The sequence below is a fragment of the Shouchella tritolerans genome (assembly GCF_025770735.1).
In the GTDB taxonomy this organism is placed as follows: domain Bacteria; phylum Bacillota; class Bacilli; order Bacillales; family Bacillaceae_D; genus Shouchella; species Shouchella tritolerans.
On the sequence record NZ_JAODPB010000002.1, the window covers coordinates 173015 to 230685 of the forward strand.

Sequence of the window (57671 nt, forward strand, 5' to 3'; positions counted from 1 at the left end):
TTTTATGGGAGGGACTCTTTTGAATATTGCGGAGAAAGTGGAACGCTGGAACCAATTTGCACAATTAGAACCAGATGTGCGTCAACAATTGGACGCCATTTTGGATAATGATAAGGCGCTTGAAGATTGTTTTTACCGGGAACTTGCCTTTGGAACAGGAGGCATGCGTGGGGAAATCGGGCCAGGACCAAACCGGATGAATACATATACTGTTCGAAAAGCAGCCGAAGGATTGGCCCGCTTTATTGAAAAACGAGGCGAGACAGCGAAAAGCAAAGGAGTGGCGATCGCTTTTGATTCCCGCCATAAGTCAGCAAAGTTTGCTCATGAAGCAGCAATCACGTTAGGCGCTCATGGCATTAAAGCATACGTTTTTGAAAGTTTGCGGCCGACGCCAGAATTGTCATTTGCCGTCCGTTATCTCGGAGCTGAAGCAGGTATTGTGATTACTGCTTCACATAACCCGCCTGAGTATAATGGCTTTAAAGTATACGGCGCAGATGGCTGCCAATTCCCGCCTGCCCCTGCAGAAGAGCTTGTCGCTTGTGTGCAATCAATCGAAGACGAATTGGCTATTGAAGTTGGCGATGAAGAAGAATTGAAAGCAGCACAGTTATACGAGCTCATTTCTACTGAAATGGACGATGCTTATAACGAACAATTGAAGACGATTTTGCTCCAGCCTGAAATGGACAAGAATGATGGCGATGAGTTGGCTATTGTGTTTACACCGCTCCATGGCACAGCGAATGTTGCGGTCAGACGTGCCCTAAAGGAGAGCGGGTTTACAAACGTTACAGTGGTCGCTGAACAAGAGCAACCTGATCCTGATTTTTCAACTGTTTCTTCACCAAACCCAGAGGAACATGCAGCCTTTACATTGGCGATCGATTATGGGGAGCGCCAAGGGGCAGACCTTTTGCTTGCTACAGACCCGGATGCAGACCGTGTAGGGCTTGCGGTGAAAGATGACGAGGGGAACTACATTGTCTTGACTGGAAACCAAACTGGCGCGCTCTTGCTTGACTATCTTCTCGAAACACGCCAGCAAAAGGGGACGCTTCCGAAAAATGGCGTAGTCCTCAAGACGATTGTCACGTCTGAACTAGGCCGAGTAATTGCTGACGCTTACGGGCTGACAACCATCGATACGTTAACAGGCTTCAAGTTTATCGGCGAAAAGATGGGCGAATATGAACGTTCCGGTGAACATACATTTTTGTTCGGCTATGAAGAAAGCTATGGCTATTTAATAGGAGATTTCGTCCGCGATAAAGACGCTATTCAAGCTTGCCTGTTTGCCGCTGAGTTGGCACTCCATTATAAGCGTAAAGGCATGACGGTTTATGAAGCATTGCAGCAAGTCTATCGCAAGTACGGCTATTACCGTGAAGGGTTGCAATCCTTAACGTTAAAAGGAAAAGAAGGGGCAGAAAAAATTGCTTCTATTCTTGCCTCTCTCCGTCAAGAAGCGCCTACACATATGGCTAGTAGGCTCATTACAACAGTCGAAGATTTTGAATCGAGACAAGCGCTTGCCACTGCAACAGGAGAACGGACAGCGATTGAGTTGCCAGCATCCAATGTGCTGAAGTACACACTTGAGGACGGCTCGTGGTTCTGTGTGCGTCCTTCGGGAACAGAACCTAAAGTGAAGTTTTATTTTGGTGTTGTCGGCTCAAGCAATGAAGAGAGTGAACAAAAACTGAATCAGTTGCAACAAGCGGTCATGTCTTATATGGAAGCTTTTATTTCTTAACATTTCCCTTGTGCGTACAGGCTTGCTGTGCGCCAAGGGCTTTTTCTTGTTCATGTAACTCTACTGCTGTTCATAGAATAGGAAGACAACGAAGGAGGGAGTGCGTTGTCTGACAATTGGAAAGAACTGCAATATGCGATTGAAGAGATTACTGAAATTGCTAAAGGGTTTGGCCTTGATTTTTATGAAATGCGCTATGAAATTTGCCCAGCGGATATCATTTACACATTCGGGGCTTATGGGATGCCAACACGGTATAACCATTGGTCGTTTGGCAAGCAATACCACAAAATGAAGCTCCAGTATGATTTAGGGTTAAGCAAAATTTATGAGCTCGTTATTAATTCCGATCCATGCTATGCCTTTTTATTAGACAGCAATAGTTTGATCCAAAACAAGCTTATTGTCGCCCATGTGTTGGCCCATTGTGACTTTTTCAAAAACAACATTCGCTTTTCAAATACACGGCGCGATATGGTGGAGAGCATGAGCGCTACGGCTGAACGGGTTGCCCACTATGAACATATTCATGGCAAAGAGCAAGTCGAAAATTTTCTTGATGCCGTTTTGGCGATTCAAGAACATATTGACCCTGGGCTTGTCAAGCCAGTAGAGAGCAGCGACTTGACATTTGAAAAGCCGCGGACTTCTGAATATGAGGATTTGTGGAATTTAGAAGAGCAGCCTAAAAAGGAAACATCTCCAAAAAAGAAACGTTTTCCTGAAAGTCCTGAAAAAGACGTGCTTCGTTTTATCGAACACCATAGCAGGGAATTGGAACCTTGGCAGCGTGATATTTTGACAATGATGCGGGAAGAAATGCTATATTTCTGGCCGCAATTGGAAACGAAAATCATGAATGAAGGCTGGGCCTCTTTTTGGCATGCACGGATTATTAGAGAAATGGACTTAACGAGCGAAGAGGCAGTTGAATTTGCGAAGTTGAACGCTGCTGTTGTCCAACCATCGAAAACATCCATTAATCCTTATTACTTAGGATTGAAAATTTTTGAGGATATTGAACAACGCTACAACGAGCCAACAGAGGAAATGCAGCGCAAACAAGGGATTAAGCCAGGAAGCGGGCGTGAGAAAATCTTTGAAGTCCGTGAAATTGAATCGGATACGTCGTTTATCCGCAACTATTTAACAAAAGAGCTCGTCCACCGGGAAGACATGTACTTATTCCAAAAACAAGGTTCGGACTATAAGATTGTCGACAAAGCTTGGGAAGGTGTACGTGACCACATTACTCAATCGCGGGTCAATGGCGGCTTTCCGTACCTAGTGGTGACGGATGGCGATTACTTAAAAAATGGTGAACTTTATATTACACATCGTTTTGAAGGGATTGAACTTGATGTTGGCCATTTGGAGAGAGTCCTTCCTTATCTTTATCAACTATGGGGCCGCACGGTTCATTTGGAAACAGAAATTAATGAAAAGCAGATTGTTTTTATTTACGACGGTGGCAAAATGCACCGCAAGTATTTATAGGGGCAGCAGACAGCCCTTTTTTTGTGCAACGTAAGCGAATGTCTTTAAGTTACATAGACAAACAAAAAAATTTCAAAATGATCGATATATTAATTGACGGTCGTTTCGTTTCAGAGTAAGATAGATTTTACGACTCTACGGTATTTCGTAATTCTAAGCATTGAATTTAAGAGGTGGTGTAACGGTGGAGACTTTTAGGCGTCTGGCAACGTTTTATCTTCCAGATAAAAGGTTTTTCGTGTTTTCTTTGATCGCATTGTTTTTTGTGACAGCGATCACGGTTGTTTACCCGGTCGTTTTGCAAATCGCCATTGATGTCGGGATTAGCGGCGGAGAATACGGCATTATCCCTTACTTGGCGATCGGTTTAATTTTAATCATGGCAGTAAAAGGAATCGCCACGTATATCAACCAATATTTTGGTGATTTGTTTGGCGTACGGGCTGTTTACCGCCTGCGGAAAGCGCTTTATAAAAAACTGCAATTTCTTCCATTTACTTATTACGATAATGCTAAAACCGGCGATTTGATGTCAAGGCTAACAGCGGACGTGGAAGCATTCCGCTTTTTTCTTTCGTTTGGTTGCGCTCAGCTTGTCAACTTTGTCCTGCTTGTCGGCTTTTCGCTGATCGTTATGTTTTACTATTCAGTCCCTTTGACAATTGTGACAATGGTGACGTTGCCGTTTTTAAGTGTGGTTGTTTACAAGTTTGATAAACGGGTACATCCGGGATTTCGTCATGTCCGTAAATCACTTGCTTCGCTCAACACAAAAGTGCAAGAAAATGTAAGCGGCATGCACACTGTTAAAGCGCTTGCCCAGGAAGATACAGAAAAAAGCCGTTTCCATAAACAAAATGACGATTACCGTGCAAAAAACGTAGAAGTCGCTAATGTATGGGGAACGTATTTTCCGTTAATGGAATTCATCGGCAACACGTCTGCTGTGCTGCTTCTTGGTTTTGGCGGATATTTAGCGGTACAAGGCCAATTGACGGCTGGCGAATTAACGGCTTTCTTCAGCCTTGTATGGTTTATTATTGGCCCGATTATGAACCTTGGATTTATTATCAATACGTTTTCACAGTCAAAAGCGTCAGGAGAACGTTTGCTTGAAATATTGGATGAAGAGGAACGGAAAAACGGAGTAGAGCAAACAAGCTCGTATGCAAAGCTTGATGGCGATGTGGTTTTTAAAAACGTCGAGCTACGCTATAACAACAAAGCCAAAAATGCGCTCACGAACATTTCTTTCCATGCACCTAAAGGGTCGACAATTGGGCTTGTCGGCGCAACAGGCTCAGGAAAATCAAGCATTATCCAGCTTATCATGCGCTTTTATGAAAAAACAGCGGGGGACATTCTCATTGACGGCAAGCCTGTAGAAGAATATGACGTAAAAGAACTGAGGAGCAATATCGGCCTCGTGCTTCAACAAACGTTTTTGTTCTCTTCTTCTATCCGTGACAACCTTGCCTATGGAAACCCTGATGTTCCGATGGAAGAGATTGTAGCGGCGGCTAAGCGTGCAGATGCACATGACTTTATCAGCTCGCTTCCAGACGGATACGATACAATTCTCGGCGAACGGGGCCTCGGTCTTTCCGGCGGGCAAAAACAGCGGATTGCCATTGCCAGGGCGATGATCTTAAACCCAAGCATTCTTATCCTAGACGATGCGACAAGCGCTGTTGATATGCAAACAGAAATGAAAATCCAGCAAGCGCTAAAAGAAATAATGGAAGGGCGGACAACGTTTGTCATTGCCCATCGGATATCATCGGTAAAGCATTGTGACAAGATTCTCGTTCTTGATGATGGGAACATTGTTCAAGACGGAGATCACGAAAGCCTTCTGCAAGAAGAAGGGCTATATAGGCGGATTTACGATATCCAAAACCAGGATCAACAATATGTGCTGCAACAAGCGTAAGGATGTGACCAGGCATGGAACAGGCAAGAAGGAAAGCTCGTTTTCACTATTCAACTGAGGAAATTATTGAAAAACCCTTTAACTGGAAACAAATGACGCGTCTGTTTTCGTTTTTGGCGCCTTACGCAAAAAGCCTGTTGCCAAAAACAATTTTTGTTATGCTGCTGGCGACGGCAGTGCGGTTAATTGTTCCAATATTTATCGGCGTATTCGCTGTCGACCGGCTGGAAAAAGGGTTAGCGACCACGGCTGATATGGTGCTTTATGCAGGGATTGTTTTAGGCTTGTATCTATTCGCCTATGTGGCCAATCTTTTCCGTATCCGCTGGACGAATCAGCTTGGCCAGCATGTTATTTTTGACATTCGCAAAAAGCTGTTTGACCATATCCAGCATTTGTCCCATCGATTTTATGACCAGCGTTCGGCTGGATCGATTCTTGTAAGAGTAATCAATGATGTCAATTCACTCCAAGATTTGTTTACAAACGGCGTTATTAATTTGTTGATGGATGCGGTCATGCTCATTGGGATTGTCGTCATTTTATTCTCGCTCAGTCCAGAACTTGCGCTTGTCATTCTCATCGTTTTGCCGATTATGTTTTTTATTTCTACAAAACTGCGTCGGCAAATTCGCCGCGCCTGGCAAACTGTGCGCTTGCGCCAATCTAGGCTGAATTCCCATTTAAATGAGAGCATTCAAGGAATTCGTGTTACACAAGCCTATGCACAAGAACATGAAAACATGGATTTCTTTGACGAAGTGAACAGCCAAAACTATGAGAGCTGGCGCCAGGCTACACGCATGAACGCATTGTTCCGGCCGTTTGTTGAAATGGCAAGTGCCCTTGGCGGAGCGATATTAATTTGGTATGGCGCGTTTTTAATCCAAAGCGATGCCAGTACGTTAGAATTAGGTGTGTTTGTATCGTTTGCTTTTTACATTGGCATGTTTTGGGAGCCGATTTCCCGTTTAGGGCAAGTGTACAACCAGCTTCTTGTCGGCATGGCTTCGAGTGAGCGGATTTTTGAATTTCTCGATGAAAAGCCAAATGTGGAAGATAAGCCTGATGCGGAGCCGCTTACGGACATAAAAGGAGAAATTGTCTTTAAAGATGTCGAGTTTTCTTACGACGGCAAACGCCGGGCATTAAACGGCATTGATCTCACATTTCATGCAGGCACGACAGTCGCTCTTGTCGGCCATACCGGTTCAGGCAAGTCAACAATTGTTAACTTGATGAGTCGTTTTTATGATCCGACTTCCGGGGAAATCCATTTGGATGGCGTTGATTTAAAAGATATTCGCCTTGCTGACTTGCGCAAACACGTTAGCTATGTCCTCCAAGACACGTTTATTTTCGCAGGCACAATCATGGAAAACATTCGCTTTGGCAATCCTTCGGCAACAGACGAAGAAATCATGGCGGCAGCAAAAGCAATTGGAGCACATTCCTTTATCGAAAAGTTGGAAAAAGGCTACCAAACCGAGGTCGAAGAACAAGGGAATGTGCTATCTGTAGGAGAAAGGCAACTTCTTTCCTTTGCTAGGGCGTTAATTGCCGATCCGCGTATTTTAATTTTGGATGAAGCTACCGCCAGTATTGATACAGAAACCGAAGTGAAAATCCAAAACGGGCTTAAAACACTGTTGGCGGGAAGAACGGCGATTATGATTGCCCATCGCCTCTCGACCATTCGTGACGCCGACAACATCATTGTCCTTGAACATGGCAATGTGATTGAACAAGGTACCCATGACCAGCTGATGGAAAAGAAAGGGACCTATTTTGGCCTCGTCAAGTCGCAATATGCGGCAATCAAGGATTAAAAAAAAGCTTTCCTCCGGCAAAGGAGGAAGCTTTTTTCAACGAATAAATTGATTGACTTTTTCGTCAAAGGAGGAGTAGAATAGAAGTCATTCAATTAATCAGATTTTTTTGTGAGTGGACAAAAAAAGAGAAAAAGACTAAGAGATTTCGGGGTGTTAGAGATGAAATATGCATTTGCAAAAAGGGTCCGCCATTTGAAGTCATCGGCTGTACGGGACATATTAAAAGTGGTAAACCGAGGGGACGTCATTTCCTTTGCAGGAGGCTTGCCAGATGATGGTTTATTTCCGCGAAAGGCGATTGAAGAAGCGTTTAGCCGCGTGTTTGCAAGTGGAAATAAGGCATTGCAATACGGAGAAACAGAAGGTTATCTGCCTCTGCGTGAAGTGATTCTCGAACGGATGGAGAAAAAAGGCATAACAGGCTTAACAGCTGATGAAATGTTATTGACGACTGGTTCGCAGCAGGCAATCGATTTATTTTCCCGCGTGATGATCGGGCCAGGGGACGTCATTTTTACGGAAGAGCCAACTTATTTAGCTGCATTGCAAGTTTTCCAGTCGTATGAAGCAACAGTCATTCCTGTTAAATGCGACGCAGACGGAATGATGATCGACGATTTAGTTCGAAAAATAAAAGAATATAAGCCTAAAGTCATTTATGTGGTTCCAACATTTTCAAACCCGACAGGCCGTGTTTGGACGCTTGAGCGGCGCAAAGAATTAGTGGGCCTAGCGCGTAAGCACCATGTCCTTATTTTTGAAGACGATCCATACGGCGACATCCAATTTACTCCAGGGGGCTATACGCCAATTGCGGCTCTTGATGATGGCTCTCATGTGCTGTATACGAGCACATTTTCCAAAACGGCCGTTCCTGCTTTGCGGACGGGTTGGATCACGGGCCCATACCAAATTATTCGCATGATGGCACAAGCAAAACAAGCCAATGACTTGCATTCCAACTCGATTGGGCATCAGGCACTTTACCATCTATGTCGCAACTTCGATCTTGACGGCCATATCGACAACATCCGTGAGTTGTATGGACACCGCAAGAATGTCATGGTTGATTGTTTGCAAGAGGCGAAAGAGCGCGGTTCCATCCAGTTTATCGAACCAGAAGGTGGCATGTTCCTATGGGTGGAGGCAGAACCACACATTCATACAGAAGCTTTGCTGCCACGCGCTGTAGAAAAGGGAATGGCCTATGTACCAGGAAGGCCTTTTTATGCAGGATCACCGCAATTAAATACACTGCGCCTTAACTTCACTCATGCCACTGATGCCGAAATTGAAAAAGGTATGAGCGTTATGCTCGGCATTTTTGAAGAAGCGAAAGAGCAGTCATTGCTATTGAACTAATCGCTTAGCAAAAGAAAGGCAGCCTCGTCTTGGACGAGGCTGTCTTTCTTTTGGCAAACGCTCGCATCCTTTGTTGTTCATCTCAGCTGACAAGCGTTTTCTATCCGTCTAAATAATTTTTTACATATTCCGCAACCGTTTTATCCGTTCTTCTGGGGGCGGATGGGTTGAAAATAACGAAGCGGCTTTCTTTTTTAATGGGTCAGCAAAGTATAGCGATGCGGTTGAAGAGGATGCTTCTTCCACAGGGGTGCGCGTATTCGTAATATTTTCTAGTGCGCTTGCCAATGCTACAGGGTTGCGGGTCAACTCTACGGCGCTTGCATCAGCCAAATATTCGCGGTTGCGGGAAATGGCAAGCTGCATCATCGTCGCCACAAGCGGCGAAAGCAAGACGAGGAAAATGGCAATGATGAGAATAAGCGGGTGCTTGTTGTCTTTATTGCGTCCTCCAGAAAACACGAAAAAACGCATACCGAGGTCGCTCAAAATTGCGATAGCTGATACGAGAGCGACAGCAATGGTTGATAAGCGAATATCATAATTGCGAATATGGGCCACTTCATGAGCAAGCACGCCTTCAATTTCTTCGCGGGAGAGGCGCTCCATCAATCCGGAAGTGACGGCTACAGCGCCTGATTTTGGCGAAATCCCTGTTGCAAAGGCGTTCGGGCTTTTGTCTTGAATAATAAAAATCCGCGGCATCGGGATCCGCGCTGCAATTGCTAATCCCTCGACGGTATGCCACAAAAACGGCTGTTCCGTTGATGAAGTGATCTCACGGGCATGGTTCATGCGCATGACAATATTCGTGCTCGTGGAAATCATAAAAATTGTATAGCCTCCGGCGATGACAGCGGCAAAAATGGCGCCGCTCACATAATCGCCGGCACGCACGTACGTAATTGCTGCGCCGATCAAGAGAACAAAAGCAATAAAGAGGGCGACTAAAAAAACCGTCTTTCGTTTATTGCGGGCAATTTGGATATGAAACAATGGCTCCCCTCCTTAAAATTGCACTTTTACCGGTTCTTTTTCTTCATCAGGAATGTCAAGGAGTTCCATGCGCATAAAAGAATGAATATTAGCGATTAGATTGGATGGAAACGACTCCAGCTTTGTATTATAGCGCATCACGGTTGAATTATAAGCTTGACGGGCATAAGCAATTTTATTTTCTGTTCCAGCAAGCTCTTCCTGTAGCTGCAAAAAGTTTTTGTTCGCTTTTAAATCGGGGTATGATTCCCCGAGGGCAAACAGTTGCCGAAGCATGCCGTTTAGCTCAGCATTTTGCTCGACACGTTCGTGGCGGCTCGCATTCGGCTGGGTAATAGCGTTTCGTTTTTCAATGACGCCAGTCAACGTTTCCTGTTCATGTTTGGCGTAGCCTTTTACGGTTTCAACGAGATTGGGAATTAAATCATAGCGTCTCTTTAACTGCACATCAATTTGTGCCCACGATTCCTCGGCCCAATTACGGTGCTTGACGAGAGAGTTGTAGCTAGCAATCCAAGCAAGCGCAATAACAGCAATAATGACGATGATAAGAATGATCATCTCTATGTACCACCTTTCTTTTTATACCATTTACGAACAGCAAAAATCGAAGTTTCGTTTTTCCATAAAAAAAGTCTAGCATGGATGGCGCGAAAAGAACAGCATAGCCACTGGATGGGGCAAATAGGATAAACAGAAAGGATTTGACTTACGAAAAAGAGTACGATACGATTTTGGTAACGCTTTCATTTCCGAGGTTGGCTTTTTCCTGAACGGTCGCTCAGATTATGAAAAGAAGGAGAGCATGCCATGACAGTCAGACTGACAAAAGACCAAGAAATGATTAAAGACATGGTAAGGCAATTTGCACGCAAGGAAATTGCCCCACTAGCGCAAGAGCTAGATCGAGATTCGCGTTTTCCAGAGGCGATTTTTAAAAAGATGGGGCAGCTTGGATTGCTCGGTTTGCCATTCCCCGAAAAATACGGTGGGTCAGGAGGAGATACGGTCTCTTATGCACTAGCTGTTGAAGAAATCGGCTACGCATGCGGCGGTACAGGCTTAAGTTATGCCGCGGCCGTATCCCTTGGTGCAAGCCCGATTTTCTACTACGGCACAGAAGAGCAAAAGCAAACGTATTTAGTCCCACTTGCTAAAGGCGAGTCCCTTGGTGCATTCGGGCTAACAGAACCAAATGCTGGTTCTGACGCCGGAGGGACGCAAACGAAAGCTGTTTTTGAAAATGGCGAATATATTCTCAATGGCGAGAAATGTTGGATTACGAATGCCATGTACGCGCAAACCGTTATCATTACTGCCGTTACCGGAACACAATCAAACGGCAAAAAACAGATTTCTGCGTTTATTGTATCAACAAATACGCCTGGTTTTACGATTACGGCTCCCTACGACAAAATGGGTGTCCGCGCTTCAAACACATGTGAACTTGTTCTTGAAGATGTCCGTGTCCCTGAAAGCAATTTGCTCGGCGATCCTGGAAAAGGCTTCAGCCAGTTCCTTTATACGCTGGATGGTGGGCGAATTTCGATTGCCGCCCTTGCAGTCGGCATTGCCCAAGCTGCCTTTGACCGGGCGTTAGCCTATGCGAAGGAAAGAAAACAATTTTCGAAGCCGATCGGCTCATTCCAAGCGATTCAATTTAAGCTAGCTGATATGGCGATGGAAATTGAACTTGCTCGTAATATGGTTCACAAAGCAGCCGCTTTAAAGGACGCAGGAGCACCGTTTGGCAAAGAAGCTGCCTATGCCAAACTGTTTGCTTCTGAAATGGCAACACGTACATGCAATCAGGCCTTGCAAATTCATGGCGGCTATGGGTATATGCGCGAATATGAAGTCGAACGGATGCTCCGTGATGCCAAACTGTTGGAAATCGGCGAAGGCACTTCGGAAATCCAACGCCTTGTCATTGCTAGGCATTTAGGGTTAACTTCTTTACAGCAAAAGGAGGCGAAACAGTGATCAACACAGTATTAATTGCCAACCGTGGCGAAATTGCCTCACGAATTATCCGTACATGCAAACAGCTTGGGGTAAAGACAATCGCTGTTTATTCAGAAGCTGATTGTGGTGCAGAACACGTCGCGCTTGCTGACGAGGCCTACTGCATCGGCGGTTCACGTGTCCAGGAGAGCTATTTAAACCAAGAACAGATTTTGGCCGTTGCCAAACAAGCAAAAGCTGATGCCATCCATCCCGGTTACGGACTGTTGTCAGAGCAGGCTTCATTTGCGACCGCCTGTAAAGACAATGGGCTAACATTTATCGGCCCATCAGCGACAGCAATTGCGCTGATGGGCGATAAATTGCAAGCTAGAAAGACGATGGAAGCAGCGGGCATTCCTGTTATTCCAGGAAGTGGCGCCCTTGCCTCAGCAGCCGAAGCAAAGACGAAAGCAAGGGAAATTGGCTTTCCGGTTATGGTCAAAGCTGCTTCAGGTGGCGGCGGCATTGGCATTGATGTGTGCCGGAATGAAGAGGAAATCGAAGCGGCATTTGCCCGAAACGAAAAGAAAGCACGTATGTTTTTTGGCGACAGCTCCCTTTATTTGGAGAAGTTGCTTGAGCGGCCACGCCACATTGAAATTCAAGTGCTTGCTGACAGCAATGGCCATATCCTCGCATTTGGGGAACGGGAATGTTCGATTCAAAGGAGGCACCAAAAAGTCGTAGAAGAAGCGCCGTCTCCTTTTTTAGACCAAACGACTCGCGAGGCGATGGAAGAAATGGCGAAAAAAGCAGCGGCCGCCATTGGTTATGAAAATGCTGGCACAATTGAATGTTTGCTAGACAGCGACGGAAATTATTACTTTTTGGAAATGAATACACGGCTGCAAGTCGAACATCCAGTGACAGAGGAAGTCTTTGGCATTGATCTTGTGGAATGGCAATTGCGGATAGCAAATGGCGATGTGCTGCCGTGGCAGCAGCATGAGCTAAGAGGCAGCGGCCATGCGATCGAAGTCCGCATTTACGCAGAAGACCCAATACGCTTTTTCCCTTCACCTGGGACGATAAAGGACATCTCTCTCCCGAAACAACCTTTTATCCGCCATGAATGTCCGGTAAAAGCAGGAAGCGTGATTACGCCGTTTTATGACCCGATGATCGCTAAGCTCATTGTCAAAGGGGGCACGCGCGCTGAAGCGATTACTCGACTAAAGGGGGCGCTTAATGAATATGAAATAACGGGGGTAAAAACCAATCTGCCTCTTTTGCGGGCAATATGCGACCATCAAGCTTTTAATGAAGGCAACACGCCAACATCCTTTTTAAACGATTACAAAGAAGAACTTTTCATAAAGGAGAGAGAAGCATGAACCACATTACAGCGACAATGGCAGGGAACGTTTGGAAAGTTACAGTAAAAGAAGGAGACGAAGTAAAGGCTGGGGATGAAGTCGCCATTTTAGAATCAATGAAAATGGAAATTCCAATTGAGGCAGAGCGTTCAGGGAAAGTAAAGGCGATCGTAAAGCCAGAAGGGGAGTTTGTCAATGAAGGGGACGTTTTGATTGAGCTCGAGTAAAACGCTTGTGCAGACAGCAGCTGACGATGGAATTGCCCGTATTACATTAAACCGTCCACAAGCAGCCAATGCGCTCTCGCTTGCGCTTTTAGATGAACTTGAAGCGGCTTGCGACTGGGTTGAACAAGAGAGCAGCATCCGTGTTGTTATTTTATCCGGCGCAGGCGAAAAAGCGTTTTGTGCCGGTGCTGACTTAAAAGAACGGGCAAACATGACAGAAAGCGAGGCCATCTATGCGGTCAAGCGGATTGGCGAAGTCATTGCCCGTGTTGAAAAGCTTCCACAGCCTGTCATTGCCGAAGTTGGAGGCAGTGCCTTTGGCGGCGGGTTAGAACTGTGCCTTGCTTGCGATGTCCGCATTTTTGCCGAAGACCGTTTTTATGGTTTGACGGAAACAAAATTGGCAATTATTCCAGGAGCTGGAGGGACGCAACGGCTGCCTCGTTTAATTGGCCCAGGAAAGGCAAAGGAACTGATTTTCACGGCAAGGCGTTTAACTGGAACAGAAGCCTGTAATTACGGTTTGTGCGAATGGGCACTGCCTCGAGAAAAAACATCCGCAGCCGCTTCACAGTTGGCGATCGAGATGGCGGGCAACGGCCCGATTGCGCTGCGAGCAGCAAAAAAAGCAATCAACGAAGGGGCAGCCCTTCCTCTTGAAGCCGCTTTGGCTGTGGAACGCGAAGCATATTTGCAGACATTGCAAACCGAGGATCGTTTAGAAGGGCTTGCTTCATTCAAAGAAAAGCGCCCTCCCGTTTACAAAGGAAAATAGGAGTTGAGAGCGAGATGACATTTGAGCAAACCAAATTGGCGAAGGAAACGGAAATTTTTAAAGGCGGCCACACGAAATACCATCAGCAAAATGCGAAGAAAGGCAAACTGTTTGCCAGGGAGCGTTTGCAGTTGTTGCTTGATGACGGCTTGACTACTGAAGATGGCTTGTTTGCTAACTGTGAAGCGGACAGTCTGCCAGCAGACGGTGTCATTTGTGGAATGGGTACGATAGACGGCAAGCCTGTTTGTGTGATGGCGAATGATTCGACTGTTAAGGCTGGTTCTTGGGGAGCGCGAACGGTTGAAAAAATCATCCGTATTCAAGAAACGGCAGAAAAATTGTCCGTGCCGTTGTTGTATTTGGTTGACTCGGCTGGGGCAAGAATTACTGACCAAGTTGAGATGTTTCCAGGGCGGAGAGGGGCAGGCCGTATTTTTAGCAATCAAGTAAAGCTGTCAGGAAGAATTCCACAAATTTGTATTCTTTTCGGTCCTTCAGCGGCGGGCGGCGCGTACATTCCTGCATTTTGCGATGTTGTCATTATGGTGGACGGAAATGCTTCCATGTATTTAGGTTCGCCGCGGATGGCACAGATGGTTATTGGCGAGGATGTCACACTTGAAGAAATGGGCGGCGCCAGCATGCATTGCAGTGTGTCAGGCTGCGGCGATATTCTAGCCAAAAACGAGGAAGACGCAATTTCCCAAGCGCGTGCTTATTTAAGTTATTTGCCGCCAAGCTATAAAGAGAAGCCACCTAGTATAGAGGCACGCCCGCCAAAAGATGTGCCAAAAACGATCGAGGACTTGATTCCGCAAAATCAAAATGCACCTTTTAACATGTATGATTTGCTCGAGCGCCTCGTTGACAACGACAGTTTTTTTGAAATCAAGCGAAACTTCGCTCCTGAACTGATCACCGGTTTTGCACGGTTAAACGGACAGGCAATCGGCATAGTCGCCAATCAACCAAAAGCAAAAGGTGGAGTATTGTTTCCTGACTCAGCCGACAAAGCCGCTCGCTTTATTACACTTTGTGATGCTTTTCATCTGCCGCTTTTGTTTTTAGCGGATATTCCAGGCTTTATGATCGGTACCAAAGTCGAGCGTGCTGGCATTATCCGCCATGGCGCAAAAATGATTGCCGCTATGGCTGAAGCGACAGTACCGAAAATTTCCGTCATCATTCGAAAAGCATACGGGGCCGGACTGTATGCAATGGCCGGGCCTGCGTTTGATCCAGACTGTTGCCTCGCCCTTCCGCAAGCACAAATTGCGGTGATGGGGCCAGAAGCTGCGGTCAACGCCGTATATGCAAACAAAATGGCTGAACTCGGGGAACAGGAGCGAAAAGCGTTTATAGAGGAAAAACGTGAAGCATATAAACGGGATATCGATGTTTATCGCCTTGCTTCAGAGCTAGTCATCGACGGGATTGTCAACGGCAATGACTTACGACAAGAATTGGTGCAGCGCTTTGCTTTTTATGAAAGCAAGCGGATGGTATTTAGCGAACGAAAGCATCCCGTTTATCCTGTTTAAGGCGTAACGCTTGAAAATATAATGACAAATCCCTTTTGCCCGATAAGGCCAGTAACGGTCTTATGGGCCTTTTTCGTCAGGATAGATGATCATCAAACAATCACCCAACTTGATTTTCTTCTCGTATACGGCTAGGAATATTTTGAGGACAGGCACGGTAACAACAGTAGACCTAATGTTGTCTCGTTTTACGATGTTCAATTAAAGATGGTGCCAATAACGCGTTTTGATCGCTTCTATTTGCTTTTCGATTTTTTCGTCATGGATAAACGCTTCCAGTTCAGCTTGTGAACATTCTAAGTGCTTGCGCTTTTTAATGGTAATCGTGAAAAAAAGGAATGAAAATGTCATTGTTTTTGCTGCCTCCTTTCTATTAACGGTATGCTTTTCGTCGTTGCCAGCTATTTTCACTTGGTTTTTCCAGGCTTGCTTTTCATGACGAATCTCAGGACAAATGGCTCCCACTTGCTGTGCACGTGTATGAAACGACCCCCTGCTTCTTTTTAATAAAGAGTGCAGGGGAGGGACTGGGCCTGTTGATTAAAAGCCCATCGATTTTACTCCGTTTTAAAGGGTGAGCTCTCCAATGTTGTCCATTCCGCTTCTGGTACTTTGATTGGATTGGTCGATCATGATTCCTTTAGGCGTGCGTAGTTTGCTTTGCAGCAATGCTTTTTGGGCTGCATCAGCCGTATAGATGGTGCCAAATAAATCAAGTGTGCCAATTTTTTCGTTTAGAACATTCTCGGCTATCTTCTCTGTAATGGTTAATGTGTCGTCGACAATGATGGTCGTATTTGCTTCCAACCGCTCAACGTCTTCTAGGCTCCAGTCTTCTTTTTCGATAAAACGGCATGCAGTAGGGTATGAAAGAACGTCTGTTTCAAATCGGTCCAAGCGTTCGTACACTAAGTCTTCAAGTTCCTCATGGCAGACGATGTAGGAAGTTGAGTGAATAGCAGCAAAAGCGGCTTTCAGTTGTTCTCTAGAAACGCCCTTTTGTAACAGCAACGGCTGTGTCGTGTATAGCGAGGTGCCATTAAACCGCTTGATTGAATGTTCATTTAAGCGTAATGTCCCCTTCGTTGCTTGAAAGCCAGAAGGAACGACCGCCACTTTGCCAACAACAGAAGCCTTCTCGTAAAAAGCCTGCTCTTGTGTGATGTAAAGAAGCACTTTTCCGTTAATAGTGAGACGTGCAATTCTTTCTGAAAACAAGGTCATATCAAGGTCTGGCATCAATTCGATCTTGCCAGTGACGATGATATGTTGGCTAGGTGGGAGGGCCTCTAAATAGCTGTTTGTCAGTTGAACGATGCCCGTTTCAATTCGGGGCAAGTGGTCTGTGTACGTTTCAACTGAACCAGAGACGGTTTTTAAAAGAAGGTTGACTGCCCCTTTAAGAGCGGGAGGAGCATAGACGCTACCGTTGACAACGATTTGGCAGGCTGCCTGTTTGAGCTGCTCGATCGTCACATCCTTTGCGACTATAACCAGGCCGTTCACTAGAAAGGTACATGGTTCTAGCATCGCCTCCAAAAAGGCAGAATCAATGAGCAAACGACCGTTAACGATCCGTGCTTGATGACTCGTTTCCAATGTCTGGCCGATGTTGTTGATATTTAATTTTGAAAGGAGAGGCGCTGTCTCTTTTGCATAGAGTACAAGTCCGACATTTTCGATCTTTTCAATATCGCGGATGCTCTCTTCGGTGGCGTTCACCATGTTTAACAATCCGACATTTCCAATCGTCATTCCCATTTATTCATCCTCCTCTAATTGTTTGCGCAGCGTCTTGATTGCTTGCGCCAAATGATAGCGTACGGTTGATGCCGTTAACGCTGTTTGTTCGCTAATTTCATTGCTGGAAAGCCCAATCCAATAGCGTTTGAAAACAATATCACTTTGAATAGGGGAGAGGGAGCGAAGCAAGTCCGCTGTTTCGATCGCTGTTAGGCCAGCAAATTGAAAGGCTGGTTCGTTTGCTTCTTCCCACTCCGTTTCTCGTTGGAGCTTGCGCCGCTGGTCGATCAGCTCGTTTTTCATTACTCGATAAAACCATGCCTTTTGTTTATGGCGAGGCCACTGTTCAAGTTCGCTGTGTACCAATGCTTTCTCAAACGCGTCTTGAAGCAAGTCATTGGCTTCGTGTTCATGGCGGGCAATCGAATAAGCGAAGCGCCGTAAATCTCCATGTAAATCTTCAAACATTGCCAACATGTCACTCACCTATTCTGCATCTGTCCTCCGTTCATTGTACATTCAATTAAGATTCATTTTTCTCCTCTTGTTAAGAGAACGTTTCAACGAACGAAACTGTTGGTCATTTGTTGAAAAAATGTTTTAAACAATAGGAAGGGCTTCAAGAAAAGAGGATTTTAGTGGAAGGGAGGAAGTCATTATGTAGAAGAAAGCAGCCTTACCCTGTTACGTACAGAGATAAGGCCGCTTTAGGGGCTTTTCATCATATCCGGTTTTAGAAGTGAGAACGTTTTTTAGCGAATGCGTTGTTCATTTTCTGGATTAAAGAAGTGTGCTTTATTCATATTAAAAGCAAGTTCAATCGTATCGCCGCTTTGGGCCGTTGTCCGTGAATCAACACGAGCGACGAATTCTTGGCCGTCAATCGATGAGTAAAGCACCATTTCAGCACCAGTCAATTCCGCTACATCGATCAATGCATTGATTTTCGTGTCTGGCGATGAAGAAATGAATACGGGCTCATCATGAATGTCCTCAGGGCGTATGCCGAGAATCAGTTCTTTATCTTGAAAGCCTTGTTCCCGTAAGATAGACATTTTTCCTTCTGGGACGCGTATGCGCTGTTCTTTGACAACGAAATCATTTCCATCTAAATGGCCTGAAATAAAGTTCATAGATGGAGAGCCGATAAAGCCACCGACGAAAATATTTTCCGGATTGTCGTACACATCTTTCGGTGTGCCGATTTGTTGGATAAAGCCATCTTTCATGATGACAATCCTTGTCGCCATCGTCATTGCTTCTGTTTGGTCATGGGTTACATAAATCGTCGTCGTTTGTAAGCGCTTATGCAATTTTGTAATCTCGGCACGCATTTGCACACGAAGCTTCGCATCCAAGTTGGATAGCGGTTCGTCCATCAAAAACACTTGCGGATCACGGACGATCGCCCGTCCAAGAGCAACACGTTGACGTTGTCCGCCGGACATTGCTTTCGGTTTCCGGTCAAGCATTTCCTCAAGTCCAAGGATTTTCGCCGCATTATGTACGCGGGTTTTAATTTCTTCTTTTTTAAATTTGCGCAGTTTAAGCCCGAATGCCATATTATCGTATACGTTCATATGTGGATACAACGCGTAGTTTTGGAAAACCATTGCGATGTCCCGGTCTTTTGGAGCGACATCATTCATTCGTTTATCACCAATGATAAGGTCGCCTTGGGAAATCTCTTCAAGGCCAGCGATCATCCGCAATGTAGTGGACTTGCCACAGCCTGATGGGCCGACGAAAACAATAAACTCCTTGTCTTCAATGTCCAAGTTGAAGTCTGTAACAGCCGTAACATCCCCATCATATACTTTATACACGTTTTTTAATTGAATCGAAGCCATTTGTCGTTTCCCCTCCTTAGTTATTGTTTGTATTGTAACCCCTTACATAAAGGTGACGCTATGGAAAATGTGCACAAAAAATAACGGTCAACCTGTGCAGCATGCCGCGGGTTATGGAAGCAGCAAAGCGACAAAGGCAGCGTTTGGAAAAGTGCGTATATCAATTCCAGTGACGGCAACAAACTTGTCGATTCTGTATTGTAAGCTATTGCGGTGCAAATGGAGTGTTTTAGCCGCTTTTGTGCTATTCATATTTTCGAGCAAGTACACGCGTACAGTCCTTACCAACTCTTTGTCGTCAACAATTTCCTGAGGAAGAAAATGGGCGCGCAGCTTTTTGAGCTCAAGCGAAGGGGTTTGCTTTAGTAAGTAAGCTAAACCAGCTTCCGCCGCTTGCAATACGTGGCGCTTCTTTTTTGTTTGATCGTCTTTCCAGCAAGCAAACAACTCGCTTTCAAATCGCCATGCCGCCTTTGCTTTTTGCGCTTCCACTGGTGTACCCACCATGAACGAGATCCCGATGTAAAAGTCTGTTTCAATCAATTCGACAACTGCATCTAAATCAACATCCTCTGCGGCCGAAGGAAACAACAACATACCGGACATGCTGTTTTGCCATACGAAACAAGTATATAGAGGAAATGTATTAAGGACCGCTTCACGAAAAGCGGCAAAGTCTTCAAGAGGCTTTTCCAATTGAAAATGAACAGCACAAATCGTTTCTTCTGTCGGCGGCTGTTGCCCGTCGCCGAACAAATAAGCATGCCATGCATGTTCTACTTTTGTTTGTGGAGCAGGAGGAGGCAGAGGTTCACTTAAAAGCAAAGACAACAAAAGCTGCTCTCTGTCTGTTAGCTTTTGGCGGTTAAAAGAAACAGTATCACGATTTTCTGATTGCAGCGCCCAACGATCCGACAGGTTGTCCCCAGGTTTCCATAACGCATGGGCAAATTGTGTTTTTAGTTCAGTGATCATCGTTCACTTACCTTTCCAGGTCTTTTTAGGCTAGTATAACAAAAAAGAAGCCTCTCAGGGCTTCTTTCAGACTGTAGAAAAACGCTCGCATACTTCATCGTTTGTCTCGCTCTACCGTTTGCGTTTGTCGGACTACGAAAAGCTATGACCGCTTGCTTTGTTTTTCTTGGGGAATGTCTTCTTCAATCCGTCCGCCTGAGCGGGGGTTAACGGTTCCTCCATGTAAACCTTCATTCACATATCGGTCGACGTCCAGTTCAAATTTTGCCCGCGCTTCAGAGTCCCGTTTTTCTTTGTTTGGCATGATCATCCCTCCTGGTATTAGCATGCACCAAAAGAGTCAAAATGATTAAATATGCTGTTCTGCTTCATACACATGGTAAAGCATTAAATCATGGATTGATTTTTCTAATTGCAATTGTTTATTTATGTCATGAGGGGCGTTTTGCCACAAAATCGAGCCGTCATGATGGTACGTGCCAGCGACAAAGCGCCCTTCAAAATAGCAAGAAAAACTCCATTTTTGTTTACGGCCGTGGACAGAAAGAGGCTTGTATTGGAAATGGACAAGCACAGAAAACACCTCCATTTTTATGTAAGGGCTTACATAGAGTGTACCATAGGTGGCATTTCATGATCAAAAAAAATCAGCTATAATAGAACAATGGATTTAGGTCCGCATTCCTGGAAAAAGGAGGAAGCCTGCTGGCATTAGAAAGCAGGCATATGACAGTGCACTGGATATGGTTAGTACTTTTACTCGCCGTCGTCGGCGCTATTGTGGGTGCGGCGACCAACGCCCTTGCAATCCGCATGTTATTCCGTCCCCATCGGGCATACTCAATCGGCAAATGGCAACTCCCCTTTACACCTGGCTTACTGCCTCGTCGGCAAAAGGAGCTTGCCGTCCAGCTTGGCAATATTGTCGCCAATCATTTGCTTACCGCTGAGGGTCTCGGCAAAAAATTTGGCAGTACCGCTTTTGCGGCTGAACTAACCAATTGGCTTAAAAAACAGCTTACGAGCTGGCTTAGGAGCGAACGAACCGTTGAGTCGATTGTAAAACCGCTGTTTCAAGCAGATATTGGCCGTGAACAGCTTGTCGTCCACTCCAAATCATGGCTGAAGGATCGCCTCAAACGTTATTTACAAAAAAACAAAGAAGTGCCTATTAAAAGCGTCGTCCCACAAGAATTGCAGGATCGTTTGACGGACTGGCTGCCAGAGGCGTCCGCCTTGTTGTTAAAACGGGCAACCGCTTATATTGACAGTGAAGAAGGCGAGCAGCGGATTGGTGCAATGGTGAGACAGTTCTTGTCGACAAAAGGAAAAGTCGGCAGCATGGTATCCATGTTTTTTTCTGCTGATAAGTTGACGGAATATGTATTGCCTGAAATTAAAAAATTCCTTCATGATGAACAGACAAAGGAAACGGTACAAAGCCTGCTTCAAAGTGAGTGGCACCGTATGCTCAACCGACCGCTTGCTTCTTTTCAGGCAGAGAACTATGTCGATCAGTTTGTCGATAAAGCTGCAGAAGAGCTTGAAGGCAAGATACCTGTTCTAAATTGGTATAACGCGCCTTTGCGTACATGGACAACTCCTTATACAGAACCGCTTGTTGAACGGGGGGTCCCTGTTATTGTCGGCATGGTGACGGCTTACATGGAACAACATATTGCCGATATCCTTAGTAAGCTCCGTCTGGAGGAAGTGATTGAAGCGCAAGTAGCCTCCTTCTCAATGGCGCATTTAGAAAAATTAATTATGAACATTACGAGACGGGAATTGCACATGATTACCCTTCTCGGCGGCTTGATTGGCGGAATCGTTGGTCTCGTTCAAGCCGTTATCGTACATTTTTTCTATTAATTGGCCCATATGGCGTGATTTACGTCCGACTTCGTGTTATAGTCGGTGAGACTAGCCTATAGGAGTGATAATGAATGAGCAATGCGTATGATAAAGCGCACGAGCTAAAAGAAGCGTTAGCAGAAACGCAAGAATTTAAGTCGCTTTACGACTTGCATCGGCAAATCGATGCGGACGACATCGCTAAAAAAATGCTTGAGAATTTCCGGAAGCTTCAGCTCGATTTGCAGCAAAAACAAATGCAAGGTGTGCAAATTAGCGAAGAAGAAGCGCAACAAGCACAGCAGCAATTTGAACTTGTTTCCCAGCATGAATTGATTTCAAAATTGATGGATGCGGAACAACGTTTAAGTGTGATTATTACAGACTTGAACAAAATCATTACCGAGCCACTTGAGCGTATTTATGGCGAACCGCCACAAGAGCAATAAGTCTTTTACGATCTGTCTAACAAGGCAGGTCGTTTTTTTATGGGGGGCTGCAAGCGGCAAACAGCCAGTTCTACTTTTTTCCTCGTCATCATAATACTAGTACAGAATGAGGCAAGTTCACAGTACATCAAGAGAATTGAAGGGGGAATGGATGTGAAGGCCTACAAACTGCTGGCGGTCAATATTGATGGAGCCATTTTTGGCAAAGATTCAAAGATTAGCAGGAGGACGAAAGAGGCGATCAATTATTTAAAGTATAAAGGGATCACAGTTGTCCTGACGACATCACAGCCTTTTTCGCGGGCACAAAAAGCAGCGAAAGCATTAAAGCTTGATGGCATGGTAATCGCTCATGGAGGAGCGCTTGTTGCAGATACAGATAGAAATGAATGGTTTAATCGCCAACTCGAAATGGATACAACACTTGATTTCTGCCATATCCTTGAACGTTTCGACTGTGATGCCCGCCTATTATACGGCGACCACGCTGTAGCGACTCGGCCCTTGCAAAAACAAAATTTGCTTGCACGAATGTCATTTAGTTCTCCTGGTGAACAGTTAATGTACCCGACCACTTATGTTGACTCTCTTTATGAGCAAGTTCTCAAAGAAGGGAGCGGACCTCTTAATATCTCTGTAAAATGTGAAAACAGGGCAGACTTGGACCATATTTGCGAGGTGTTACAGAAAGAGATCCAAAGCATTGAGATTAGCCGCATCAGCAGGAAAGAGTGCATATTCGTTGGTGCTGGAGCCGGAAAAGCACGGGCATTGCAATGGCTTACGAAACAGCGCAGCATGGAGATGGAAGATGTTGTTGCAATTGGCATTGGTGAGGAGGATATTGACATGATAGAAATGGCAGGCCTCGGGGTAGCGATGGGCAATGCCAGTGGAAAACTAAAAGAAAAAGCCTCCTGGGTCACACGGACTGTTGACCAAGACGGCTTTGCTTTTATGGTCCATGAACTGTTCCGAAAGCAACTACGGCTGCAAGTGGATTAGGATCGTCTCTGTCGTAGGGTACAGACGATAGGCAAACGCTCATCAGGCGCTGTCGTTTTTTGCTCAGATGCTCATCGATTCGCATCTTCACTGTTTTGAATAGGGAAACATTCTGTATCCGCTCTTTTAAGAAAGGGCGGTGTTTTTTATCAGTTTTAGGCGAGACTACCCTATTCTCGAGGAATGGGAAGGGCGTAGCCTAATGAGTAGGGTGGGAATGTATCAAAAACATTCGCTAGTTCTCAGCTATGTTCTAGGTGTGGCTATCAAAACAAAGACGTTAAGAATCTGAACCTCCGTCAATGGGAATGCCCTTCTTGTAGTACACATCACGATCGAGATCGTAACGCAAGTATCAATCTTAAAAACGAAGCGATAAGACTTCTAACTGCGGGGACCGCAGGGATAGCTTAATCAATAACTTTCGGTTACGAAGGTGTTCTTAGGAATCCACCACTTCAAGCGTAAGCGAAGTGGTGGGTAGTTCAACGACAGAATAGCAGCAGCTTGCCATTTCTTGTCAAGCGATGAGTGAGCTTTTCCGCCTGCGCTTCTTTTAACCGTAATTTGGCTGTTCGGATGGCTTCCTCGTCTGTTGCTGCTTCAAACCGTTCATTTAACACTTCTGAACTGTCTTTTTGGAAAGCAGTCAAATAGTAAACCATGGGCTCCTCCTTTTGTTTGTTAGCGTTTACATTAGTATAGCATGAAAAAAAGTGTGCATTCACCTATTTTTCATTAGTGAATACAATATCGGCAAAGGGGGAATAGTGGATGTCAGTAGAAACAATTAAGTCATTATGCCAGCGGTACACCAATTATCCCGTCAAATTGACGGCCCATGACGGCGTCGAGCTTGAAGCCATCATTGAATATGTTGACAATGAGAATGCCCATGTCCTTTATCCAGTCGACGAGAATGAAAAACCGATACGCTTGTCCCAATTAGAAGGGTTTTCTAGCGCAATGGAAATGCGCTATCCGTATAGCTATCCATACTATGGCTACCCGCCTTACGGGTTTGGCGTCAGGCCATTTGGCTGGCGTCGCTGGGTGCTACCGCTTGCAGCCCTTGCTGCTATTGCTCTGTTATAGGCATGCTCCGGTTAAGGGCATGCCTTTACATATTTCTTGAGAGTGAGGAAGATTACGTAAATTCAGCGGAAAGTTCGCGATTTAAAACGAAATTATGTAAAATAAAGCTATACCACTTGAAGGTGTCGATAAATGGTTATGGATTTCCTGTTTATGGGCAGGTAACTGAAAGTGAAAACCTGAAGAGGACAAGCTTTTAGACACAAATGTAGATGAAATTGACTGGAGCTGTTAGGAGGATTGCAGATGGAAACATATAACATTTACCTAGTGGAAGATGAAGCGAATTTATCAGAGGTATTAAAGGCTTATTTGCAAAAGGAAGGATGGAACGTCACCGTTTTTCTCGACGGCAATGCTGCTATTGAGGCGGTCCCGGATAAACCGCATTTGTGGGTATTGGATATTATGCTGCCTGGGACCGACGGCTACCAAGTTTTGAAAGCTATTAAAGAGCAAGAAGATACGCCAGTTATTTTTATTTCAGCACGTGACCAAGACTTAGATCGTGTGCTCGGCCTTGAGATGGGCAGCGATGATTATTTGGCAAAGCCGTTTTTGCCTCAGGAACTGATTATCCGCGTAAAAAAGCTGCTTAATCGTGTTTACGGTACGTCGTCAGCAGAATCGCAAAAAATTGAGCTGAACAACTACAGCATTGACCCAATCGGCCGCACGATCGTCGATTTAGAGGCCAATAATGACACGGTTGATTTAACGACAAAAGAAATGGATTTAATGTTGCTGTTGTCTGCTGATATTGGCAAGGCGTTTTCTCGGGAAAAAATCATTGAGCATGTTTGGGGCGAAAATTATTTTGGTTCAGAACGGGCAGTGGACGATGTGGTCCGCCGCGTCCGTAAAAAAATGCCGCGTATCCACTTAGAAACGCTCTATGGTTACGGATACCGCATTTTGTCTTCATGATTAAAATCAACTTGACGAGACGAATCTGGCTTGCATTCGTTTCGTTAATTGTGCTTGTCGTCCTTTCGATCACCATTGTTTACCCACTTTCGATCAGAGGAACGCTTACCGAGGAAACGTATCGTTTAATTGAAAACGATGTAAGGCAGCTTCTTTCTGGCGAGAATGACTACTCACAGTTTCCGTTCCAGCCTGGGTTTTACCAGGCCAGGGAGCAACGTTCAACCGTTTCTTATTTATTTCGAGTATCGGAAGCCGGTGTTAGCTATAATGACCCACGGTTAGTCCCGCCTTTTGAAGTGAATGAAGAAGTAGTCCGGAATGCGTTAGAACAAAAACGGCAACATGGCCGTTATGAAACCACATTTGATGAACAAACGCTATTTTATGTGATCACCAAAATCTCGGACAGCCAATTCCTTGTCACGTATATGTGGGACACATACCGTGACGAGATGGTAAACCGTTTATGGGAGCGGCTGCTATACTTGCTGTTGTTAGCGAGCGCCTTAAGTTTGTTCCCGGCGATTTGGCTAAAGCATTATTTACGCCAGCCTCTTACTGTACTTGAGAACCATCTTGAGCAAATTGCCAACCGTAATTGGCAAGAGCCATTGCGGTGGGAAGGAGATAAGGATTTCGAACGCCTCTCTTATCAATTTGAACGGATGCGGCAAAATTTAAATAGCTATGACCGAGCGCAAAAGACATTCATCCAACATGCGTCCCACGAGCTCAAAACGCCAATTATGGTCATTAAAAGCTACTCTCAGTCTGTGAAAGACGGGATTTTGCCAAAAGAAAATTTGGAGCAAACGATGGACGTTATCACGGAAGAGGCAAACCGGATGGAACGCCGCGTAATTGACATGCTCTATTACACCAAGCTCGACCAAATGAAGAAAGATCAGCTTAATGTTGGGCCATTCCCGTTCGGAAAGCTTGCATACCAGATTGAAGAACGGTTCCGCTACCAGCGCGATGATGTAACCATTTCCGTCGAAGGCGCAGAAGTCGTTGTCGAAGCCGACATTGAACAATGCGAAGTGTTGTTGGAAAACCTCGTTGAAAACGGCTTGCGTTATGCGAAGCATCGCTTGTGTATTCGCGCTGAACAAGATGAGAGGAACTGTTATCTCATTGTCGAAAATGAAGGGGAGCCGATTGACGCTGATTTGACTAAGCTATTTAACCCCTTTTATAAAGGCAATAAAGGCAAATTTGGACTTGGGCTAGCCATCGTCAAGCAAATAGCGGAGCTTCATCGTGGTAGCGCCCGAGTGGAAAATATCGATGATGGCGTCCGATTCACCATTACGTTGCCGAAGACAGTCAAGCCTAAACCTATTGAACCAAAACGGAAAGAACGGCGAAAAGAAGCAAAAGCTGACAAAAAAGAGCGCTAGCCTACGGGTGCGCTCTTTTTGATTTCAACCCCTTTACAGCGAATCGTATGCTATACTGAAAGGAAGATTAGAAGCTTAAGAGGTGAGACGATGGCAAAAGGCATTAGACATCATCGAGTGGGGGAAGCGGTAGATGGTTATTTATTAATTAAAACCGCCACAAAACAAATCGCTAGCAACTCAAAGCCTTTTTTGACGTTGATTCTTGGCGACCATACGGGTGAAATTGAGGCCAAACTTTGGGGCGTTTCTCCAGAAGATGAAGCGACCTTTGTCAATAAAACAATTGTTCATATCCAAGGAGACGTGATTGACTATCGAGGGCGGCTTCAGCTTAAAATTGCCAGCATCCGCCCAACATCCGCGATGGATGGCGTTCACTTAAATGATTTTGTCCGGTCAGCTCCCTTGGCGCCAAATGATATGCTCGATGAAGTCAATCAATACATTTTTGAAATCCATAATCCCCATATCCAACGGATTACACGCTTTCTTCTAAAAAAACACCAACAGGCATTTTTAGAATCGCCAGCGGCAACAAAAAACCATCATGAATTTATGTCCGGCTTGGCATTCCATGTTGTATCGATGCTACGGATTGGCAAAAGCTTAATAGAGCTTTATCCAACTCTTGACAAAGACTTGCTTTACGCAGGCATCATTTTGCACGATTTAGGCAAAGTCCGTGAACTATCTGGCGCGATTGATACAACCTATACGCTAGAAGGAAAGCTTCTCGGCCATATATCGATCATGTCCAATGAAATTGCTCAAGCAGCGAAAGAATTAGAAATTGACGGGGAAGAGGTTCTTATTCTTCAGCATCTTATTTTAAGTCACCATGGGAAAGGGGAATGGGGCAGTCCAAAAACTCCTGTAGTGAGGGAGGCAGAAGTTCTCCATTTAATTGATAATATTGATGCGAAGATTAATATGATGGATCGGGCGCTTGAACGGGTACAGCCGGGAGAGTTTTCGGAACGGGTTATGGCTCTTGATAATCGCAGTTTTTATAAGCCCAGCTTTCATAAAAAGCCAATAGAGTTATAGGTTCCAACTGTTAAACAAACGCCTTCGTTCCTATGCTTGGAACCCGTCATGAACGCTGTTCTATTCTCATTTTCACTCGGCTTCGTACATCGGTAGACATGCATTTTCTATCAGTCTGGATGGTTTTGTCGACTTTGATCATCTCTACAGTTCTATTCTATTTTTCTAATGCATACGTTTTACTAGAAAGCCAAAACGGATGCGGAAGGATGGACGATACGATGAAACCTAAAAAGACAAGCCAGTTCATTGCTCTCGGAGCTGTTGCCGCCTTAACGATTGTCTTCATTGTGACTCAAACTTCGCTACTATCAGTCATAACAAGCAGCCCTTGGTGGATGTATGGTTTGATTATCGGCATTTTGTTTAGCGGATATATGTGGGTAAAAACAATGAAGGAAGAAAACGAGGCTGATCAGGAGTGGATCGAGCAAGAGGGAAATGTTTACATGGCCCGCTTGGAGGCCGCCAAAGCTCGCAGGGAAGCACAACAGAAATAAGAGCAAGCGACAGCATCGCGCTGTTGCTTGCTCTTTTCTTCATTACTCTTCAGTATCTTCGCCGTTGCCTTCGTCAGAGGCATCTGCTTCTGTATCTTCAGCAGATTCATTTTCCTCTGTGTTTTCCTCGTCAGCAGGACCCTCTTCTTCAACGGCAGGCTCTTCGATTGGCGTTGTGTACTGGGTGACAATGGCATCGAATTGCTCGTCATTAATCTTAACGTTGTATTTGTCAATCAGCTCTCCTAAAACAGTGGTAAAGTCCTTCCCTTGCTCGGAGATGATTTGGTCATATACAAAGTCACGGTTGTCTTCAAATGTATCGAGTTTGTCTGTTACTTCAATAATGTGAAACCCGAACTGAGATTCGACAGGATCACTAATGTCATTCACATCCAAACTGAAGGCAACCTCTGAAAATTCAGGCACCATTTGCTCACGGTCAAATGTACCAAGGTCGCCGCCATTTGCAGCTGATTGAGTGTCTGTAGAATACTCTTCGGCCAACTCAGCAAAGTCTTCGCCATCGTTTAAGCGGTCTTTGACTTCATTCGCTGTTTCTTCATCTTCTACAAGAATGTGGCGCGCTGTAATCTGTTCAAATTGTTCTTGGTTTTCTTCAAAATAAGTTTGAAGGGTCTCGTCTGACGTGTCCACGCCTTCTGCACTAAGTTGCTTCATGGCGATTTCAGGCACAATGAGTTCTTCCTTTAATTGGTCAATATCGTCAAGCGGATAGCCGGAATTCGTAAAGAAGTTGACTAAGTCTTCATCAGACTCCACATTATAATCGGATTTTAAATCTTCGATCATTTCATTTATTTCATCATCACTAATGTCCATATCCTCACTAGCACGTGTTAGCAAGGCTGTGCTCATTTGGTTGACAAACTGCTGTTGGGCTTGCTGCGTCTCTTTAAAAGAATCATATAGATCATCTTTCGTGAGAGCTGTTTCCCCATCAATTTCCACTACTGCGTTTTCGCTGTCATCGCTACAACCAGCAAAGACGGTTAAGCTGACAGCACCTACTGCTGCTAATACCAACTTTTTCATTAAGGCACACTCCTCGGTGATCACTAATTTTCTTTTTTCAAACTGCTTGTCCATATACAAACAGCTAGTTTATCCAGGTTCACAAACCATACTATACCATAAATACGTGTTGCCAACAATCTTGGCCGCAAGGATTGAAATTGGGCAAATTGCCCAGTACCCATAATGTGTTTTTGCATAGGATATGGTAACAAAGCATAGAGGAGCTGTTTGAAAGCCAAGCAAAAAAGCGCGATCACGCCATTTATCGTATTGTTTTTCCCGCCTTACAGGCAAAACAGTGCGCTTAGGTCGAACAAGGCAGCAACCCTCTAACATGCTTTATCAAATATCTTGTGAAATTATCAAAGGAGGAAATGTACATGAGTTATGCAGGCGGAGGATACGGATACAATAGCGGATTCGCCTTAATTGTTGTGCTTTTCATTTTGCTAGTCATTATTGGTGCATCTTGGATTTGCTAATCCGCTCATGCCATCCGGCTCTCCCCCGGATGGCTTTTCAATTAAAAGGGGACTATGCAAAACGGGTAAAAAAGGGTATAACGGTAAACAGGTGCTTTTTTCTTTTGGACAAGCTAATGAAAGGTGTGTAGGGGATGCAGCAAAAAAGAGTGACACAGACAGACCGATTCTACAAAGTCGGCTTTTTTGTTGCGGCTGGCCTGTTTGTACTGCTAGTAACGGCTATCATCGTGTTTTTTGTCTATTTATTCGCAGGCTCCGGAGAGGGGCGTTTGCCTGCAAAAGAACAACCGGGGACAAGCGGTGACGTGTTGTCCATTCAGCTTAACCGTAACCAAATGAATATACTGCTAGCCGATTTGACAAAGTCTGGAGAAGACGTGCCTTTTGCTTTTCACTTAGCGGAAGACGGCGTTTACTTGACAGGAGAAGTCGATGTTTTTATTGGAGACGTTGATTTATCAATGAGGTTTGCACCTGAAGTGCGTGAGGATGGGTCGCTTTTATTAAGGGCTGAACATTTAAACGCTGGTGCCCTCCACATTTCTTCAGCATATGCATTACGGATTTTTTCCCAACTCGCTGATTTGCCTGAATGGGTGACGATTTACCCTTCAGAAGAAAGTGTGCTGCTACATCCGAGCGAAATAAAAGCGACATTGCCGTATGGCTTGCACTTCAACAAAGTTGATTTAGCTAATGATGAAATTGAGCTAGGTTTGGTGCGCTCTAATAATAGCACGGTGGATAATTAAAACGGCGGATTTAATAATCCGCCGTTTTTTTACTTTGCAGGTTGCAAGGGGAAGGGGCTGGCAGAAGCCAGTTTTAAATGGCCGTCTTTTTCTTCAACGTTATTTTGAAAATCAGTTAGACAGGCATCAAACTGCTCAATAAACTCAGTGCCGTAAATATGGCGGACGATACAAATAAGCTCAGAGAATTCCGGAAATTTTCCATAAAGTTCTTTCATCGGCATCGCTCCTTGGTAGACATGGTAAGTATGCTCATTAAAGGCTCTCATTGTCTCAAGGAACAGTTGTCGGCCAGACTCTGTTAGACAAATATACGTATTCCGCTTGTCGTCTTTTTTCTTTGAAAATGAAAGCAATCCTCTTGCTTCAAGTTTTTTTGAAAAATTAAAGGCGGTGGAGACATGCATAACACCGTGTGAAGCGATGTCTGAAATGGTGGCGCCATTAAGCTGATAGGCAATCCAAAGAATATGGTGTTCGTTTAAATTTAGGTGGAATGGTTTAATCCATGCTTGCCAATCTTTTTCAACAGATTTCCAGAGGGCTTTGCTTAACAGCGCCATTTTATGGCTAAAGACAATCGATTCTTTTAGTGGGTGGTTCAAATCCATCTCCTCCATTCCGAAAACTTGTAAAACAAATGTTATCTTTATATATTTTCTTATATTATGCCGAAAAACCGACAATAAATAAAGAGCCAATTTTCAGGAAAAAAGCGTCCCCGTGCTTAAACGTCATGTTTAGGCACGGGATTTCTCTTGATTTAACTGGCTAATAGACGCTTGTGCTTCATTAATGTGGCGTTGTAATGCTTCGGTAGCTGGTTTCGTATCTGTTTTCCATTGCTCTATCGATTGGCTAAGTTCGGAAGCGGTTTGTTTACCGACAGATTTAGCTAAATCGACCACTGTTGCCGTTTGGCTGGCGACTTGTTTGGCTTGCAAGGAAATGGTTTGAAGACAATCTTTGCTGGAGTTGTATGTTTGTTGCAAACATGCCCGCGTTTCCCCGCCACTGCGTGGCGCTGACAGCAAAGTAGCAATGCCAGCAGAGACAAAGCCTACAGCAATTCCGGCTACAAAGGAACATTTTTTCATACGGTGGCTCCTTTCTCGGCATGTTTATTTTTAAATTGTTTCATAAAATCAACAAGCGCTTCACAAGAGGCGTAAGGAACAGCATTATAAATGGACGCTCTTAGCCCTCCGACTGAACGGTGGCCGTTAAGGCCGACAAACCCTTCTTCTTTCGCTTCCTGCAAGAACAAAGAAGTCAACGCATCATTGGCCAATGTAAACGTGACGTTCATATTTGAGCGTGAATCTTGGTTGGCATGACCCATGTAAAAGCCATCGCTTTCATCTATCGCATCATATAAAAGTTGCGCTTTTGCTTTATTCCTGTTTTCGATTTCTGTTAAACCACCAGATTCTTCTAGCCAGTCAAGGACTAGACCGAGCATATAAATCGAAAACACAGGCGGCGTATTGTAAAGGGAATTTGATTTAACAAACGTATCATAAGACAACATTGCCGGAAGGCCGCTTTTAGCTCGCTGCAAAAACGAATCTTGGATCAATACAAGCGTCACCCCTGAAGGGCCTAAGTTTTTTTGGGCTCCGGCATAAATTAGGCCAAATTGGTTTACGGGGATGCGGCGCGAGAAAATGTCGCTTGACATATCACAGACGAGTGGCGCTTTCGTATTGGGAAAGGCATGCCACTGGGTTCCATATATCGTATTGTTTGATGTCATGTGGACATACGAGTCTTGCGCATGTTCGCTAATCTGGTTTAAAGCAGGAATTTGTTTATAATTGCCGTCTTTTCCTGATGCGCCAATCGCCGTTTTGCCGAAATGTTTGGCTTCTGCGAGCGCTTTTTCTGACCATGCACCTGTTAGTACATAAGTTGCTTGCTGATCAAGAAAATTCATCGGCACCATTGGGAATTGTAAGCTGGCGCCTCCTTGCAAAAACAGGATGTGGTAGTCATCAGGTACTTCCAACAATTTCCTTGTTTGCTTAATCGCATGAGTATGGATGCGGTCATACGTGTCGCTGCGGTGGCTCAGTTCCATGACCGACATGCCTGTCCCATCAAAATTGACCAGTTCTTTTTGCGCTCTTTCTAAGGCTTGCTTTGGAAGAGCTGCAGGGCCTGCGTTAAAGTTATGCACATCGTTCAAGGCTGACCACTCCTAGTATCTTTATTGCTTTAAAGTGTGTTATTATCAGAATCATACCACAGTTTGGCGTCATCATGTGCATTTTTCCAAAAAAGTTTTATGAAAAAATGACTTACTCTCTCCTTAACCCATCAATCCAATCTTTAAAAGCTTGGTTCTATAGCGTGTGCTCCTTCTATACTCCGTCTTACGGCAGCGTTTTTAGCGAACATGTGATCATGTCAGTCCTAATGTTGTCGACAAAGTCAATCAGACTGATAGAAAACGCCTGTCGAACACGACAGTTGGCGCGTTTGTCTACAGCCTGGCAGTCTCTTGACCTCTTATTACGTACATCCTCAGCTAATATAAATGCCGATTTGTTTTTCCAGCAAAGTTCCAGGCTAAGTGTGTCCCGCCAATGGCAGGGATGCCCTGTAATGAAGCTAGGAAAGGATAGCCACATTAAAAAGGCGAAAAAAACGCCAGTGACTTCTAATGCTCAAAATATCTAGAAATCAACATATCTAGAAACCAACTTTGGGAGGCGAAGGATCGTAAACACTGACATTCATTTAAAGATTCATCTTTATCTTTTCAGCGGACGCTTGCAATGATTCCATGTCGGTCGTTCCTACGGTAGCTTCTTTCCATAGTGAGCCATATAAACCCGTCTCGCCATACCGAGGAAGGAGATGGAGATGGTAATGAAAGACGGTTTGCCCGGCAGCCTCGCCATTGTTATTTAAGATGTTCATTCCTGCAGGAGCGAACTCTGCTTTCAAGGCTGAAGCTAGCTTTGGCACTGCCGCAAACAGCGTTGCTGCTGTTTTTTCAGGCAGGCTAAAAATATCGGCATGGTGTGCTTTAGGGATAACTAATGCGTGTCCTTTTGTCACTTGCGAGATGTCAAAAAAGGCAACAATCTCATCATCTTCGTAGAGTTTGACAGCAGGAATATCTCCTTGGACAATTTTACAAAATACGCAATTACCGGACATACTATCACCTCATCATTTGATATACAGCCAGTTTACCTGCAATAAAAAGGAGAAGCAACGTCTTTTCAATAAAGGAATACAGAACGACAATGTGGAAAGGGGTATGGCTGACCATAGAATGTGCGCGATGTAAAAAAATTTGCTACACTTACTTCAAGGAGTGATTAGGACGTGCTGACAATTGAACATTTGACCGGCGGTTATTCGCCGAAAAAACCGGTTTTGCATGATGTGTCTTTTACTGTAAACAAGCAAGAAATTGTCGGCTTAATCGGATTGAATGGTGCGGGTAAAAGTACTACCATCAAACATGTCTTAGGATTAATGGACCCGATGAGCGGAGACGTGAGAATAAATGGACTTGCTTTTGCCGATGATGCCGACACATATAGACGCTCTTTTGCCTACATACCCGAAACGCCGCTCCTGTATGATGAGTTAACATTGTGGGAGCACTTGCGTTTAACGAGTGTCGCTTATGGAATTGACGACAACGTTTTTGAAGAAAGGGCTGAAAGGCTGTTAAACGAATTTAATATGGCGAAAATGAAAAAATGGTATCCGAACCATTTTTCAAAAGGGATGCGCCAAAAAGTGATGATCATGAGCGCATTTTTGACAGAGCCGTCCCTTTATGTTGTCGATGAGCCCATTGTTGGCCTTGACCCTGTAGGGATTACATCGTTTTTAAATTGGATTTCAAAAATGAAAGACAGGGGCGCTGCCGTGTTAATGTCTACCCATATTCTTGCTACAGCAGAACGCTATTGCGACCGCTTTGTCATTTTACACCAAGGGCAAGTTGTTTTGGCTGGAACGCTTGCCGACATGCGCGATGCGATCGGCAAACCGGACGCAACGCTTGATGACATTTATATTGAGATGACGAGGGAAGAGCGCCATGATTGATGGCAAATCATTGTGGGCAGACCGCTGCCACAACTACTGGAGGGAAGCGCAAGGTTATTTAAAGCTGATTTTAAACAGTGGTTTTGTCGGTTCGGTTTTCTTTTTGTTTCTGTTTTTAACGGTCTATTACCAACAATTTATTGAGACAATGCCGGCAGATTTTCCTGTTGCAGAGCTGCTTACGGTACTATTTGCCTGGAGGCTGACAGCCGGCCATATCCGCACCTTTGTCAAGCCCGCCGATATTGTCTTTTTGTTGCCGTATGAAGAGCGGCTCCGTCCTTATTTTGCCCGCTCCATTGCTTATTCCATTGCTTGGCAATCAGGCTATATAGTGCTGTTGTTTATGGCGAGCGGGCCAATGTTTACAGCAAGAGGAGGAGGCGGAGCTGTTTTTTGGGTAACGCTTGTCTTGCTGTTGGCGGTTAAAGCATGGAATATGTTAGCGGTGTGGTATGAGCAACGTCTTTCATCCAGAGGGGAGCGAGCTTCACATATCGTTTTGCGGCTATTGTTGAACACGGCTGTTGCGTATTTGCTGTTTGATCAAGCGCCTTACTGGCTCACGCTTGCATTGGTTTTGTTGATGGTGTTATTGTATGTCTTTTATTTCCGGATGCTTAAAACGAAGCATGTACTAAAATGGGAACGTTTAATTGAAATCGAAAGCGGAATGGTTTTGTTTTTTTACCGGATTGCCAATGCCTTTACGGATGTGCCTCAACTTCGGAAGAAAGTACGAGCAAGGGTTTATATGCAATGGGCAATTCCTCTGCTTGGCGGCGACAAGCGCGCTGTTTACCAGTACTTATACGCCCGGTCGTTTATTCGAGCCAATGATTATTTTGGAACGTATGTCCGTTTATTGCTAGTCGGTTCCCTTATTCTTTACATTCTTCCTTCAGGCTGGATGCAAGTTGGGGTTGCTTTTTTGTTTACCCATATGACAATGATGCAGCTTTCGACGTTGTCTTTCCATCATTCTACAAGCATGTGGGTCGATTTGTACCCGATTAGGCCAGGAGAGCAAAAAACGGCTATGTCTCAGTTGGTATTACGATTGTTAGCCGTGTTAGTGCTTGTATTTGCCCTCATTGTCTTTGCATCTACCTCAGCGATCTTCGGCTTGCTTACACTTGTTGCTACTGGTGTATTAGCGTTTTATGGCAGCCAGACGCTCATTCATCGCAAAAGAGGAAAATACCGGCGCATTCGGTAATATACATGAAATGAGGAGTGATTTCATGTATGAAAAAGAAGTGGAAGAGGAGCTAAGGCGCTGGCAGCGTAGGATCAAAAAGCGGCCATCGCGTCTTTCAACTAAAACAAAGGAATGGCAAAATAAAATCAACGACAGGCTTCCGGCCATTTACCACCAAACAGCAACAATTTGTGTCCAGAAAACGATTGAAGCTGTGCTTGCAGGGAATACTTTCGCGACAAAAGAGCCTGAGGAAAAGCCAGTGACGTTGAAAGAGTGCGACGACGAAGTGCGTCGCATTTTCCAACTATACCGGCGAACCGCTGTTTTTGAAGGAATTGGCACTGGAGCAGGGGGCGTACTTTTAGGCTTAAGTGATTTTCCTTTATTGCTTTCCATCAAATTTAAAGCACTGTTTGCTACGGCCGCGGCGTACGGATATTCGCCCAAGAAAGAGTCGGAACGCCAACTGATTTTGCTCATTTTTCAGCTCGCTTATTCGTCTGGTGACGATAGAACAGAATTGTTGGAGGCCATTAGCGACCATTTAGAACAACGTCTCCTAGAGACCGATTGGCGAACATTGCAGTTGCGCTATCGAGATTATATTGATGTGCCCAAAATGTTTCAGCTTATTCCTGGCTTCGGCGCTTTTGTTGGTGGAGCAGTGAACCATACATTGCTCGAGAAGCTGGAAGAAACAGCAATGAACGTCTACCGGATGCGCTGGCTAAATCGCTTGAAAACGCAATAACCATACGGTGAAACGACAAAGGGAGCGCAACGTTGCGCTCCCTTCAGACTGTAGTCAAACGCTCGCATCCTTCGGTGTTCGTCTCGGCTGACAAGCGTTTTCTATCAGTCTGAGTGATTTTGTCGCCTTCGTCTCACTTGCCTCGCTTATATGCTATTATGTTATCCGAGCCATGACGGCGTATAACGGGACATAATAGCAGCAAGGGCGGAAAATTGGCCAGTAAACAGCAGAAGGCCGAGGACAATCATCATGTACCCGCTTACTTTCTGAATCGTTGGCAAGTACCTGTTCAGTCGCTTCATTTTATGTAAGGAGCGGGACCAAAGAAGGGCAATCAACAAAAAAGGAATGCCAAGCCCTGCTGAATAAACAAACAACAGGAATGTGCCGTCCCAGAGCTTGCCTGTCGTTGAGGCAAGTGCCAAAATCGCTGACAGAACCAAACCAACGCAAGGCGTCCATCCTGCTGCAAATAGGAAGCCTAGCAACAGCGATTTTGAAAAGCTCGCCGCCGATTTTGGTTCTGCATGCAAGCGTTTGTCTGTGAACAAAGCACGGATTGACAAAAGACCGGCCATTTGCAATCCGAATAAAATAATAATAATGCCACCGATTCGCTCAAGCAAAAAACGGTTGCCCATAAACAATTGGCCGATTGCCGTGCTCGTTAGGCCAAACAACATAAAGACAACAGTAAACCCGGCGATAAAGCCAAGGCTTCGCGATAGGATGACACGGCGAGGGGCAGAAACCGCGCCGGCTGAAACCGCTGATCCAGTCAATTGAGATAAATAGGCAGGCAACAGCGGGAATATGCAGGGTGAAAAAAAAGAAACGAGTCCTGCTAGAAATGCAACGCTTACGGTGACTTCCATTTTGAACATGACACTCCTTCTTGCCTTAAACTCGTCTATCCATATAGTATGCTAGCTTAAGTGTAACATGCTTAGAAAGAAGCGCGAAGGGTTTTGTCAAAAAATCACGAACTAGCTCATTGAAAACAAGCGTTTTAGGCGGAAGTTATGAAGTTTGCGTGGATAATTGCGAAATAAGTTGTAAAAACACGAATGACTGTGCGCACTTTTGCATTTTCCGGTATGATAATTGAAGCATTGGCAAGCAACGTTTATGTGCTTGCGCCAAAGGTCAAGCAAGTGCCAGTGGCCTAAAGGGGGTCATCGGATGGTAAAAAAACTCGCACTAGCGGCTGGTGTAGTAGCAGCAATGATGGTGCTTTCCTTTTTAATCTTTGCCGTTGCCATATTGGCGGGTACGTACCAAATAGATGAAGAGAAGCTAATGATGAACAATTCGAGTGTGATCGTTGATACGGAAGGCAACGTCATCACGAACTTATATATGGAAAATCGTGAAGTCATTCCGATTGAACAAGTCCCTGAACTTGTGCAACAAGCGTTTGTAGCAATGGAAGATTCCCGTTTTTATGAACACCAGGGCATTGATTTTAAAGCGATTGGCCGTGCCCTTTACCGTGATATTTTAGCAGGTGCCAAAGTAGAAGGGGGCAGCACCCTTACACAGCAACTTGCTAAAAATTTGTTTCTATCTAACGAAAAAGCGTGGCTGCGGAAAACAAATGAAGTACTCATTGCGATGAATTTAGAGCGGCGTTACAGCAAAAGCGAGATATTGGAAAAGTACTTAAATCAAGTTTATTTTGGCCACGGCGCTTACGGGATTGAAGCAGCTGCTCATTTGTATTTTAACAAACCAGCTTCAGAATTAACGATTTATGAAGGAGCTTCCCTTGTAGCTGTCGTGAATGCACCAAGCGCATTTTCGCCAATTGATGAACCGGAGCACAACAAAGAACGGCGTGATTTAGTACTTAAGGTGATGGCGCAGCAAGGTTATTTAAGTACTGAGGAAGCTGAAGAAGCACAGAGCCAACCGCTAGAAACCAACAGACAAGAACAAACGGTGGATGAGTCGTTATATACGTACATTGACATGGTCATGGATGAAGCGAGTGAGCGATTCAATATTAGCCATGAAGAGCTGCTAACTGGCGGGTACCGAATTGTTGTCCCAATTAACATGGAGTTGCAAAAGAAAACATATGAGGCACTGCAAAACGATCGTTTCTTCCCAGAAGAAAACAAAGACGCCCAAAGCGCTATGATGTTTATGGACTCAGAAACAGGCGGCATTCTCGCTGTCCAAGGAGGCCGTGATTATGTGCGGCGTGGCTTAAACCGCGTGAATGTAAAGCGGGCGCCTGCTTCAACATTTAAGCCTTTAGCGGTGTTTGCTCCAGCGTTGGAAAGTGGCATGTACCAGCCTTACTCGCTGTTGCGCGATGAATTGCTTCAGTATGATGATGGCTATACGCCAAAAAATGTAAATGGCGAATATAGTGGCGAAATGACGATGTATGAGGCACTGACCACATCCGCCAACGCTCCAGCTGTATGGCTTTTAAACGAAATTGGCATTCAGGATTCTGTGTCGATCCTAAAAAAGTTTGGCTTTCTCTTACCTGATAGGCAGCTCTCCCTAGCACTTGGAGGCTTGCGAGAGGGTGTAACTCCTTATGAGATGGTACGCGCTTACCGAGCATTTGCCCATGAAGGTCAAATTATTGAACCTCATACAATTAAAGACATCTATGACAGCAATGACAAACGTATCGGCGGGGCTAAGCCTGTTGAAACAGAAGTCATTAGTGCCCAAACAGCATGGTCGATGACAAGAATGCTAGAAAATGTCATGGCTGCTGGCACTGGCGCAAGTGGGCCTGCCTCTACATCTGCTATTGCTGGCAAAACGGGGACGCAAGGGTACGAGGCAGTTGCTGGCGCAAACAGCGATGTGTGGTTTGTCGGCTATACGCCAAAAGTAGTGGGGGCCGTTTGGATGGGGTATGACCAAACAAACGAAAGTCAGTACTTTGCCGGAGGGAGTGGCTATCCGACACGGCTGTTCAAAGAAATAGTCAACTCCCTTCCTGCTTCAATGCAGGACACGGCTTTTGAACAGCCTGAAGGCACAACCGATTTGGCTTCACCGCTAGCAATGGAAAAAATTGAAGAATTCACCGCCCAATACACGATTGGCGGCAAAGGTTTAATAAGTGTGCAGTTAGAATGGGACGCGGTTGAAGATGAGCGAATTGCTTTTAATGTGTATGAAGTCGACGGAGATGCGAAGAAACAAGTCGCTTCAAAATTAACAGAACCTCATTTTACGATTGGGAAAATGAATCCATTCTCTTTGCCGAAATACCAAGTGGTCACCTATGACCTAGAGACGGATACTGAAGGGGCTGCTTCTGAAGCGCTCGAACCTTCGTTTTCATTTTCATTCTAAAGCCGCTACTGTAGCGGCTTTATTTATTTTTATGGATTTGGCAACTCTAAATATAACGAGGGGATGGTTTAGAATAGCTCAATTTCGTGACAATCGTCCTAGAGGTGTATACAAAAAGCAGTGAGGTTATTATAGTAGTAGAGGAAGAGATTGAGTATAGGCAGATTAATCGAATTTTAAATAGGTTTCGCGTAAAATGGAAAACGATTTGTCACGCCAGATGCAATGAAAGGTGGAAAAGATGAACACCAAAACATTCAATGACACGTTCTTGAAAGCGTGCAAAGGGGAAAAACATGGCCATGTGCCTGTGTGGTATATGAGGCAGGCGGGAAGGTCGCAACCTGAGTACCGGAAAATTAAAGAAACGCATTCGTTATTCGATATTACCCATGATCCGGAGCTTTGTGCGTATGTGACGAAGCTACCAGTTGACCAATACAACAATGATGCGGCCATTTTGTACAAGGACATAATGACACCGCTTCCTTTTATCGGCGTTGAAGTGGACATAAAGGCTGGAATTGGACCGGTGATTGACAATCCAATCAGCGGCCTCAGCGATGTTGAGAGGCTAGGGGAAATCGATCCTGAACGTGATGTGAAACATGTGCTTGATACGATTAAGCTATTACGCACACAGCTTGACGTGCCGTTGATTAGCTTTGCCGGTGCGCCGTTTACGCTTGCTAGCTATATGATTGAAGGCGGGCCCTCTCGGAATTACCATAAAACGAAAGCATTTATGCATGCAGAACCGGAAGCGTGGCAGCGTCTAATGGACAAGCTTGCGAAGATGACAATCGACTACATAAAAGCCCAGATACAAGCTGGTGCCCAAGCGATTCAGTTGTTTGATTCCTGGATTGGCGCCGTTAGCGTTGCTGACTATAAACGATTGATCAAACCGGTGATGGTACGGATTCTGGATGAAGTTCAGACAGAGGACGTACCGCTCATTTTACATGGAGTCGGAACACCTCATTTATTGTCCGAATGGAAAGACATGCCTGTTGATGTGATAGGCATTGATTGGCGTACGACCGTTCCGGAAGCGAGACGCCTTGGCATTAACAACACATTGCAAGGCAATATGGACCCTTCTCTTTTGCTTGCGCCATGGCCTGTGATTGAGGCGGAAGCAAAAGCCATTCTTGATGAAGGCATGAAGTCAAATCGGTTTATTTTTAATCTTGGACAAGGCGTCTTTCCTGAAGTAAAACCTGAAACATTGAGACGACTCACCGCGTTTGTTCACGATTACTCATCAGAAAAAAAACAACAGAAAGGATAGGACAATGGAGAAGAAAAAAATAGGATTGCTTGTGATGGCTTATGGAACGCCGCGCAAGAAAGAAGAAATTGAACCGTACTACACACATATTCGCCACGGACGCCCGCCTTCAGAAGAGGCACTCGTTGATTTGCAGGAACGCTATGAAGCGATTGGGGGCACAAGCCCTTTGGCGCGCATTACTGATGAGCAGGCAAACGGGCTTGCTGCTGTTTTAAATGAGCAGCACGAAGACATCGTTTTTGTCCCTTATCTAGGCCTTAAACACATTGATCCATTTATTGAAGATGCTGTTCAAAAAATGAAGAGCGATGGAATAAAAACGGCTGTTTCGATTGTCCTTGCTCCCCATTTTTCTACGTTTAGCGTGCAGTCTTATAATAAGCGCGCTCAGGAAGAAGCCGACCGAATTGGCGGGCCAACGATTTATACGATCGAAAGCTGGTATAAAGAGCCGGGGTTCTTGCAGTTTTGGAAAAAGCAAATTGAAAATGAAATGAAGAAGGCCGATTCTGTCGATGACCTTTGTGTCATTTTTTCAGCTCATAGTTTACCGGAGAAAATTATTCAAGCAAATGACCCTTATCCAGAGCAATTGCGGGAAACGGCGGACTTGCTTGCTGACATGGCCAACGTACCGAATTATGAAATTGGGTGGCAAAGCGAAGGGAACACCCCTGAGCCATGGCTTGGGCCGGATGTCCAAGACCTCACACGGGAACTATACGCAAAAAAAGGCTACAAAACCTTTATGTACTGTCCAGTCGGTTTTGTGGCAGAGCACTTGGAAGTGCTTTACGACAATGATTATGAATGCAAATTGGTCACAGACGAACTTGGCGTTCACTATTTGCGCCCGCCGATGCCAAATGCAGACACTCGTTTTTTAAAGGCGCTTGCTAATGTAGTGACAAAACGTCTGGCGGCTGTGGTTGCCAAATGAAGCAAAAGCGTGTTGCGATTATTGGCGCTGGAGCGACAGGGCTGTCAGCTGCACTCTGGCTCCATGATCATAGCGACTTACAATACGATGTATATGAAGCTTCAAATCAAGTTGGCGGCAAAATTATTACGTACAAAGACCATGGTTTTGTGATAGAGGGAGGCGCTGACTCTTATTTGGAGCGGAAAGCGAGCATGACTCATTTCATTCAGCGTGTGGGCCTTGGCGATTCCCTCGTTCGCAATGAAGTGGGGCAATCCTATATTTTAAAAAAGGGTACGCTTTTTCCGACTCCGAAAAACACGGTGTTAGGCATTCCGACAGACATAGATGCGTTTTTAGAAACGAAACTAATTTCGGATGAAGGGAAACGCAACTTATTAAAAGAATATGATAAGCCGCGATTCGCAAAACCAGGAGAAGACGTCTCAGCAGGTGCTTTTTTTGAATACCGCTTAGGAAAAGAAATGGTCGATTCGCTCATTGAACCTTTGCTCGGCGGCATCTACGGCGGCAACATTTATGAACTAAGCATGAAAGCGACATTCCCTCATTTCCTTAAATATGAAGCAGAATACGGCAGCCTATTAAAAGGGGTAGCCGCGACGAAATCCACAAGTAAGCAAGCGAAAAAGCAAGGGATGTTTTTAACGGTCAAATCCGGTTTGGCGTCGGTGCTGGAGGCTGCTGCCGAGCAGCTTCGCTCTGGGTCTGTTCATTTAAATGCAGCGGTAGAACGGATTGATGTGCGGGACGACGGGGCTTTTACCGTGTTTGTCAACGGCGCCCAAAGACGTTATGATGCTGTGATTGTCACGATCCCGCCACAACAAGCGGCAAAATTGTTCGTAGAGATTAACCCGTTTAGCGATGTTGAAAGCATCGAGGCGACGTCGTGCGCCACTGTCGCCATGGTCTTTCCTGAGGGCGCTGTCGACAATGAGCATGAGGGGACAGGATTTGTTGTCGCCAGGGGAGGCGATGAAAGCATTACTGCTTGCACATGGACTGATTTAAAATGGCCCCATACAAGCCCTTCTCGAGAAACGTTGTTGCGCGCTTATGTTGGTCGGCCAGGCGAAGAGGCAATCGTAGAGGAAAATGATCATACGATTGTAAATACCGTTTTAGCCGATTTGGAGAACATTATGGCAATTCGAACCCGGCCTACCTTTTATCGTGTCACCCGCTGGAAGAAGGCGATGCCCCAATATAAAGTCGGCCATCTTCAGCGGATTGAACGCTTTAAAAAAGCCTGTGCCAAGCATCCAGGCTTGTACGTGACGGGTGCTTATTTTGGCGGAGTAGGTGTACCTGATTGTATTGACCAAGGACAGGCATGCGCGAAGGAATTAATTAACGAAACGACGTAGGGCAAAAGCCCTACGTCGTTTCAAACTGTAGACAAACGCTCGCATTGACAAGGTTTTCTATCAGTCTGATTTTCTCATTGATTAAAGGTGATGCAAATAGCGCGTTTTTAGCTCTTCATATTCCTGCTCCATTTTTTCGGCACGGATAAAAGCTTCTAGTTCGGCGCGCGAATACTCGGGGCGTTTGCGCTTTTTAATGCTTATCGTAAAAAAAATAAATGAAAAAGTCATCTGCTAAATCGCCTCCTTCCTCTGAAGGTGCGGTCATTAGGTAGAACCTGGCACCTGCTTATTTAAAATCAATTGCTTTGCATTTCTTTCCAGTTGTTGTAACAAACCATACATTTTTATCCCCCTCTCATTTTTTTCCAGCTTTTGCCCACAAAAAAACCGCAGATGTCCCCTGCAGTCAAAAAACAGGGCTATCACCCTGCGATTGTTCATAAGCTCAAACTGTTGAAGCCAATGCAAAAACGCACATAGTGGGTGAACAAAAAGAATGATGCAGTTGAATAGTTAATGGCATGATTGTTGTCATTTTGTTCATCTCCTTTGCGTTTGATTGAACACCTTTTTTATTATATTCGTTGTTCACAAAACTGTAAAGGCTTTTTTCAGAAAAGCAAATAAATTAGGTACAGGCACTAAAAAAACACATCCCGATTCTGTTATGAAATCGCCATAACAGTGTGGTACAATTGAAAAGATATGCAGGAAATTGTGAGTAGAGAAGGGGACGTATGGAAATGAGGAGCAACGACGAATTGATTCGCATATTGGGATCTATTCGCCATGACTGGCTGAATGTGCTCCAGTTAATAAAAGGAAACTTGGCGATCGGCAATCAGGAGCGGGCTGAGGCTGTTCTTGAGGAGGCGGTTGAACAAACGACAAATGAGAGCCGCCTGTGCAACATTGGGATGCCAAAAACAGCGCTTGTTTTGCTTGAGCAAAAATGGCACCAATCAGCTTATGAGATTGCGTACGAAGTGGATGGTCCTCTTCTGAACTTAGCAAAGTATGATGATACTTTTTCTACATGTTTTGCCCGCTTTTTTTCGCTGCTGTCTGAATGGCCGCAACTGGAGGGACCTAGTTCCGTTTTTGTTACGTACACGTTTTTTGACCAAAACTGTTTAATCGAACTTGACTATCAAGGGCATATATACAGAAATGACGGTATCTCCAACTGCTTTAGCGAGATGCCTCCTTCAGTCGTCGTCGACGTAACTAGGGAAGAACAAGCAGGTTATACAGTAACGTTTTTACTGGATGCAACAGCTTCCAATTAGGAAATGGAGTGAACGAAGATGTTTGTCGATAAAGTGAAAGTATACGCCAAAGGTGGAGACGGCGGGAACGGCATGGTTGCTTATCGAAGAGAAAAATACGTGCCTGACGGCGGACCAGCCGGAGGAGATGGAGGCCGCGGCGCGAGTGTTATCCTTGAAGTAGATGAAGGCTTGCGGACATTAATGGATTTTCGCTACAACAAACATTTTAAAGGAAAACGGGGCGAGCACGGCATGTCTAAAAACATGCACGGCAAAAATGCCGAAGACCTAGTTGTGAAAGTTCCTCCTGGTACGATGGTAACCGATGAGGAGACAGGTGCACTGCTTGCTGATTTGACTGCCCATGGCCAACGAGCTGTTGTTGCTAAAGGCGGTCGAGGCGGTCGCGGAAATGTCCGCTTTGCGACACCTGCCAACCCAGCTCCAGACCATGCGGAAAATGGCGAGCCAGGGGAAGAACGGAATTTGCTCCTTGAATTAAAAGTGCTTGCCGACGTTGGCTTGGTTGGTTTTCCGAGCGTCGGAAAATCGACGCTCCTATCGATTGTGTCGGCCGCTAAACCAAAAATTGCTGAATACCACTTTACAACGATTACACCGAACCTTGGGGTAGTGGATGCCCAGGACGGACGCAGTTTTGTTATGGCAGATTTGCCTGGTTTAATCGAAGGCGCCCATGAAGGCGTCGGGCTCGGTCACCAGTTTTTGCGGCACATTGAGCGGACGCGCGTCATTGTCCACATTGTCGATATGTCGGCAATGGAAGGGCGCGATCCTGTGGAAGACTATCACAAAATTAATGAAGAGCTTTCCCAGTACAATTACCGGTTGACGGAACGCCCCCAATTAGTAGTCGCCAACAAGATGGACATGCCAGAAGCAGGTGAAAATCTTAAGCGATTTAAAGAGGCACTTGGCGAAGAAGCAAAAGTTTTTCCAGTTTCGGCGATCACGAAAGACGGTGTCCGTGAATTGGTTCTTGCGATTGCTGATGAATTAGAGCATGCGCCAGAGTTTCCATTGCATGACAGCGAAGAGCACGTAGAGGGAAGGGTTCTTTATAAGCATGAAATGCCAGTTGAGCCGTTTACAATTACCCGTGGAGACGATGGTGTGTTTGAATTGTCGGGAGCGGAACTTGAGCGTGCCTTTAAAATGACTGATTTTGCTAGGGAAGAATCTGTACGCCGCTTTGCCCGGAGGATGAGGAAAATGGGCGTCGACGAAGCATTGCGGAAGCGAGGCGCAAAAGACGGCGACCTAGTCCGGATTATGAAATTTGAATTTGAGTTTGTCGAATGAGCTAGTCGGGCCAGGCAGCCTATGCTGTGCTGGCCTTTTTTAAAAAGGGGGAAAGCTTTGTACAGTTGCTTCTGCTGCCTATCTCTAAATGATTTGTTGAAACGAAAGACACAGATCTTTTATAATCAGATGTAGCACGGGTGTTTACACAGTCCCAAAAAACTGCCCGAAGGAGAGGGCGTGCCAATGTCGAAAAAGCAGTTTTATCTGGTCAGGGAAGACATGCTTACAGATGCGATGCAGCGTACGCTTGAAGCCAAAGCGCTTCTTTCTGCGGGAAAGGTCCGCAAAATCAATGAAGCTGTCCATCGTGTCGGTTTAAGCAGGAGCGCATTTTACAAATACAAAGATGGTATTTTTCCGTTCCATGCCATTGCAAAAGAACGAATCATGACGTTCTCCATCAACCTTGCAGATCGATCTGGCACCTTATCGCAATTGTTAAACATTGTTGCTGATACCGGAGCCAATATTTTGACGATTAACCAAACGATTCCCCTGCAAGGCAGAGCAAATATAACGCTATCTGTCGACACGGCTCCAATTGAAATAGACATCAACGAACTGTTTGAACGGATGGAAGCGCTTGAGTCTGTTGAACGGGTGGAACTAGTTGGTTCAGGATCATAGAAAGGAAGCGTTTTTGTGAAAAAAGTCGGTTTTTTAGGCCCGAAAGGCACGTTTACGGAAATGGCAGCATACAGCCTGTTTCCGAAAGAAGAATTAGTTCCACTGAAAACCATCCCAAAAGTGCTGGATCTCGCATTTGCAAAAGGGATTGACTATGCAGTTGTACCAATTGAAAATGCAATCGAAGGCACTGTGAATATTACGCTCGATTATTTAATCCACCATAAACCGATGCCAATCGTAGCAAGCATATCTATGGAAATCGCGCAACATTTGCTGTTTTCGCCAAAAAAAGACCGGGAAACGTTCGTTCCTAAGAAAGTGGTTTCCCATCCACAAGCAATTGCCCAGTGCCATCAATTTTTGCAAAAGCACTATCCTGAAATTGAAATCGAGTACGCCGATTCAACCGGTTCGGCTGCCGCTTGGCTCGCTGAAAACCCCCAAGCCGATGCTTGTGTCATCGCCAACGCGCAAGCGGCTTCGACTTATGGATTAGTTGTCGCTCAAGAGGACATCCACGATTTCGAACATAATCGGACGCGTTTTGTCGTGCTAACGGCCAAAAAGGAACAAGCTCCTTTCATAGTAGGCCCAGAGCATACAGGAGATAAAACGACATTGATGGTGACGCTGCCGTCTGATTTTGCCGGAGCCCTCCATCAAGTGTTGTCGGCTTTTGCTTGGCGAAAACTGAATTTGTCCAAAATCGAATCACGTCCAACGAAAACGGGCCTCGGAAATTACTTTTTTCTGATTGACATCGACCAGTTAATGGATGACGTTCTAGTGCCAGGAGCCATCGCTGAACTTACTGCGCTTGGCTGCAAAGTCGAAGTCCTTGGCAGCTATGCGACATACAGTTCAAAGGCGACAGCCTCCATTAATTAAGAAGAGTAGCTAGGCGCTACTCTTCTCAGACTGTAGACAAACGCTCGCATACTTCGTCATTTTGCCTCGGTCATATGCTCATGAACCCCTGTTCTATTCGCATCTTCCCTCGTCTTCACTCCTCGTCTGACAAGCGCTTTCTATCAGTCTGAGCGAGGTTATCGACTTTGTCGACAACCTCAAGAGTAGCTAAGCGCTACTCTTCTAGCAAAAACGCCTTTTCTCGGAGTGCGGCGATCGCCTTTTCCACTTGTGCTTCGTTTTGCCCTTCCACTAAATGAAGGTGGACGCCTTCTGTCAGCTCAGACAGAAGGCTTGCTTTCGTGTCAGCAAGGTTCGCGCAAAAAGCGTCGACTTCTTGGCGGTTAGAAACATGCATCGCTCCCGTTAATTCACCATAAATCGCATGTTCAATCGAAACGTTGATGACAGTAAGGCCATGGTCCACAAATGTGTAAAGTTCTTCCCGTGTATCTTCCGGGCGATGCTGTACAGCAATCAAACGCTGGACTTTTTGCTGGGTAGCAGGGGCCAAGTACATGTACCCTTGTGCAGTAGCAAAAATCGGTTCCCCTTTCGCTTTTAAAAGCGACATGTCTTGTACAACGACTTGCCTGCTGACGCCTGCCCGCTTAGCGAGATCACTGCCTTTTAGCGGGGCGTTTTCCTTTTTAAGCCACTCAACAATCGCGGCCCGCCGCTCATTTGACATTAACTTTTTCTCTTTTTTCATCTTTATCTCACCTACATACAATCTTGGTACATTGTCTAATAAACATAATAACTTCTTCTTCCGTAGTCGGTTCTCCTAACGTAACCCTCACATAGCGGTCAGCTTGCTCGTTTGTCAAACCAAGCGCCAAAAGGGAGAGAGGCGGACTTGTTTGGCCAGCATGGCAAGCGGAACCAGTGGCAATCGCAAAGCCAGCCCGGTCGCATTCAAGCATGAATTGCTGTCCGCTCCATCCCTCGACGAGCATGCCAATATGAAAAGGCAGGCGCTCTTCTTTCGATCCGACTAATTGAAAATGCCCTGTTGCAGTCAGCTGGCGAATGATTGTATTCCGTAGATCCGCTAGCTCAGTCATCCTTTTTTCCCGAATTGAAAGAGCGTGTTCGACTGCAGAGGCAAAGGCAGCAACTGCTGGCGTGTCCACTGTGCCTGGACGAAACCCTGATTCATGACGCGCTTGTTCGTAAAAACCTCGCCAATGGAGGCGTCTCGACAAATATACAGCACCTGTCCCTTTTGGAGCATACAATTTATGAGCCGAAAAACTTGCTGCATCAAGCAATGAAAAATCAATTTCGATTTTTCCTAACGCTTGTACACAGTCACTATGAAACAGTATACCACGGGAGCGTAGTACGTTGCTAAGGACAGCTACATCTTGGACTGTGCCAATTTCACTGGAAGCGACAGCAATCGAGGCAAGCACGGTGTCAGGGCGTAAGCAAGCACGAAGCGCTTCGACTGTTACGTTTCCTTCTTTCGTTACAGGCACATATGTGATTTCATACCCGTGTTTTTCTAAGTAGTGCAGTGCTTCAAGGACAGAAGGGTGCTCCGTCTTGGTGGAGACAAGGTGCCGACCTTTATCACGGTAAGCGAACGCTAACGAGACAATCGCCAAAAAATTGCTTTCAGAACCTGATCCAGTAAAATACAGTTCTTCTTCTGTAAGGCGAAGCAATGATGCAAACTTAGCACGCGCCTGTTCAAGGATCCCTCTTGCTTCAAGCCCAAAGGTGTGGAGGCTATTTGAATTGGCAAAAGCCACTTGCGCCGTCTTTTGGTATACGTCTAAGCAAAGGGGCGAAAGCGGCGTAGTAGCGCTGTAGTCTAAATAATACATGGCAATCTCCATTCTTAAAGGTTGTGTTTTCTATTAGTTTATGTAAATATAGGTGACAAGGCAACTGTAAAGTGAGTGAGTCTATGAAAAAGAAATCAGTCATCATTATTGGCGCCGGTATAGCTGGGCTAATGGCTGCCCATAAATTGGCGGATAAAGCAGAGGTATCGCTCCTAATGAAGGCGGGCAGGTTGGACAGCAATTCATGTATGGCTCAAGGGGGGATTGCGGCCGCAGTAGGCGAAACCGATCATCCAACACTCCATGCGAGAGATACGTTTGTCGCAGGCAGCGGTTTTAATGCGTTTAACCGTGCGTTTGAGCTCGCTCGGCAGGCTCCAGCAATGATTAAAGAGCTCGATGCTTTAGGGGTCCCGTTTGAAAAAGCAGCTGGCCAATATGTCCTAGGCCATGAAGGGGCGCATAGCAAGCGGCGCATTTTGCATGCTTATCAAGATCAAACAGGCTTGGCTGTTGTCGAAACGTTATGGCGGACACTTAGTGACAACGTGCATGTGTACGAAAACCAATATGTGCTGGAGCTGATTGTGAAAAATCAAACAATCCAAGGCGTTCGTACTGTTAATCACGCTTTTTACGGCGATAGCGTGATCCTAGCAACTGGCGGCTCTGGACAATTGTATGAAAATAGTTCGAATGAGCAGAGAGCAACGGGAGACGGGTTAATGTTAGCTTATCGTGCTGGCGCTATCCTTAAAGATCTTGAGTTCATCCAATTCCATCCGACGATTTTAAAAGGGAAAGAACCAGGCCTCATTAGCGAAGCAGTCCGTGGCGAAGGTGCTTACTTGGTCAATCGGGCAGGCGATCGGCTAATGGGAAAATGGGCAAAAGGGGAACTTGAAGGGCGGGACGTTGTAGCGGCCACATTACATAAAGCGTTGCAATCTGGCGAGCGTGTTTTTTTAGATGCTAGACATTTGCATGATTTTCCAAGTCGGTTTCCTGCGATTTTTCGACGTCTGCAGCGAAATGGCTATGATGTTCGCAAAGACTTAATCCCGATTGAACCAGGCGCCCATTTTTTATGCGGCGGCATTGAGACAGACCAATTTGGCCGCACTTCGGTAAACGGGTTGTACGCAATTGGCGAAGCTGCTTGTACTGGTGTTCATGGCGCAAATCGTTTAGCTAGCAATTCGCTCGTCGAGGCACTTGTTTACGGGCAAGGAGTGGCAGCGGCTTTGTTAGCCGATCAACAAACAAAAGCGGGAGCGGTTAAGCCGCAGCCGAATAAGGCATTGGTGCATGGGATTCCTGAACGTAGCGAATTGCAAAAAATGATGAGTGCCTATGCAGGTATTGAACGTGACGCCTATGGATTGCAAACAGCGGCTGATTGGCTTGCTTCGTTTCAACAGATGCCAAAGAAAACGGTTGTGCATGTTGACGATTTAGAAACGGGTACTTTGTATGAGCTCGCAACACTTGTTGTAAAAGCAGCTTTGTTGCGTACGGAAACAAGAGGCACCCATAGGCGCAGCGATTATCCGGCAGCAGACGAACAATGGCGGAAGCGCTCGATTTGTTTTTCTGTACAGGATAAAGCATTTGTGAAAACAGAGGAGAGAGAATATGAACCCGCTCAAGCTTGATCAGCAGTTAAGAGGATTTTTGGCAGAAGACATTGGTTATGGAGACCGTACAGCTGAAGCGCTGTTCACGATCGAAAGAGCAGAGGCTGTTATGATTGCCAAAGGAGAAGGCATTTTTGCAGGAACACAAGTAGTCAACCAGCTATACGCTTTGCTCGATTCTGATATCGAAGTCGAACTGTTTATTGGTGATGGAGAGCAAGTGAAACGAGGGCAGCAATTGGCTCGGTTTACAGGGCCTGTCAAATCACTATTATCGGGCGAACGGGTATTGCTCAATTTACTGCAGCGAATGTGCGGCATTGCCACACTGACAGCAAAAGCAGTGGAAGAATTAGGCGATCCAAGCATTCGTGTTTGCGATACCCGAAAAACAGCGCCAGGGCTTAGAATGTTTGACAAATATGCAGTCAGGATAGGAGGGGGAGCCAACCACCGTTTTGGTCTTGACGATGCCGTCATGTTAAAAGAAAACCATATTGCCGCTTGCACGTCGATTGCTGCTGCAATCGAAAAAGCCCGCGCTTATGCTGGGCCGATGGCAAAAATTGAAGTAGAGACGACGACTTTAGACGAGGTCAAAGAAGCAGTCGCAGCGCAGGCGGACGTCATCATGTTTGATAACGCCACTCCAGAGGCGATTAGAACCTACTTGGCCTATGTCCCAACTGGAATAAAGACGGAGGCCTCAGGAGGGATAACGATGGCCAATTTGCGGCAATTTGCCAATACTGGCGTTGATTTTCTGTCGCTCGGATTTTTGACACATTCAGTTGTCGCACTCGATTTGAGCATGCTTATACAAAAGGGGGAAGGACAATGGAAGTAATGCAACCAGCGAGATTGCCTCATCACTATCGGGAAATGTCAAGTGCTGAAAAAGAAGCGCGCATTCGCGAAGCGAAAGCATTTTTTGGCAATGACCTACTCATCCCAGGCCACCATTACCAGCGAGAAGACGTCATCCAATTTGCTGACTTCACTGGCGATTCATTGCAACTTGCGCAACTGTGCGGGCAAACGTCATCCGCCAATATCGTTTTTTGCGGTGTTCATTTTATGGCGGAGACAGCAGACATGCTAACGAGTCGAGAGCAGCATGTGATCCTGCCTGATCTTGCTGCTGGCTGTTCGATGGCCGATATGGCTTCGATCGCCCAAACGGAGCGCGCTTGGGAAGCGCTGACGGAACGATTCGGAGACACGATATTGCCGCTGACGTATGTCAACAGCACCGCTGAAATTAAAGCGTTTTGCGGTCGCCATGGCGGTGCTTGCGTAACGTCATCAAACGCTAAAAACATGGTGAAGTGGGCGTTTGCTCAAAAGCCAAGGTTATTGTTTTTGCCTGACCAACACCTGGGGAGAAACACAGCTTTTGCACTTGGCATTCCTTTAGAAAAAATGGCGGTCTGGAATCCTCATACACATGAACTCGAGCTCATCCCTGGTGCGAACATAGAAGAAATCACCGTCATTTTATGGAAAGGGCACTGCTCTGTTCATGAAAAATTTACAGTGGAGCAAATTAAAAAAGTGCGCGCCCGTTCCCCGCATACACAAGTTATTGTTCATCCAGAGTGCACCCACGAAGTTGTACAAGCTGCAGATAAAGCTGGGAGCACACACTACATTATTGAAACATTAAAACAAGCGGAGCCGGGAACATCCTGGGCAATTGGGACGGAAATGAACTTGGTCAATCGTTTAGCGAAACAGCATCCGGATAAGCAAGTGTTTTCTCTTCACTCAACTATGTGCCTTTGCTTAACAATGAACCGCATTGATTTGGATCACCTTGCTTGGTCACTGGATTTGCTGCGGGAAGGCAAACGTCAATTTGACATTACGGTCCCTGAAGACGTCGCTGATGAAGCAAGAACGGCGTTAGCGCGGATGCTGGCGACAGTCTAGTGGTTTTGTCGACCGGAGCGACAACCCAAAAGAGCGGACACTGATCCGCTCTTTTGGGTTGTAAACGCTCGCAGACGTCAAAGTAAGAAAACAACTGCTCATGAATTCCTATTCGTATCTCCTGGCGGCTTCACCCCTCGTCTGACTAGGGTTTTCAAATGGTTTGATTGATTTTTTTGGTCTAGGCCGAGCAGTCTATACATAAGTATTGGGGAACGTTGCATGTGAACCGATTTTATGCTCTTGCATAGTCTATAGGATGAATGCCTAGTAAGGAGGGAACAGCCTGTGAGAATCCATATTGTCCAAAAGGGAGATACTTTATGGAAATTAGCGCAGAAGTATGAAGTCGATTACGAACAATTAAAAGAAGCAAACCCGAATTTAACAAACCCTGAAATGTTGATGCCAGGCATGAAAGTGAAAGTGCCTGCTGGCTCAGTTGCTGTCCGGAAAGAACAGAAAAAGACGACGCCAAAAGCAAAAGAAGCAGATAAGAAGCCGCAAAAAACGAAAGAACAATCAACTAAACCGCCTAAAAAGCCGGAGCTGAAGGAGTCAGAGAAAACACAAGCGGCGAATGTCCCACCGGCGCCACCATATTATGCCCAGATGCAACAAGGTGTAGCAAAAACGCCAGAATATCCGCCGCTTCCACCAAAACCGCCTTGCACACCTTGCCAAGAAAATGCTTACCAAGGGCAAGCTGGTTTTTTTGCGCCACAAGCAAATATGTACCAGCAGTCTTACGTACCAAACCAACAGCTTTACAGCCAGCAAATGAGCCAACCGCAGTCGTACCAGTCACAGTCATACCAGCCACAAGCAAATCAACCGCAGTCGTACCAGTCACAGTCATACCAGCCACAAGCAAATCAACCGCAGTCGTACCAGTCACAGTCATACCAGCCACAAGCAAACCAACCGCAGTTATACCAGTCACAGTCATACCAGCCACAAGCAAACCAACCGCAGTTATATCAGCCACAGTTGTACCAGCCACAAGCAAACCAACCGCAGCCGTACCAGCCACAGACATATCAGCCACAAGCAAACCAACCACAAGCGTATGGAGAAAATGCACAGCTCCAAGCTCAGTTGCATGGGCCTAAGCATCAAGAAACCGCGGGCAAACACCAGGATAAGAAGGACAATAAGACGGGGGAATGGAATGGGGTACAGCCACAGGCATATGAGGCAAGCTCAAAAAACGGCTCTTATGGTCAGCAGTCTCCGTGGGGAAGCAACGCCCCGTTTATTCAGCAAGGCGGGGGATGGAATCAACAAAGTTATCCAATCCAAGAAAATCAAAATAAGGCTTTCCAAGGGCAACAAGACTTTACGCCTTGGCCACAGCAGCAAAACAAAGGCCAAGAACAAGCGTATGCCCACCAAGTAGAAATGAACTGGGGGCAAAACAACGGGCCGCAACCACATTTTCAGCAAATGGACATCAATTGGGGACAGTACAACCGCTACTCTCCTTATCAAGGAGAAGTAGGTGATACTCCGCCAATTCAGAGCTACCAAGGGTGGCAGCCAGCCGGTTTGCCGCACATGCCAGTAGCAAACGGCTATTTGCCACCGCACATGCCTTTTGTTAGTCCAGAAACGTTAAATCAACAGGCAGGCTTCTATAGGCAGACGCCTACAGGCCAGCCAGATGACCAAACACACCAGCAGCCCTATTACACGAACCAAGCTCCATCCTTTTTAACCCAGCCCCATCAATGGGCGCACCCACAAAGCCCGTATTCGCAAGAGCAGGAATACGAGCCAGAGGAACAAGTAAACGCATACGAAGAAGAAGACCAACAAGACTAACGTCTTTTTGCCAGCCATAATCTAACAGCGTAGTTCCCCCTTTTTGGTACATACTAAGACCGAAAGGGGGAATTTCCATTGAAAAAAACAGCTTTATCGTTTATTTGCGCGAGCGTGCTTCTTACAGGGCTTGCAGGCTGCGGAACACAAGATAACGACCGCGCCGGAATGCAGCCAAACACGTACCGCAATCAAGAAGCCAATATGAATGGGGACAACAACTTCAACAACCGCAACTACCCGTATTATGGGCCGAACGCGTACAACACGAATGATAAAACATTCTTTGACGACAATCGCTTTTCAAATAAAAACCAACGCATGAACCGGACAAACCAGTATAATCAAGGACGTAATGGCTATGTTCGTGGTATAACTGGGAACAACCGTCCAGGAATGGTTGATGAAAATGGTTTTCTAAATCGAAGAGCAGACTACGGTAACCGCGGCATGAATTTCCAACGCACTACGATGAACCAAGACGGAAACCGCGGTATGAACGTCCAGCGTTCTACGAACCAAGACGGAAACATGCGGCAGGGAATGGAAACAGAGGAAGTTCGTTACCACCGTAATTATGACGGCGACCGGGTGGAACAAATCCGCGAAGAAGTTGAAAAAATCGACGGTGTTCGAGAGGCACGCGTTATTGTCAATCGCGACGACGTTGTTGTAGGCTATGAGCAAGACGAAAACGCAGACGATGTGAAACAGCGTGTCGAAAACCGTGTCCGCAAATTGGCCGGCGAAGGCAAAAATGTAGTTGTTAGTGCAGACAACGACATTTTTTCAAATATGCAACGAATGGACGACAGGCTACGTTCAGGCGCCGCTTTTGACGATGTCCAAGACACGTTTACAGACATGATGCGTGATTTGGGCAATGCAGCAAGACGTCCGTTTCAAAATAAGTAAAAAAACTCCCCAGTAATGGGGAGCGAGGTTGTCGACAAAGTCGATAACCGCCCTCAGACTGATAGAAAACGCTTGTCAGACGAGGAGTGCAGGTGAGGGAAGATGCGAATAGAACAGGCGTTCATGAGCATATGACCGAGACAAACGACGACGTATGCGAGCGTTTGTCTACAGTCTGAAAACTCCCCAATAATGGGGAGCTACATAGCAATTAGGAGACAACCAGAGTAGAGACCATTTCTTCATGGCCAGGGCCGCATGGAATGTTGCACTGGATTTCATACTCCCCTGGTTCAAGTGTGACGGTTTTTGAGCCCGAACCGCTAATGACAAGATCTGAGCCGTTATCTGCACCGACAATGACAATGCCGTGGTTGCCCTCTTCATTTTTAAGTTCCACCGTCACGTCGCCAGCGCCAGCCGCATATTCTTCTTTATCAAATTGCCAGTTCATTGCTTTAATGACAACGGTTTCACTTGATTCCGCAATGCTGCTATCTTCTTGTCCGCTATCTTCTTGCCCCCCGCATGCTGCCAAAATAAAAAAAAGCAAACAGGCCATAACCACTTTAGCTAATTTTCTCACTATCTTTCCCTCCTTATGACTTCTCTGTTCATTTTATCAATAACCACTCGCTTTTATTGGCAATTTTTATGAAAATCCTGTGTCATTTTCGTATAGTTTACATGCTAAATGCCGAGGATAAAGCCAGTAGTAAGATTGGAAAGGGATGTTCATCATGCTAAAACAAGTTGTCCACAAACATTGGCTTCCGTTTTCTCTTGGAGCTGCCTCATTTGCTTTGCTACTGGGAACGTTTTTGATTCTTAGCGAAGACGAATCCTATGATTCTCCACAAGTAGCAAATCCGCCTAACACAACGGAAGTGTTACTTGAAACTGTATTCGCTGATGGAAATATACGAACAGAACGTATTGATGAGACCATTTGGGCGATTGACGATTTTTGGGCGGAATACGAAGAATGGCAGCTTGTGAACCAAAGCAACAACTTTGTCCACTTTCGGAAAACCATTCTTGACCTTTCACCAGAAATAAAAAAGAGTGGTTATTTAGGCATAGATGCCGATAAGGGGATCGTGCTTTACACGGGGCAACTAGAAGCTGGACAGATTGTCACACGTTATAGCGAAATGAAAGCATCGAAGTTAAGCGATGCGGATGTTGCGGCGCTTGAACAAGGCATCCGGATTGAAAGTCTTGATCATTTGCAAAAACTGTTAGCACAATGGCAGTAACGGGCAAATGCAGCATTGGCTATCGTTTTAGCCACTTGCCTGCCTAGTAGCAACTTAATGACGGAAAGCTATCTGCTATGCTAAAATAGAAATAAATGTTCGCTTTTTGGCCATGCAGAGGAGAATGCTTGTGATTGATTATATTAAAGGGAATTTGGTAGCAGTTGAACCTGCCTATCTCGTGGTCGAGGCCAACGGGGTTGGTTTCCAAATTTACTGTGCAAACCCTTACCGCTTTATAAGCGACTTAAATCGGGAGGTAGTAATTCCCACACACCACCATGTTCGCGAAGACAGCCAACGCCTTTTTGGGTTTACAACAAGGACAGAACGCTTGTTGTTTGAAAAACTTTTGAATGTCTCTGGCATTGGCCCAAAAGGAGCGCTCGCTATTCTTGCTTCGGGAGAACCGGAAGATGTTATTCATGCAATTGAACAAGAAGATGAGGCACTGCTTGTCCGTTTCCCTGGAGTCGGCAAAAAAACAGCAAGACAAATCATTCTTGATTTAAAAGGGAAGCTTGATGATATGGCGCCAATGTTGGAACCTGCGGCTGTTGCTGACAAGCAGCATAGAAATCCACAGCTTGAGGATGCATTAGAAGCGTTGCGTGCTTTGGGCTATGTCGAAAAAGAGCTGAAAAAAGTGGAAAAACAGTTAAAAGCGGAAACGCTGGAAACAGATGAATATATTAGGCGTGCTCTTGCGCTTATGTTAAAACGTCCTTAAGTAAGGGGGATGACAATGGAAGAACGAATTGTTTCCGCTGAAGCAACGGAGTTGGAAGAACAGAGCGAGCAAGGGTTACGGCCAAAG

General features: G+C 45.5%; 59 protein-coding genes and 1 pseudogene (1 of these 60 cut by a window edge). 40 read left to right on the forward strand and 20 right to left on the reverse strand.

Annotation, left to right across the window (positions count from 1 at the left end; all coding sequences use genetic code 11):
- The first annotated feature begins 19 nt into the window (after positions 1-19).
- The 5 genes from N6H06_RS07135 (at position 20) to N6H06_RS07155 (ending at position 8383) form a co-directional block, all read left to right on the forward strand.
- Positions 20-1759 (forward strand): phospho-sugar mutase, encoded by a 1740-nt coding sequence (locus N6H06_RS07135; RefSeq protein ID WP_318527512.1) that lies wholly within the window; start codon positions 20-22, stop codon positions 1757-1759.
- Between the two features lie 105 nt (positions 1760-1864).
- Positions 1865-3256 carry a SpoVR family protein gene (locus tag N6H06_RS07140; RefSeq protein WP_263705972.1) on the forward strand — a complete coding sequence of 464 codons (1392 nt, stop codon included), beginning with the start codon at positions 1865-1867 and terminating at the stop codon, positions 3254-3256.
- Positions 3257-3440: 184 nt separating this feature from the next.
- A complete protein-coding gene (locus N6H06_RS07145; protein WP_263705973.1) occupies positions 3441-5189 on the forward strand; it encodes an ABC transporter ATP-binding protein in 1749 nt (582 codons plus the stop codon).
- 14 nt (positions 5190-5203) lie between these two features.
- On the forward strand, positions 5204-7018 hold the full coding sequence (locus N6H06_RS07150; RefSeq protein WP_062747614.1) for an ABC transporter ATP-binding protein: 1815 nt from the start codon (positions 5204-5206) through the stop codon (positions 7016-7018).
- 162 nt (positions 7019-7180) lie between these two features.
- Positions 7181-8383 carry an aminotransferase-like domain-containing protein gene (locus tag N6H06_RS07155; protein ID WP_062747941.1) on the forward strand — a complete coding sequence of 401 codons (1203 nt, stop codon included), beginning with the start codon at positions 7181-7183 and terminating at the stop codon, positions 8381-8383.
- 120 nt (positions 8384-8503) lie between these two features.
- On the opposite strand, the gene htpX is transcribed toward N6H06_RS07155, so the two are convergent.
- On the reverse strand, positions 8504-9379 hold the full coding sequence (htpX, locus tag N6H06_RS07160) for a zinc metalloprotease HtpX (protein ID WP_062747613.1): 876 nt from the start codon (positions 9377-9379) through the stop codon (positions 8504-8506).
- A gap of 12 nt (positions 9380-9391) precedes the next feature.
- The gene (locus N6H06_RS07165; protein ID WP_263705974.1) at positions 9392-9940 is read right to left on the reverse strand and encodes a LemA family protein; all 549 of its coding nucleotides are present in this window, start codon (positions 9938-9940) and stop codon (positions 9392-9394) included.
- A 249-nt stretch (positions 9941-10189) separates the two neighbouring features.
- Between N6H06_RS07165 and N6H06_RS07170 the strand changes: the two genes are divergently transcribed.
- From N6H06_RS07170 to N6H06_RS07190, 5 genes are read left to right on the forward strand one after another with little or no spacing between them, the layout of a single operon-like run.
- Positions 10190-11362, forward strand: a complete 1173-nt coding sequence (locus tag N6H06_RS07170; protein WP_263705975.1) for an acyl-CoA dehydrogenase — start codon at positions 10190-10192, stop codon at positions 11360-11362.
- Positions 11359-12720 carry an acetyl-CoA carboxylase biotin carboxylase subunit gene (locus N6H06_RS07175; protein ID WP_062747607.1) on the forward strand — a complete coding sequence of 454 codons (1362 nt, stop codon included), beginning with the start codon at positions 11359-11361 and terminating at the stop codon, positions 12718-12720. The genes N6H06_RS07170 and N6H06_RS07175 overlap by 4 nt, the downstream gene beginning before the upstream one ends.
- Positions 12717-12929, forward strand: a complete 213-nt coding sequence (locus N6H06_RS07180; RefSeq protein ID WP_062747605.1) for an acetyl-CoA carboxylase biotin carboxyl carrier protein subunit — start codon at positions 12717-12719, stop codon at positions 12927-12929. Before N6H06_RS07175 ends, N6H06_RS07180 begins: the two co-directional genes overlap by 4 nt.
- On the forward strand, positions 12916-13704 hold the full coding sequence (locus tag N6H06_RS07185) for an enoyl-CoA hydratase-related protein (protein ID WP_263705976.1): 789 nt from the start codon (positions 12916-12918) through the stop codon (positions 13702-13704). The genes N6H06_RS07180 and N6H06_RS07185 overlap by 14 nt, the downstream gene beginning before the upstream one ends.
- 14 nt (positions 13705-13718) lie before the next feature.
- Positions 13719-15248, forward strand: a complete 1530-nt coding sequence (locus tag N6H06_RS07190) for an acyl-CoA carboxylase subunit beta (protein ID WP_212953201.1) — start codon at positions 13719-13721, stop codon at positions 15246-15248.
- 201 nt (positions 15249-15449) lie between these two features.
- Here N6H06_RS07190 and N6H06_RS07195 read toward each other — a convergent pair whose 3' ends face one another.
- From N6H06_RS07195 to N6H06_RS07225, 7 genes are all read right to left on the reverse strand, one after another.
- The gene (locus N6H06_RS07195) at positions 15450-15599 is read right to left on the reverse strand and encodes a YrzI family small protein (RefSeq protein WP_094428804.1); all 150 of its coding nucleotides are present in this window, start codon (positions 15597-15599) and stop codon (positions 15450-15452) included.
- A 216-nt stretch (positions 15600-15815) separates the two neighbouring features.
- Complete coding sequence (locus N6H06_RS07200; RefSeq protein WP_062747599.1) at positions 15816-17009, reverse strand: hypothetical protein; 1194 nt, start codon at positions 17007-17009, stop codon at positions 15816-15818.
- Positions 17010-17459, reverse strand: coding sequence for an RNA polymerase sigma factor (locus N6H06_RS07205; RefSeq protein ID WP_404830342.1), 450 nt, complete (start codon positions 17457-17459; stop codon positions 17010-17012).
- A 284-nt stretch (positions 17460-17743) separates the two neighbouring features.
- Positions 17744-18841, reverse strand: coding sequence for an ABC transporter ATP-binding protein (locus tag N6H06_RS07210; RefSeq protein ID WP_062747596.1), 1098 nt, complete (start codon positions 18839-18841; stop codon positions 17744-17746).
- Positions 18842-18952: 111 nt separating this feature from the next.
- The gene (locus N6H06_RS07215) at positions 18953-19816 is read right to left on the reverse strand and encodes a PucR family transcriptional regulator (protein WP_062747594.1); all 864 of its coding nucleotides are present in this window, start codon (positions 19814-19816) and stop codon (positions 18953-18955) included.
- A 142-nt stretch (positions 19817-19958) separates the two neighbouring features.
- Positions 19959-20120: a hypothetical protein gene (locus N6H06_RS07220; RefSeq protein WP_193754480.1), complete on the reverse strand. Its 162-nt coding sequence runs from the start codon at positions 20118-20120 to the stop codon at positions 19959-19961.
- Positions 20121-20165: 45 nt separating this feature from the next.
- Positions 20166-20390, reverse strand: a complete 225-nt coding sequence (locus N6H06_RS07225) for a YheE family protein (protein WP_062747591.1) — start codon at positions 20388-20390, stop codon at positions 20166-20168.
- A gap of 152 nt (positions 20391-20542) precedes the next feature.
- On the opposite strand from N6H06_RS07225, the gene N6H06_RS07230 reads away from it, so the two are divergent.
- The 4 genes and pseudogenes from N6H06_RS07230 to N6H06_RS07245 form a co-directional block, all read left to right on the forward strand.
- Positions 20543-21688 (forward strand): DUF445 domain-containing protein, encoded by a 1146-nt coding sequence (locus N6H06_RS07230; protein WP_263705977.1) that lies wholly within the window; start codon positions 20543-20545, stop codon positions 21686-21688.
- Between the two features lie 74 nt (positions 21689-21762).
- Positions 21763-22119 (forward strand): YlbF family regulator, encoded by a 357-nt coding sequence (locus N6H06_RS07235; RefSeq protein WP_011246363.1) that lies wholly within the window; start codon positions 21763-21765, stop codon positions 22117-22119.
- Between the two features lie 153 nt (positions 22120-22272).
- Positions 22273-23124 (forward strand): HAD-IIB family hydrolase, encoded by an 852-nt coding sequence (locus N6H06_RS07240; protein ID WP_062747588.1) that lies wholly within the window; start codon positions 22273-22275, stop codon positions 23122-23124.
- A 219-nt stretch (positions 23125-23343) separates the two neighbouring features.
- Positions 23344-23538, forward strand: a pseudogene (locus tag N6H06_RS07245) (zinc ribbon domain-containing protein); the annotation flags it as partial.
- 71 nt (positions 23539-23609) lie between these two features.
- Here the strand turns inward: N6H06_RS07245 and N6H06_RS07250 are convergent.
- Positions 23610-23789 carry a YhzD family protein gene (locus tag N6H06_RS07250; protein WP_062747586.1) on the reverse strand — a complete coding sequence of 60 codons (180 nt, stop codon included), beginning with the start codon at positions 23787-23789 and terminating at the stop codon, positions 23610-23612.
- Between the two features lie 109 nt (positions 23790-23898).
- On the opposite strand from N6H06_RS07250, the gene N6H06_RS07255 reads away from it, so the two are divergent.
- The 5 genes from N6H06_RS07255 to N6H06_RS07275 all read left to right on the forward strand — a co-directional run bounded on the left by N6H06_RS07255 (position 23899) and on the right by N6H06_RS07275 (position 28102).
- Positions 23899-24219: a hypothetical protein gene (locus N6H06_RS07255; RefSeq protein WP_011246366.1), complete on the forward strand. Its 321-nt coding sequence runs from the start codon at positions 23899-23901 to the stop codon at positions 24217-24219.
- A 246-nt stretch (positions 24220-24465) separates the two neighbouring features.
- Positions 24466-25146: a response regulator transcription factor gene (locus tag N6H06_RS07260; RefSeq protein ID WP_011246367.1), complete on the forward strand. Its 681-nt coding sequence runs from the start codon at positions 24466-24468 to the stop codon at positions 25144-25146.
- Complete coding sequence (locus tag N6H06_RS07265) at positions 25143-26552, forward strand: sensor histidine kinase (RefSeq protein ID WP_263705978.1); 1410 nt, start codon at positions 25143-25145, stop codon at positions 26550-26552. Before N6H06_RS07260 ends, N6H06_RS07265 begins: the two co-directional genes overlap by 4 nt.
- 90 nt (positions 26553-26642) lie before the next feature.
- Positions 26643-27602 (forward strand): 3'-5' exoribonuclease YhaM, encoded by a 960-nt coding sequence (gene yhaM / locus N6H06_RS07270; protein ID WP_062747582.1) that lies wholly within the window; start codon positions 26643-26645, stop codon positions 27600-27602.
- 221 nt (positions 27603-27823) lie between these two features.
- Positions 27824-28102 (forward strand): sporulation YhaL family protein, encoded by a 279-nt coding sequence (locus N6H06_RS07275; RefSeq protein ID WP_157730504.1) that lies wholly within the window; start codon positions 27824-27826, stop codon positions 28100-28102.
- Positions 28103-28144: 42 nt separating this feature from the next.
- On the opposite strand, the gene N6H06_RS07280 is transcribed toward N6H06_RS07275, so the two are convergent.
- A complete protein-coding gene (locus N6H06_RS07280; RefSeq protein WP_263705979.1) occupies positions 28145-29158 on the reverse strand; it encodes a peptidylprolyl isomerase in 1014 nt (337 codons plus the stop codon).
- Positions 29159-29520: 362 nt separating this feature from the next.
- On the opposite strand from N6H06_RS07280, the gene N6H06_RS07285 reads away from it, so the two are divergent.
- Together N6H06_RS07285 and N6H06_RS07290 are read left to right on the forward strand one after the other, a co-directional pair.
- Positions 29521-29622 (forward strand): YjcZ family sporulation protein, encoded by a 102-nt coding sequence (locus N6H06_RS07285; RefSeq protein WP_082808297.1) that lies wholly within the window; start codon positions 29521-29523, stop codon positions 29620-29622.
- A 134-nt stretch (positions 29623-29756) separates the two neighbouring features.
- Positions 29757-30377: a YpmS family protein gene (locus tag N6H06_RS07290; protein WP_263705980.1), complete on the forward strand. Its 621-nt coding sequence runs from the start codon at positions 29757-29759 to the stop codon at positions 30375-30377.
- Positions 30378-30406: 29 nt separating this feature from the next.
- Here the strand turns inward: N6H06_RS07290 and N6H06_RS07295 are convergent, their stop codons facing one another.
- From N6H06_RS07295 to N6H06_RS07310, 4 genes are all read right to left on the reverse strand, one after another.
- On the reverse strand, positions 30407-30997 hold the full coding sequence (locus N6H06_RS07295; protein ID WP_062747577.1) for an HTH-type transcriptional regulator Hpr: 591 nt from the start codon (positions 30995-30997) through the stop codon (positions 30407-30409).
- 120 nt (positions 30998-31117) lie between these two features.
- On the reverse strand, positions 31118-31474 hold the full coding sequence (locus N6H06_RS07300; protein WP_062747575.1) for a YtxH domain-containing protein: 357 nt from the start codon (positions 31472-31474) through the stop codon (positions 31118-31120).
- The gene (gene serC, locus N6H06_RS07305) at positions 31471-32565 is read right to left on the reverse strand and encodes a 3-phosphoserine/phosphohydroxythreonine transaminase (protein ID WP_062747573.1); all 1095 of its coding nucleotides are present in this window, start codon (positions 32563-32565) and stop codon (positions 31471-31473) included. The genes N6H06_RS07300 and serC overlap by 4 nt, the downstream gene beginning before the upstream one ends.
- Before the next feature lie 554 nt (positions 32566-33119).
- Entirely contained in the window at positions 33120-33545 is a 426-nt protein-coding gene (locus N6H06_RS07310) for an HIT family protein (RefSeq protein WP_062747571.1), read from the reverse strand.
- 171 nt (positions 33546-33716) lie between these two features.
- On the opposite strand from N6H06_RS07310, the gene N6H06_RS07315 reads away from it, so the two are divergent.
- Genes N6H06_RS07315 through N6H06_RS07325 form a run of 3 tightly spaced genes read left to right on the forward strand, consistent with a single transcriptional unit; the run spans position 33717 to position 36409 of the window.
- Entirely contained in the window at positions 33717-34454 is a 738-nt protein-coding gene (locus N6H06_RS07315) for an ABC transporter ATP-binding protein (RefSeq protein ID WP_062747569.1), read from the forward strand.
- Positions 34447-35673 carry an ABC transporter permease gene (locus tag N6H06_RS07320; RefSeq protein ID WP_062747567.1) on the forward strand — a complete coding sequence of 409 codons (1227 nt, stop codon included), beginning with the start codon at positions 34447-34449 and terminating at the stop codon, positions 35671-35673. The genes N6H06_RS07315 and N6H06_RS07320 overlap by 8 nt, the downstream gene beginning before the upstream one ends.
- 25 nt (positions 35674-35698) lie before the next feature.
- Complete coding sequence (locus N6H06_RS07325; RefSeq protein WP_062747565.1) at positions 35699-36409, forward strand: EcsC family protein; 711 nt, start codon at positions 35699-35701, stop codon at positions 36407-36409.
- A gap of 161 nt (positions 36410-36570) precedes the next feature.
- Here N6H06_RS07325 and N6H06_RS07330 read toward each other — a convergent pair whose 3' ends face one another.
- On the reverse strand, positions 36571-37296 hold the full coding sequence (locus N6H06_RS07330; RefSeq protein ID WP_062747563.1) for a cytochrome c biogenesis CcdA family protein: 726 nt from the start codon (positions 37294-37296) through the stop codon (positions 36571-36573).
- A gap of 298 nt (positions 37297-37594) precedes the next feature.
- On the opposite strand from N6H06_RS07330, the gene N6H06_RS07335 reads away from it, so the two are divergent.
- The 4 genes from N6H06_RS07335 to hemY all read left to right on the forward strand — a co-directional run bounded on the left by N6H06_RS07335 (position 37595) and on the right by hemY (position 43352).
- The gene (locus N6H06_RS07335) at positions 37595-39742 is read left to right on the forward strand and encodes a transglycosylase domain-containing protein (protein ID WP_263705981.1); all 2148 of its coding nucleotides are present in this window, start codon (positions 37595-37597) and stop codon (positions 39740-39742) included.
- 241 nt (positions 39743-39983) lie between these two features.
- Positions 39984-41036: a uroporphyrinogen decarboxylase gene (gene hemE, locus N6H06_RS07340; protein WP_062747559.1), complete on the forward strand. Its 1053-nt coding sequence runs from the start codon at positions 39984-39986 to the stop codon at positions 41034-41036.
- Positions 41037-41040: 4 nt separating this feature from the next.
- Positions 41041-41979, forward strand: a complete 939-nt coding sequence (hemH, locus tag N6H06_RS07345) for a ferrochelatase (protein WP_263705982.1) — start codon at positions 41041-41043, stop codon at positions 41977-41979.
- On the forward strand, positions 41976-43352 hold the full coding sequence (gene hemY / locus N6H06_RS07350) for a protoporphyrinogen oxidase (RefSeq protein ID WP_263705983.1): 1377 nt from the start codon (positions 41976-41978) through the stop codon (positions 43350-43352). Before hemH ends, hemY begins: the two co-directional genes overlap by 4 nt.
- Before the next feature lie 81 nt (positions 43353-43433).
- On the opposite strand, the gene N6H06_RS07355 is transcribed toward hemY, so the two are convergent.
- Positions 43434-43583: a YrzI family small protein gene (locus N6H06_RS07355; RefSeq protein ID WP_082808295.1), complete on the reverse strand. Its 150-nt coding sequence runs from the start codon at positions 43581-43583 to the stop codon at positions 43434-43436.
- Positions 43584-44098: 515 nt separating this feature from the next.
- Between N6H06_RS07355 and N6H06_RS07360 the strand changes: the two genes are divergently transcribed.
- The 4 genes from N6H06_RS07360 to pheA all read left to right on the forward strand — a co-directional run bounded on the left by N6H06_RS07360 (position 44099) and on the right by pheA (position 47470).
- A complete protein-coding gene (locus N6H06_RS07360; protein WP_263705984.1) occupies positions 44099-44644 on the forward strand; it encodes a sporulation initiation phosphotransferase B in 546 nt (181 codons plus the stop codon).
- Between the two features lie 18 nt (positions 44645-44662).
- Complete coding sequence (obgE, locus tag N6H06_RS07365) at positions 44663-45949, forward strand: GTPase ObgE (RefSeq protein WP_062747552.1); 1287 nt, start codon at positions 44663-44665, stop codon at positions 45947-45949.
- A gap of 186 nt (positions 45950-46135) precedes the next feature.
- Positions 46136-46579, forward strand: coding sequence for an ACT domain-containing protein (locus N6H06_RS07370; protein WP_011246387.1), 444 nt, complete (start codon positions 46136-46138; stop codon positions 46577-46579).
- Positions 46580-46594: 15 nt separating this feature from the next.
- Positions 46595-47470: a prephenate dehydratase gene (pheA, locus tag N6H06_RS07375; protein WP_082808294.1), complete on the forward strand. Its 876-nt coding sequence runs from the start codon at positions 46595-46597 to the stop codon at positions 47468-47470.
- Positions 47471-47666: 196 nt separating this feature from the next.
- On the opposite strand, the gene N6H06_RS07380 is transcribed toward pheA, so the two are convergent.
- On the reverse strand, positions 47667-48203 hold the full coding sequence (locus tag N6H06_RS07380; protein WP_062747550.1) for a transcription repressor NadR: 537 nt from the start codon (positions 48201-48203) through the stop codon (positions 47667-47669).
- A gap of 7 nt (positions 48204-48210) precedes the next feature.
- Positions 48211-49326 carry a cysteine desulfurase family protein gene (locus N6H06_RS07385; protein ID WP_263705986.1) on the reverse strand — a complete coding sequence of 372 codons (1116 nt, stop codon included), beginning with the start codon at positions 49324-49326 and terminating at the stop codon, positions 48211-48213.
- Between the two features lie 83 nt (positions 49327-49409).
- Between N6H06_RS07385 and nadB the strand changes: the two genes are divergently transcribed.
- The 5 genes from nadB to N6H06_RS07410 all read left to right on the forward strand — a co-directional run bounded on the left by nadB (position 49410) and on the right by N6H06_RS07410 (position 55595).
- Positions 49410-50942: an L-aspartate oxidase gene (nadB, locus tag N6H06_RS07390; protein WP_062747546.1), complete on the forward strand. Its 1533-nt coding sequence runs from the start codon at positions 49410-49412 to the stop codon at positions 50940-50942.
- Positions 50923-51771 (forward strand): carboxylating nicotinate-nucleotide diphosphorylase, encoded by an 849-nt coding sequence (gene nadC / locus N6H06_RS07395; protein ID WP_212953236.1) that lies wholly within the window; start codon positions 50923-50925, stop codon positions 51769-51771. Before nadB ends, nadC begins: the two co-directional genes overlap by 20 nt.
- On the forward strand, positions 51762-52856 hold the full coding sequence (gene nadA, locus N6H06_RS07400; protein WP_212953239.1) for a quinolinate synthase NadA: 1095 nt from the start codon (positions 51762-51764) through the stop codon (positions 52854-52856). The genes nadC and nadA overlap by 10 nt, the downstream gene beginning before the upstream one ends.
- Positions 52857-53144: 288 nt before the next feature.
- On the forward strand, positions 53145-54680 hold the full coding sequence (safA, locus tag N6H06_RS07405; protein WP_263705987.1) for a SafA/ExsA family spore coat assembly protein: 1536 nt from the start codon (positions 53145-53147) through the stop codon (positions 54678-54680).
- 78 nt (positions 54681-54758) lie between these two features.
- A complete protein-coding gene (locus N6H06_RS07410; RefSeq protein ID WP_062747538.1) occupies positions 54759-55595 on the forward strand; it encodes a YhcN/YlaJ family sporulation lipoprotein in 837 nt (278 codons plus the stop codon).
- A gap of 211 nt (positions 55596-55806) precedes the next feature.
- On the opposite strand, the gene N6H06_RS07415 is transcribed toward N6H06_RS07410, so the two are convergent.
- A complete protein-coding gene (locus N6H06_RS07415) occupies positions 55807-56181 on the reverse strand; it encodes a cupredoxin domain-containing protein (protein ID WP_249413822.1) in 375 nt (124 codons plus the stop codon).
- A gap of 154 nt (positions 56182-56335) precedes the next feature.
- On the opposite strand from N6H06_RS07415, the gene N6H06_RS07420 reads away from it, so the two are divergent.
- The 3 genes from N6H06_RS07420 to ruvB all read left to right on the forward strand — a co-directional run.
- The gene (locus N6H06_RS07420; RefSeq protein ID WP_212953242.1) at positions 56336-56854 is read left to right on the forward strand and encodes a BofC C-terminal domain-containing protein; all 519 of its coding nucleotides are present in this window, start codon (positions 56336-56338) and stop codon (positions 56852-56854) included.
- A gap of 130 nt (positions 56855-56984) precedes the next feature.
- Complete coding sequence (ruvA, locus tag N6H06_RS07425) at positions 56985-57584, forward strand: Holliday junction branch migration protein RuvA (RefSeq protein ID WP_062747534.1); 600 nt, start codon at positions 56985-56987, stop codon at positions 57582-57584.
- A gap of 15 nt (positions 57585-57599) precedes the next feature.
- Positions 57600-57671 carry the 5' end (the start) of a Holliday junction branch migration DNA helicase RuvB gene (ruvB, locus tag N6H06_RS07430; RefSeq protein WP_062747532.1) on the forward strand. It continues 930 nt past the right edge of the window, so 72 of the gene's 1002 nt are visible here — the first part of the coding sequence; it begins with the start codon at positions 57600-57602; its stop codon lies off the right edge, out of view.

What these genes read in the sequence shown, in the direction of transcription:
- N6H06_RS07150 (WP_062747614.1), top strand. Translation starts at nt 5,204, where the DNA reads ATGGAACAGGCAAGAAGGAAAGCTCGTTTTCACTATTCAACTGAGGAA.
- N6H06_RS07155 (WP_062747941.1), top strand. Translation starts at nt 7,181, where the DNA reads ATGAAATATGCATTTGCAAAAAGGGTCCGCCATTTGAAGTCATCGGCT.
- N6H06_RS07165 (WP_263705974.1), bottom strand. Translation starts at nt 9,940, where the DNA reads ATGATCATTCTTATCATCGTCATTATTGCTGTTATTGCGCTTGCTTGG.
- N6H06_RS07170 (WP_263705975.1), top strand. Translation starts at nt 10,190, where the DNA reads ATGACAGTCAGACTGACAAAAGACCAAGAAATGATTAAAGACATGGTA.
- N6H06_RS07180 (WP_062747605.1), top strand. Translation starts at nt 12,717, where the DNA reads ATGAACCACATTACAGCGACAATGGCAGGGAACGTTTGGAAAGTTACA.
- N6H06_RS07190 (WP_212953201.1), top strand. Translation starts at nt 13,719, where the DNA reads ATGACATTTGAGCAAACCAAATTGGCGAAGGAAACGGAAATTTTTAAA.
- N6H06_RS07195 (WP_094428804.1), bottom strand. Translation starts at nt 15,599, where the DNA reads ATGACATTTTCATTCCTTTTTTTCACGATTACCATTAAAAAGCGCAAG.
- N6H06_RS07200 (WP_062747599.1), bottom strand. Translation starts at nt 17,009, where the DNA reads ATGGGAATGACGATTGGAAATGTCGGATTGTTAAACATGGTGAACGCC.
- N6H06_RS07205 (WP_404830342.1), bottom strand. Translation starts at nt 17,459, where the DNA reads ATGTTTGAAGATTTACATGGAGATTTACGGCGCTTCGCTTATTCGATT.
- N6H06_RS07210 (WP_062747596.1), bottom strand. Translation starts at nt 18,841, where the DNA reads ATGGCTTCGATTCAATTAAAAAACGTGTATAAAGTATATGATGGGGAT.
- N6H06_RS07215 (WP_062747594.1), bottom strand. Translation starts at nt 19,816, where the DNA reads ATGATCACTGAACTAAAAACACAATTTGCCCATGCGTTATGGAAACCT.
- N6H06_RS07220 (WP_193754480.1), bottom strand. Translation starts at nt 20,120, where the DNA reads ATGCCAAACAAAGAAAAACGGGACTCTGAAGCGCGGGCAAAATTTGAA.
- N6H06_RS07230 (WP_263705977.1), top strand. Translation starts at nt 20,543, where the DNA reads ATGACAGTGCACTGGATATGGTTAGTACTTTTACTCGCCGTCGTCGGC.
- N6H06_RS07235 (WP_011246363.1), top strand. Translation starts at nt 21,763, where the DNA reads ATGAGCAATGCGTATGATAAAGCGCACGAGCTAAAAGAAGCGTTAGCA.
- N6H06_RS07250 (WP_062747586.1), bottom strand. Translation starts at nt 23,789, where the DNA reads ATGGTTTACTATTTGACTGCTTTCCAAAAAGACAGTTCAGAAGTGTTA.
- N6H06_RS07255 (WP_011246366.1), top strand. Translation starts at nt 23,899, where the DNA reads ATGTCAGTAGAAACAATTAAGTCATTATGCCAGCGGTACACCAATTAT.
- N6H06_RS07260 (WP_011246367.1), top strand. Translation starts at nt 24,466, where the DNA reads ATGGAAACATATAACATTTACCTAGTGGAAGATGAAGCGAATTTATCA.
- N6H06_RS07265 (WP_263705978.1), top strand. Translation starts at nt 25,143, where the DNA reads ATGATTAAAATCAACTTGACGAGACGAATCTGGCTTGCATTCGTTTCG.
- yhaM (WP_062747582.1), top strand. Translation starts at nt 26,643, where the DNA reads ATGGCAAAAGGCATTAGACATCATCGAGTGGGGGAAGCGGTAGATGGT.
- N6H06_RS07275 (WP_157730504.1), top strand. Translation starts at nt 27,824, where the DNA reads ATGAAACCTAAAAAGACAAGCCAGTTCATTGCTCTCGGAGCTGTTGCC.
- N6H06_RS07280 (WP_263705979.1), bottom strand. Translation starts at nt 29,158, where the DNA reads ATGAAAAAGTTGGTATTAGCAGCAGTAGGTGCTGTCAGCTTAACCGTC.
- N6H06_RS07285 (WP_082808297.1), top strand. Translation starts at nt 29,521, where the DNA reads ATGAGTTATGCAGGCGGAGGATACGGATACAATAGCGGATTCGCCTTA.
- N6H06_RS07290 (WP_263705980.1), top strand. Translation starts at nt 29,757, where the DNA reads ATGCAGCAAAAAAGAGTGACACAGACAGACCGATTCTACAAAGTCGGC.
- N6H06_RS07295 (WP_062747577.1), bottom strand. Translation starts at nt 30,997, where the DNA reads ATGGAGGAGATGGATTTGAACCACCCACTAAAAGAATCGATTGTCTTT.
- N6H06_RS07300 (WP_062747575.1), bottom strand. Translation starts at nt 31,474, where the DNA reads ATGAAAAAATGTTCCTTTGTAGCCGGAATTGCTGTAGGCTTTGTCTCT.
- N6H06_RS07310 (WP_062747571.1), bottom strand. Translation starts at nt 33,545, where the DNA reads ATGTCCGGTAATTGCGTATTTTGTAAAATTGTCCAAGGAGATATTCCT.
- N6H06_RS07320 (WP_062747567.1), top strand. Translation starts at nt 34,447, where the DNA reads ATGATTGATGGCAAATCATTGTGGGCAGACCGCTGCCACAACTACTGG.
- N6H06_RS07325 (WP_062747565.1), top strand. Translation starts at nt 35,699, where the DNA reads ATGTATGAAAAAGAAGTGGAAGAGGAGCTAAGGCGCTGGCAGCGTAGG.
- N6H06_RS07330 (WP_062747563.1), bottom strand. Translation starts at nt 37,296, where the DNA reads ATGTTCAAAATGGAAGTCACCGTAAGCGTTGCATTTCTAGCAGGACTC.
- N6H06_RS07335 (WP_263705981.1), top strand. Translation starts at nt 37,595, where the DNA reads ATGGTAAAAAAACTCGCACTAGCGGCTGGTGTAGTAGCAGCAATGATG.
- hemE (WP_062747559.1), top strand. Translation starts at nt 39,984, where the DNA reads ATGAACACCAAAACATTCAATGACACGTTCTTGAAAGCGTGCAAAGGG.
- hemH (WP_263705982.1), top strand. Translation starts at nt 41,041, where the DNA reads ATGGAGAAGAAAAAAATAGGATTGCTTGTGATGGCTTATGGAACGCCG.
- hemY (WP_263705983.1), top strand. Translation starts at nt 41,976, where the DNA reads ATGAAGCAAAAGCGTGTTGCGATTATTGGCGCTGGAGCGACAGGGCTG.
- N6H06_RS07355 (WP_082808295.1), bottom strand. Translation starts at nt 43,583, where the DNA reads ATGACTTTTTCATTTATTTTTTTTACGATAAGCATTAAAAAGCGCAAA.
- N6H06_RS07360 (WP_263705984.1), top strand. Translation starts at nt 44,099, where the DNA reads ATGAGGAGCAACGACGAATTGATTCGCATATTGGGATCTATTCGCCAT.
- obgE (WP_062747552.1), top strand. Translation starts at nt 44,663, where the DNA reads ATGTTTGTCGATAAAGTGAAAGTATACGCCAAAGGTGGAGACGGCGGG.
- N6H06_RS07370 (WP_011246387.1), top strand. Translation starts at nt 46,136, where the DNA reads ATGTCGAAAAAGCAGTTTTATCTGGTCAGGGAAGACATGCTTACAGAT.
- N6H06_RS07380 (WP_062747550.1), bottom strand. Translation starts at nt 48,203, where the DNA reads ATGAAAAAAGAGAAAAAGTTAATGTCAAATGAGCGGCGGGCCGCGATT.
- N6H06_RS07385 (WP_263705986.1), bottom strand. Translation starts at nt 49,326, where the DNA reads ATGTATTATTTAGACTACAGCGCTACTACGCCGCTTTCGCCCCTTTGC.
- nadB (WP_062747546.1), top strand. Translation starts at nt 49,410, where the DNA reads ATGAAAAAGAAATCAGTCATCATTATTGGCGCCGGTATAGCTGGGCTA.
- nadC (WP_212953236.1), top strand. Translation starts at nt 50,923, where the DNA reads ATGAACCCGCTCAAGCTTGATCAGCAGTTAAGAGGATTTTTGGCAGAA.
- nadA (WP_212953239.1), top strand. Translation starts at nt 51,762, where the DNA reads ATGGAAGTAATGCAACCAGCGAGATTGCCTCATCACTATCGGGAAATG.
- N6H06_RS07420 (WP_212953242.1), top strand. Translation starts at nt 56,336, where the DNA reads ATGCTAAAACAAGTTGTCCACAAACATTGGCTTCCGTTTTCTCTTGGA.